Raw genomic sequence first — 56,029 nt, forward strand, 5'->3', positions numbered from 1 at the left:
GTTCAGGGGATTGGGGGGATGGCAAAGACATGGCTGGCATAAGCGGACAAGGCGCGGAAGGTGTTCCGCAAGCCGATGACTTTACTTGATTTTGCTGAGTTTTCGAGTTATTGATCGGCGCGGTGCCATAATCGACGCTGCAAATTAAAGCAAACGGATCAAAGTCTGGCGAATTATTCATAGCGCTTGTGGCTTTGGTCTTAAGTTTCGATGCAACGCCACAAGTGTTTGCAAAGAAGCACCCAAGGTTTTTCGTCAGAGAAATTCACAAAGGTTCATCATGGAAATATCAAAAGCCGAAACCACTTCGGTGTCAAACTCTTCAGCCGCAACCCCCAGCAAAGCTGCCCATGACTCGGGTGTGCAAGAGCTTCGTGGCGCAGAAATTCTGATCAAGGCCCTGCAGGCCGAAAACGTCAAGTACATCTGGGGTTACCCCGGCGGCGCGGTACTGCACATTTATGACGCGGTGTTCAAACAAGACACGGTCCAGCACATCCTGGTTCGCCACGAACAAGCTGCGGTGCATGCCGCCGATGGATATGCCCGTGCGACCGGTGATGTGGGTGTGGCGCTGGTGACATCCGGCCCGGGGGCCACCAACGCGGTTACCGGCATTGCCACTGCCTACATGGACAGCATCCCGATGGTGATCATCAGCGGCCAGGTGCCCACAGCGGCGATTGGCATGGACGCCTTCCAGGAGTGCGACACGGTGGGCATCACCCGCCCGGTGGTCAAACACAACTTCCTGGTGAAAGACGCCCGTGATCTGGCGATGACCCTGAAAAAGGCTTTCCACATTGCACGCAGCGGCCGTCCTGGCCCGGTAGTGGTCGACATCCCGAAGGATGTGTCTTTCAAAAAGGTGCCCTACCACGGTTATCCCGACAAGGTGGAAATGCGCTCCTACAACCCTGTGCGCAAAGGCCACGGCGGGCAGATTCGCAAAGCCTTGCAACTGTTGTTGACGGCCAAGCGGCCCTACATCTACACCGGTGGCGGTGTGTTGCTGAGCAACGCTTCCAATGAACTGCGCCAGTTGGTAGACATGCTGGGTTACCCGGTGACCCACACCTTGATGGGCTTGGGTGCTTACCCGGCGAGTGACCGCAAGTACCTGGGCATGCTGGGCATGCACGGCACGTTGGAAGCCAACAACGCCATGCAAAACTGTGACGTGTTGCTGGCAGTGGGTGCACGGTTCGATGACCGGGTGATTGGCAACCCCAAACATTTTGCGCAAAACGAGCGCAAGATCATCCACGTGGACATCGACCCGTCGAGCATCTCCAAACGGGTGCGTGTGGACATCCCGATTGTGGGCGATGTGAAAGAGGTGTTGACCGAGCTGATCGCTATGATCAAGGAAAGCACGCTCAAGCCTGACGCCCACGCCCTGGGCGCCTGGTGGGACACGATTGATGGCTGGCGCAAACGCGAATGCCTCAAGTACGATCGTGGCGCCAACGGTGTGATCAAGCCGCAGTATGTGGTGGAAACCTTGTGGAACATGACCAAGGATGCCGACACCTACATCACCTCGGATGTGGGTCAGCATCAGATGTGGGCCGCTCAGTATTACCGTTTTGACGAACCCCGGCGCTGGATCAATTCAGGTGGCCTGGGCACCATGGGTGTCGGTATTCCCTACGCCATGGGCATCAAACTGGCCAAGCCTGAGAGCGAGGTGTTCTGCATCACCGGTGAAGGTTCGGTGCAGATGTGTATCCAGGAGCTCTCCACCTGCCTGCAATACAACACACCGATCAAGATCTGCTCGTTGAACAACCGTTATCTGGGTATGGTGCGCCAGTGGCAGGAGATCGAATACTCTGGTCGCTACAGCCACAGCTACATGGACGCCTTGCCCAATTTTGTCAAGCTGGCGGAGGCCTATGGCCACGTTGGTATGCTGATTGAACGCGCCGAAGATGTGGAACCCGCTCTGCGCGAGGCCCGCAAGCTTAAGGATCGCACGGTGTTCATGGATTTCCGCACCGACCCGACCGAAAACGTGTTCCCGATGGTGCGCGCAGGCCACGGCATCACCGAGATGCTGATGGGCTCCGAAGATCTTTAATTTCAACCCAACCTGAACAAATCTATTGCTCGCCAGGTCCGCGCATTACCGTGTGTGGATGAGGGCGGCGACAGTGCAAGCTGTCGCGTTGGCGAAAAGAGGAGTCATTCACTATGAAACATATCATTGCAGTTTTGCTGGAAAACGAAGCCGGGGCCTTGTCCCGCGTGGTTGGGTTGTTTTCTGCCCGCGGCTATAACATCGAATCCCTCACGGTGGCGCCGACAGAAGACCCCAGCCTGTCGCGCATGACCATTCAGACGGCTGGCTCGGAAGAGGTGATTGAACAAATCACCAAACATCTGAACCGCTTGATTGAAGTGGTCAAGGTGGTTGACCTGACCGAGGGGGCTTACACAGAGCGCGAGTTGATGATGGTCAAGGTGCGCGCTGTGGGCAAGGAGCGTGAGGAGATGAAGCGTATGGCCGATATTTTCCGGGGCCGGATCATTGATGTGACCGAAAAAAGTTACACCATTGAACTGACGGGTGATCAGTCCAAAAACGATGCATTTCTGAGTGCCATTGAAAGTGGTGCAATTTTGGAGACCGTGCGCACCGGCGCGAGTGGCATTGGTCGCGGTGAGCGGATTTTGCGAGTTTGAATTTTTTACAACGGAGAGATAGATGAAAGTTTTTTACGACAAAGATTGTGATCTGAGCCTGATCAAGGGCAAAACCGTTGCCATCATTGGCTACGGCAGCCAAGGTCATGCCCACGCCCAGAATTTGAACGACAGCGGCGTGAAGGTCGTGGTTGGTCTGCGCAAAGGTGGTGCTTCTTGGGACAAGGTTGGCAAGGCTGGCCTGAACGTCATGGAAGTCAATGACGCGGTCAAGATTGCTGATGTGGTCATGATCCTGTTGCCTGATGAGCAAATCGCCGAGGTCTACACCAACAATGTGGCGCCCAACATCAAGACCGGTGCGTCGCTGGTATTTGCCCACGGTTTCAATGTCCACTATAACCAAGTTGTGCCCCGTGCAGACCTCGATGTCTGGATGGTGGCGCCCAAGGCGCCGGGCCACACTGTGCGCAACACCTACACCCAGGGCGGCGGCGTGCCCCACCTGATCGCTGTGCACCAGGACAAGTCTGGCAAGGCCCGTGACCTGGCCCTGAGCTATGCCATGGCCAATGGTGGTGGCAAGGCTGGCATCATCGAGACCAACTTCAAGGAAGAGACCGAAACCGATCTGTTCGGTGAACAGGCCGTGTTGTGCGGTGGCGCTGTGGAATTGATCAAGATGGGTTATGAGACCCTGGTTGAGGCCGGTTACGCCCCCGAAATGGCTTATTTCGAATGCTTGCACGAGCTGAAACTGATCGTTGATCTGATTTATGAAGGCGGCATTGCCAACATGAACTACTCGATCTCGAACAATGCCGAATACGGCGAGTACGTGACCGGTCCCGAAGTCATCAATGCCCAGAGCCGTGAAGCCATGCGCAACGCTTTGAAGCGCATCCAGAATGGTGACTACGCCAAGATGTTCATTCTGGAAGGCCGCACCGGCTATCCCAGCATGACCGCACGTCGCCGCAACACAGCCGATCACCAGATCGAAGTGGTGGGTGCACAATTGCGTGCCATGATGCCCTGGATTGCCAAAAACAAGCTGGTGGATCAGTCCCGCAACTAAGGCGTACGCCGACCTGTCAAAAGGCCACCTTGGTGGCCTTTTGTTATTATGGACGCCCTAAAAAGGCCGCTTGAATGGATGATGTGACTACCTCTGACTTTGCCGAACTCGACGTGCCGCCCAAAAAGCGTCGCAAGGGTATTTACGTTTTGCCCAATCTGTTCACGCTGGCCGCGCTGTTTGGTGGCTTCTATGCCATTGTGATGGCCATTAACGGGCGTTTTGATCTGGCTGCCATCGGTGTGTTTTGCGCCATGATTCTCGACAGCCTGGATGGTCGGGTGGCCCGCATGACCAATACCCAAAGTGCTTTTGGGGAGCAGATGGACTCCTTGTCAGACATGGTGTCTTTTGGTGCGGCTCCGGCGCTGATCAGCTATGTCTGGGCGCTCAAAGGGCTGGGCCGCTGGGGATGGCTGGCGGCCTTTGTGTATTGCGCCTGTGCTGCCTTGCGTCTGGCCCGTTTTAATGTCAATACCGCTGTTGTTGATAAGCGTTATTTTCAGGGCTTGCCGTCACCGGCCGCAGCTGCATTGGTGGCTGGCTTGATCTGGGTGGCGACCGATCTGGGGGTTGCTGGCAGCAGCCTAGCGTGGCCTATGTTCGCTGTATCACTGTATGCCGGTTTGACCATGGTGACCAACGTGCCGTTTTACAGTTTCAAGGATGTACGTGTGAAGCGCAGCGTGCCCTTTGTGGTGATTGTGCTGATTGCCATTGCGATTGCGCTGATCAATATCGACCCACCCACCGTGCTGTTCGGCATTTTTGTGGTTTACGGCTTGAGTGGTTATGTGATTTACTTTTGGCGCAAGACCAAGGGTATCCCTACCAGCGTCATCAGCACCTCAACCCAAGAACCTGAAGAGCGTGGTTTGCACCACTAGATTCTTTTGCGGAGACACTCTTTCTGCTGGATGGTCTGTTGGCCTGTGGTACATTGTTTCCATGCACAAGCTATCTCTGGCTCTACTACGGTCACCTGACGGGTGGAGTTGATAGCGCTTGATTGCATCAACCCTGAAAAGCCCGTATGCCATTCGCAACGGGCTTTTTTGTTGGCTTGAACACATTGAAGTTGCGAATTCATTGAGAACTTAGGAGTGACAACATGGCAGATAAGTTAGTGATTTTTGACACCACCTTGCGCGATGGTGAGCAGTCTCCAGGCGCTTCCATGACCCGTGACGAAAAACTGCGCATTGCACGTCAACTGGAACGCCTGAAAGTGGATGTGATCGAAGCTGGTTTTGCCGCCAGTTCCAATGGTGACTTTGAATGTATCAAGGCGATTGCCGAAGTCATCAAGGACTCCACCGTGTGCTCATTGGCACGCGCCAGTGACCGTGATATCGCACGGGCCGCAGAGGCGCTGAAACCTGCCAACTCCGGCCGACTGCATCTTTTCCTGGCCACCAGCCCGTTGCATATGGAAAAGAAGTTGCGCATGACGCCTGACCAGGTGTTTGAACAATCCAAACTGGCGGTTCGTTTTGCCCGCAACCTGATGGCAGACATTGAGTTCAGTGCAGAGGATGCGTACCGGTCAGACCCTGATTTTTTGTGTCGTGTTTTTGAGGCCGTGATCAACGAAGGTGCCACTACCATCAATGTGCCTGATACGGTGGGTTACGCCATACCGGAGCTGTATGGCAACTTCATCAAGGATTTGCGCGAACGCATTCCCAACAGCGACAAGGCGGTTTGGTCAGTGCATTGTCACAACGATCTTGGCATGGCGGTTGCCAACTCCCTGGCTGGGGTCAAGATCGGTGGCGCCCGCCAGGTCGAGTGCACTATCAACGGTTTGGGAGAACGTGCCGGCAACTGTTCATTCGAAGAGATCGTCATGGCGGTCAAAACCCGCAAGGACTACTTTGGTCTGGAGCTGGGTATTGATACCAAACACATCGTTGCGGCCAGCCGCCTGGTCAGCCAGACCACCGGTTTTGTGGTCCAACCCAACAAGGCTGTGGTGGGCGCCAATGCCTTTGCTCACGCATCCGGCATCCATCAGGATGGTGTTCTGAAAGCGCGTGATACCTATGAAATCATGCGCGCAGAAGACGTGGGCTGGAGCAACAACAAGATCGTCATGGGCAAGTTGAGTGGTCGCAATGCGTTCAAGTTGCGCCTGCAGGAGCTGGGTGTCACGATGGACAGTGAAGCGGAGATCAACAACGCGTTTATCAAGTTCAAGGATCTGGCCGATCGCAAGAGCGAGATTTTTGACGAAGACATCCTGGCCCTGGTCAGTGAGGAAAATGTGGCGCAAAGCCATGACCGATATGGCTTTGTGTCTCTGGTGCAGCACAGTGAAACTGGCGAGAGACCCCATGCCAAGGTGGTGATGACTGTGGATGGCAAAGAGGTGACAGGTGAATCTGACGGAAATGGTCCGGTGGATGCCTCACTCAAGGCCATTGAAACCCATGTCCAGAGTGGTGCTGACATGGTGCTGTATTCGGTCAATGCCATCAGTGGCTCCACGGAAAGTCAGGGTGAGGTCACGGTACGTTTGCAAAACAGCGGCCGGGTGGTCAATGGGGTGGGTGCGGATCCGGATATCGTGGTGGCATCGGCCAAAGCCTACCTAAGTGCCTTGAACAAATTGAGCAGTCAGGCCGAACGGGTCGCCGCGCAAGGTTAAACACCGCACAATGGTTTAAGAAAGTCTCGCAAGTACTTGTTACTGCGAGATTTTTCAGATTAAACTGCGGCCTTCGGTTTAGCGCGGTGAGGAGCCAAGGTCATGACAATTTATCAGCAGCGTTTATTGGGCAGAAAATCACGGAGCGTGGTCTGCCTGATCGGCCTTTTTGTTGCTTTTGCGTTGGCACCACTGTCAATGTCACACGCTGCAGGCAACAAGACCAACGTTGCCAAAGCACAGGTGACCAAGGCGAGTGCGGGTAAATCCAAAAAGGTCGTTGTGCAAAGTAAACGGCGTGTGGCTGTGGTTATCGCCAGGAAGCGGGCGTCAGCCAAGCCACTGGCGGTGGTTGACCGGGCCTCCTTCGGTCAGATCGCCGGTTTGCATTCTGCGTCAGATCAATTGAACCTGAAGTCCAGCGTGGCATTGGTGGTTGACCAGCAGACCAATGAGATTCTTTACAGCAAAAACGACAAGGCTGTTTTGCCGATTGCATCTTTGACCAAACTCATGACCGGCTTGCTGATCAGTGAGGCACATTTGCCGATGGACGAATCCATTGCCATTACCTCAGAAGATGTGGATACCGAAAAACACAGCAGCTCTCGCCTGCAAGTGGGCAGTGTCTTGACGCGAGGTGAGTTGTTGCACTTGGCTTTGATGTCCAGTGAAAACCGTGCTGCGCATGCCTTGGCAAGAACTTCACCAGGCGGCTTGGCCACGTTTGTGGCGCAAATGAATGCCAAGGCGCGGGCTTTGGGGATGACTGACACTGTTTACGTTGAACCCACCGGCCTGTCCAGCAGCAACCGATCCAGTGCCCACGATTTGGTCAAACTGGTAGACATGGCACACCAGCACCCCTTGCTTCGGGAGTTGACCACCTCACCCGGTTTTGAGGTGGATGTTGGTCGGCGCACTCTGCAGTACAACAACACCAACCGATTGGTGAAGAATCCCACTTGGGACATTGGGCTGCAAAAGACGGGTTATATCTCCGAGGCCGGTCGCTGTCTCGTGATGCAGGCCAGTGTGGCAGGGCGCAAACTCATCATGGTGTTTTTGGATTCAGCAGGCAAGCTCAGCCGTCTCGGTGATGCTGAACGTGTGCGGCATTGGCTTGAATCGGGTGAACGGCGGGTCTCCGCCAAAGCGGCTGTGCCCGTCGTCGGGGGCTAACTCAGATCGAGTGATAGCCCAGGTTTCTGGATATCTCTGCGGCGGTGGCCATCAGTTTGGGTAGCCACGCTTCGTCCATTCTCCCGGCAGGTGCCGAAATAGAAAGGCCAGCGAGCAATTTTCTCTGGTCATCGAAGATCCCGGCTGCCATACAGCGCACACCTAACTCAAGTTCTTCGTTGTCAGTTGCGTAGTTGTCGCGACGGACTTTGGCCAGCTCTTTTTCAAGTGCAGGCAGTTGGGTCAAGCTGTTTTTGGTGTGGCCACTTAAGCCTGTGCGGGTGGCATACGCCCGAATTCTCTGTGGCTCGTCCGACGCCAGAAAAAGCTTGCCCACCGAGGTCAGGTGCAAGGGCGCTCTGCCGCCAATGGCGCGGATCACCTGCATGCCTGAGCGTTCGCTGTAGGCCCGCTCAACATACACAATTTCATCGCCCTGACGCATGCTCAAATTGATCGTTTGCTGGGTGACGCGATGCAATTCCCGCATTGGCTCCAGGGCGGCATCACGAACATTGAGCCGATTTTTGACCAGGTTGCCGAGTTCCAGCAGACGCATGCCCAAGCGGTAATTGCCTGCTTGTGGCCGGTCTACAAAACGTCCGGTGGCCAGATCATTGAGGATGCGGTGCGCCGTTGAGGCGTGCAGACCAGCTTTTTCGCTGATTTCCTTGAGGGACATCGCGTCTTCCCGGGACGCCAGAATGTCAATCAATGTGAACATTCTCTCAATGACTTGCACGGTGGGTACAGAGGGTATCCCCGAGTCTGTTTTTTGCATGAGACTTCCTACAAATGAACAGAATATTTTATCCTATGAAATTTCAGGATGCGCTGGCAACCAGAGCCCGTTGTGCATCAGTTCATAGGGTTTGAAACAGGATTTGTAGTCCATTTTCTGGCAGCCTTCGATCCAGTAGCCCAGATAGAGGTAGTTCAAACCCAAAGACCTTGCCTGCTGAATCTGCCATAGCACATTAAACGTGCCATAGTTTTGCCCCGGCTCGGGCGCGTAAAAGGTGTAGACCGCCGACAGCCCATCTTTCAACTGGTCGATGATGGACACCATCTTGAGCTCTGTCGCAGACTGCCCTGGAACGGTTTCGCGGAACTCCACCATCCAGGACCGGACATTGGAGCGCACAAGAAAATCGGTGTATTGCGCTTCATCATCAATGTCCATGCCACCCCCGGGATGTCGGGATTTTTGGTAGCGCTTGTACAAGGCGTAATGGTCAGGCAAAAAAGTGGGTTTCATCACCGTGCACGTCAGTGCCTGGTGTTTCGCCCAGGCCCGTTTCTGGCTTCGGTTGGGCTTGAAATCCGCAACTGGCAAGCGGATGGACAAACAAGCCTTGCAGTTGTCACACTGTGGTCGGTACACAAAAGAGCCACTGCGCCGGAAACCAGCTTGTATCAACACATCGTATTTTGCAGCGTCGATGGCTTCACTGGGCGCGGCCACCTGGGATCTGGCCAGACGGCCTTCCATATAACTGCACGGGTAAACAGCAGTTGAGTAGTACTGAATGTCTGAGACAAATCGCTGGGAGTGGGTCACGTGTTGGCAGCCGCAGGGGTCAGAAGACAATTCCAGTATAGGGGCGAGAACCGCCAATCGGGCGCAGGTTGCTGCAAGGTCTCAGTGACAGCCTGCACAAAAGTCGCCCGAGGTGTTTCCGCCGCGCCGAAGGAGGCCAGGTGCTGCGTATTTTGTTGGCAATCTATCTGATGCACCCCGCCATGGCGACACAGCGCGACCAGCGCAGCCAGGGCAATTTTGGAGGCATCGGTGACCCGGTGAAACATGGACTCGCCAAACACGGCACGTCCGATCGCCACAAAGTACAAACCTCCAACCAGTTCGCCGTGTACCCAGGTTTCCACGCTGTGTGCCAGACCCGCCCGATGCAGTTCCACATAAGCTTGCACCATGGTTGGCACAATCCAGGTTCCAGATTGCCCACCACGCCCGCTGTCTGCACAAGCTTGGATGACGGTTTCAAAGGCGCAATCCACCCGGATCTCGCAATGGGGTGAATTGGCAAACTTTTTGAGCTGCTTTTTCAGAGATGTGTGTAGACGAAATGCGGCGGGCTTGAGCACCATTCTGGGGTCAGGGCTCCACCACAAAATGGGTTGCCCCGGGCTGAACCACGGAAAAATGCCATTCCGATAAGCACGCACCAAGCTGTCCACGGACAAGTCACCACCGGCACACAACAAGCCGGGAGCGTCCGAGTTATGCCCCCAGGCGTGGTGCACGGGAGGGAAAGCGTCACCCGGTTCCAGCCATGCCAAGCTCAGTGCGTTTTCACTCATGCGGTGTCGGATTGGGATGCCCTGGGTGTCAAACACATCAGTTCATCGACAAAAAAGTCTGGGTCAACGAGGTAACTGACCGGGTTTTGGGCAAAAAGCCGCTCTCGAGCCATTACAATGGCGAGGTCGGGGCGTAGCGCAGCCTGGTAGCGCATCTGGTTTGGGACCAGAGGGTCGAAGGTTCGAATCCTTTCGCCCCGACCATTCATCTCTCGTGATCTCTGCCCGTAGCTCAGTTGGATAGAGCAACAGCCTTCTAAGCTGTGGGTCGGGGGTTCGATCCCCTCCGGGCAGGCCATCAACGCAGTTGCCCCCAACATCCCACAGTATCAGCTAGCGGCTTTCAGGCCGTTTTTGAAGTGATCCAGCATACGCTGCTGGCTCAAAGCGGGATCACGCGCCAGCAAGGCGGCCATCAGGCCACGGTGCTCTTGCAAAGAGGCCTCCACCCGGCCGGACTTCAACAGGGAGTCGTGGCGGTGTAACTTCATGACCTTGCGCAAGTCGGACACCACCTGGTTGCGCCAGCGGTTGTTGGCAATCTCCAGCACCAGCATATGGAACTGTTCATTGATCACAAAGAACTGCTCGCGGTTGACGTGTTCAGGCTGAACCGATTGTTCCAGCGTTTCGTGAAGCGTCTGCAACCTTTGCATTTGTTCATCGCTGGCTTTGCTGGCCACGGCCGCTGCTGCGTCTGATTCCAGCAGGCCCAGCAAGTGGTAGACATCCTCCAGATCATTCTCTGAAACTTCGGTCACATAGGCGCCGCGGCGTACCTTCATAGTCACCAGACCTTCAGCAGCCAGCACCTTGAGTGCCTCTCGCAAAGGCGTGCGGCTGATGCCATAGGCCTCGGCGATCTTCAACTCGTCGATCCAGCTGCCAGGTTGGAGATCGTGTTCAAAAATACGCTGGCGCAGGAGTTCCGCTACCTCTTCGTAGAGCGCACGGGGGGCCAGAGCGTTTGCAGTCATGTGGAAATTGTAAGCTGGGTAGATTTTTTTGTATCAATAATTATAAATAACGTAAACTTAAGGGGCTTTTTAGCAAGCCTCGTCACTGTACGTTGGGCAGTGCAGGTGTACTGTTTGAATCGCCGACTGGAGCCATGACTCATGACACAAAAATACCCTGAATTTCAAGCCGCTGATATGCAGGCTTGGGCCAAAGCCGCCGCCAAGTCGGCTCCCAATGGTGATGTGGATGCCCTCAATTGGCTGACACCCGATGGCATCACGGTCAAGCCGCTGTACACCGCCGAAGACACACAAGCCCTGCCTTACACCAACACCCTGCCGGGTTTTGAGCCCTACCTGCGTGGTCCACAGGCCACCATGTACGCAGTGCGTCCCTGGACCATCCGCCAGTATGCTGGTTTCTCCACCGCTGAAGAGTCCAATGCGTTCTACCGCAAGGCGCTTGCCGCCGGTGGTCAGGGTGTCTCCGTGGCATTTGACCTGGCCACCCACCGCGGTTACGACTCGGACCACCCGCGCGTGACCGGCGACGTTGGCAAGGCTGGTGTGGCGATCGATTCGGTCGAGGACATGAAGATCCTGTTTGATCAGATTCCGCTGGACAAGATCAGTGTGTCCATGACCATGAATGGCGCCGTGTTGCCGGTGCTGGCTGGTTATGTGGTGGCCGCAGAAGAGCAGGGCGTGACTCAGGACAAACTGTCAGGGACGATTCAGAACGACATTCTGAAAGAGTTCATGGTGCGCAACACCTACATCTACCCGCCTGAGCCGTCGATGAAGATCATTGGCGACATCATCGAGTACACGGCCAAGAACATGCCCAAGTTCAACTCGATCTCGATCAGCGGTTACCACATGCAGGAAGCTGGTGCCAATCAGGCGCTGGAACTGGCCTTCACACTGGCGGACGGCAAGGAATACGTCAAAACCGCCATTGCCAAGGGCATGGATGTGGACGACTTTGCCGGGCGCCTGAGCTTCTTCTGGGCGGTGGGCATGAACTTCTACCTGGAAGTGGCCAAAATGCGCGCAGCACGCTTGTTGTGGTGCCGCATCATGAAAGGCTTCAACGCCAAGAAGCCCAAGTCGCTCATGCTGCGCACCCATAGCCAGACCAGCGGCTGGAGCCTGACCGAGCAGGACCCCTACAACAATGTGGTACGCACCACCATCGAGGCCATGGCCGCGGTGTTTGGGGGTACCCAGTCGCTGCACACCAATTCCTTTGACGAGGCGATTGCCTTGCCCACCGAGTTCAGCGCCCGCATTGCACGCAACACCCAACTGATCATCCAGGAAGAAACCCACATCACCAGCGTGATCGACCCCTGGGCTGGCAGCTACATGATGGAAAAGCTCACCCAGGACATGGCGGACGCCGCCTGGGCCATCATCGAGGAAGTCGAAGCCATGGGTGGCATGACCAAGGCCGTGGATTCCGGCTGGGCCAAGCTCAAGATCGAAGCCGCCGCAGCGCAAAAGCAGGCGTGTATCGACTCGGGCAAAGACGTGATCGTGGGGGTTAACAAGTACAAGCTCAAGACCGAAGACGCGATTGAAGCGCGCGACATCGATAACGTTGCTGTGCGTGACTCTCAGATCGCCCGCCTCAACGACATCAAGCAAAAACGCGATCCAGCCCTTGTACAGCAAGCGCTAGCTGCTCTCGAAAGTGCAGCGGCCAGCGGCAACGGCAACCTGCTCGACCTCACAATCCAGGCGATGCGGGCACGCGCCACCGTGGGTGAAGTCAGCGCCGCCATGGAAAAAACATTCGGCCGCCATCGCGCCGATACCCAAAAGGTGACCGGTGTGTACGCAGCCGCTTACGACAGTGCCGAAGGTTGGGACAAACTCAAGGGTGAAATCGCCGATTTCGCCACCGCCCAAGGCCGCCGCCCGCGCGTGATGATCGCCAAGCTGGGCCAGGATGGCCACGACCGCGGTGCCAAGGTGGTCTCGACCGCGTTTGCCGACCTTGGGTATGACGTGGACATCGGGCCGCTGTTCCAGACCCCCGAAGAGTGCGCGCGCCAGGCGATTGAAAACGACGTGCACGCCGTGGGTGTGTCGACCCTGGCCGCCGGGCACAAGACCCTGGTGCCGGCCATCATGGCCGAGTTGAAGAAGCAGGGCGGCGACGACATCGTGGTGTTTGTGGGTGGGGTGATTCCGCACCAGGACTACGACATGTTGTACGCAGCGGGTGTCAAGGGCATTTACGGCCCGGGTACACCCATCCCGGTGAGCGCCAAGGACGTGCTGGAGCAGATCAAGAAGTCCCTGCCAGCCTGAGTATTGCCGTGCTGTCGTTTGCTCCCGTTGTCTGGGGAGACTTCGAGGCCATGCTGGCGATTCGCGTGGAGGCATTGCGCGACAGCCTGGAGCGTCTCGGGCGCTTCGACCCGGCTCGGGCACGCGAACTACTAATGGCCGGGTTCAAACCCGAGTTCATGCGGCACATCGTGTGCGATGGTGAGCGTATCGGTTTTGTCACCTTGCGCCCGGACCCTGCCGCCGGGCCACCCGCCTTGCACCTGAACCATTTGTACCTTCGCCCCGCCTGGCAGGGGCAGGGTGTGGGTGCTTGGGTGATGGCCTGGGCCAAAGCCCAGGCTGTGGCGCAGGCTTGTGACATCCGCTTGTCGGCACTAAAACACAGTGATGCCAACCGTTTTTACCTGCGCCAAGGCTTCGTCCAGGTGGGGGAGTCAGACTTTGACCTGGATTACCGTTGGTCCCAGTCTAAGGGAGTGTCAGTTTGAGTATGTTTGAAGCGATTCTTCATGGTTCTGCCCCGGTTCAGCGCCGTGCCATGGCCAAGGCCATCACCCTGCTCGAATCCACCCGGGCCGACCATCGTCAGCAGGCCGATGAGCTGCTGACGGCGCTGCTGCCACACACCGGGCGGGCCTTTCGGCTCGGCATCAGCGGTGTGCCGGGTGTCGGCAAATCCACCTTCATCGAGGCGCTGGGCCTGTACCTGATTGGCCAGGGGCACCGGGTGGCGGTGCTGGCGGTGGACCCCAGCAGCAGTGTCTCGGGTGGCTCCATCCTGGGTGACAAGACGCGCATGGAACACCTGTCGGTCCATGAGCGCGCCTACATCCGCCCCAGCCCCAGCAGTGGCACGCTCGGTGGTGTGGCCGAGAAAACTCGCGAAGCCATGCTGGTGTGTGAGGCAGCGGGTTACGACGTTGTGATTGTGGAAACCGTGGGTGTGGGTCAGAGCGAGACCACGGTGGCCAACATGACCGACATGTTTGTGCTGATGCAGTTGCCCAATGCGGGCGATGATTTACAAGCGATCAAAAAAGGCGTGATGGAAATCGCCGACCTGGTGGTCATCAACAAGGCCGATCTGGACGCCATTGCCGCCACCCGGGCGCAGGCGCAGATCACCTCCAGCCTGCGTTTGCTGGGCCTGCATGGCAACCCGGACAACGCCCACCACAACGAATTGGTCTGGCACCCGCAGGTGATCCAGCTCAGCGCTCTGCAAGGTCTGGGTGTGGACGCGTTCTGGGCCAAGGTGCTGGAGTTCAAAAAATTGCAACTCAGCAGCGGCAAACAGGTCACCCGCCGCCAGAACCAGGCGCTGGCCTGGATGTGGGAACGTATCGATGCGGGGCTCAAGCAAGCTTTCCGACAGCATCCGGATGTACAAACTCTGTTGCCCAAGCTGACCCACGAGGTGCTAGAGGGCCGGATGGCTGCTTCGACTGCAGCGCGGAATATGCTTGCAGCCCAGACAAAATAAGGGCTGGTTGCTATCAAATTGTTTGCTTCCTGTCACTGTTACTGACCTCAGAGATACCACACCATGCACGACATCATTGAACTTCTCGACAAAAAGCGCGAACTGGCCCGCCTGGGAGGCGGCCAAAAACGCATCGACGCCCAGCATAAAAAAGGCAAACTCACCGCCCGTGAACGCATTGAAATGCTGCTGGACGAAGGCACGTTTGAAGAGTGGGACATGTTTGTCGAACACCGTTGCATCGACTTCGGCATGGAGAACAACAAGATCCCGGGTGACGGGGTGGTCACCGGCTACGGCATGATCAGCGGGCGCCTGGTGTTTGTGTTCAGCCAGGATTTCACCGTGTTTGGTGGCGCGCTGTCTGAAGCCCATGCCGAGAAGATCTGCAAGATCATGGACCAGGCCATGAAGGTCGGCGCGCCAGTGATTGGCCTGAACGACTCGGGCGGTGCGCGTATCCAGGAAGGTGTGGCTTCGCTGGGTGGTTATGCCGACGTGTTCCAGCGCAATGTGATGGCCAGCGGTGTGATTCCGCAGCTCAGCCTGATCATGGGCCCCTGCGCCGGTGGTGCGGTGTATTCACCGGCCATGACCGATTTCATCTTCATGGTCAAGGATTCAAGCTACATGTTTGTCACCGGCCCCGAAGTGGTCAAGACCGTCACGCATGAAGACGTCACCGCCGAGGAACTCGGTGGTGCCATCAGCCATTCCACCAAGAGTGGTGTGGCCGACATGGCGTTTGAGAACGATGTGGAGGCGCTGCTGCTGATGCGCCGCCTCTACAACTACCTGCCGCTCAACAACCGCGAAAAACCCCCGGTGCGCAAGAGTGGCGACCCGGCTGACCGCCAGGAGTTCAGCCTGGACACCTTGATCCCAGACAACCCCAACAAGGCCTACGACATGAAGGAGCTGATCACCAAAACGGTGGATGACGGCGACTTCTTCGAGTTACAACCCGAATACGCCAAAAACATGATCATCGGCTTTGGCCGGATGCAAGGCCAGACCGTCGGTTTTGTCGCCAACCAGCCGCTGGTGCTGGCGGGCTGCCTGGACATCAAGAGCTCGGTCAAGGCCGCGCGTTTTGTGCGCTTCTGTGATGCGTTCAACATCCCGGTGATCACCTTTGTTGACGTGCCTGGCTTCATGCCCGGTACCGCCCAGGAATACGGCGGCATCATCAAACACGGTGCCAAGCTGCTCTACGCTTATGCCGAATGCACCGTGCCCAAGATCACGCTGATCACCCGCAAGGCCTACGGTGGTGCCTACGACGTGATGAGCTCCAAACACCTGCGCGGTGACGTCAACTTTGCCTGGCCCAACGCCGAGATTGCGGTGATGGGGGCCAAGGGCGCGGTGGAGATCATCTTCCGCGAAGACAAGGGTGACCCGGAAAAAATCGCCGCCAAAGAAGCCGAATACAAAGCCCGTTTTGCCAACCCGTTTGTGGCCGGTGCACGTGGCTTCATCGACGATGTGATCCAGCCGCACGAAACCCGCAAACGCATCTGCCGCAGCCTGGTGATGTTGCGCGAGAAAAAGATCGAGAACCCGTGGCGCAAACACGGCAACATCCCCCTGTAAGGCCTGAGGAGCACAAGAACATGTTTACAAAAATCCTGATCGCCAACCGTGGCGAGATCGCTTGCCGCGTCATCCTCACTGCCCGCAAGATGGGCATTAAAACCGTGGCTGTGTTTTCTGAAGCCGACCGCGACGCCCGCCATGTGGCGCTGGCCGACGAGTCGGTGCTGATTGGCCCGGCGCCCAGCCGCGAAAGTTACCTGCTGGCCGACAAGATCATCGCGGCCTGCAAACAGACCGGCGCCCAGGCCATTCACCCGGGCTACGGTTTCCTGAGTGAAAACGCCGAATTTGCCAAACGGGTCGAAGAAGAAGGCCTCGTCTTCATCGGCCCCAAGCATTATTCGATTGCCGCCATGGGCGACAAGATCGAGTCCAAAAAACTCGCGGGTCTGGCCGGTGTCAACTGCATTCCGGGTGTCAATGACGCCATCGACACACCTGAGCAGGCGGTCGAGATCGCCAAGGGCATCGGTTACCCGGTGATGATCAAGGCCAGCGCCGGTGGTGGTGGCAAGGGCCTGCGTGTGGCCTTCAACGACAAGGAAGCGTTCGAAGGTTTCACCAGCTGCAAAAACGAAGCCCGCAACAGCTTTGGGGACGACCGCGTCTTCATCGAGAAGTTTGTTGAAGAGCCGCGCCACATCGAGATCCAGCTCATCGGCGACAGTCAGGGCAATGTGGTCTACCTCAATGAGCGTGAATGTTCGATCCAACGCCGCCACCAGAAAGTCATCGAAGAAGCGCCCAGCCCCTTCATCTCTGATGCCACCCGCCAAGCCATGGGAGAGCAGGCAGTGGCGCTGGCCAAGGCGGTCAAGTACCAGAGCGCTGGTACGGTCGAGTTTGTGGTCGGCAAGGACCAGAGCTTCTACTTCCTCGAGATGAACACACGCCTGCAGGTGGAGCACCCGGTCACCGAGTGCATCACCGGGTTGGACCTGGTCGAGCTGATGATCCGTGTCGCCGCCGGTGAGGCCTTGCCTCTGACCCAGGCCGAGGTCAAACGTGACGGCTGGGCCATGGAGTGCCGCATCAACGCCGAAGACCCGTTCCGCGGCTTCCTGCCCAGCACCGGTCGCCTGGTCAAGTTCCAGCCACCGCAGGAGAGCATGTTTGCCTCTGACGTGACGAAATGGCAGGGTGTGCGCGTCGACACCGGCGTGCAAGAAGGTGGCGAGATTCCGATGTATTACGACTCGATGATCGCCAAACTGATTGTGCACGGCAAGGACCGCCTGGAAGCCATTGCCAAGATGCGCGAGGCGCTCAACGGTTTTGTGATCCGCGGTGTCTCCAGCAACATCCCGTTCCAGGCCGCTTTGCTGGCGCATCCGAAGTTTGTCGCCGGTGACTTCAACACCGGGTTCATTGCCGAAAACTACGGCAAAGGCTTCCGCGCCGAAGATGTGCCACACAGCAACGTCGAGTTCCTGGTGGCGCTGGCGGTGTTTGTGAACCGCCGTTACCTCAACCGCGCGGCGTCGATCACCGGGCAGATGGAAGGCCACGAGTTGCGCACCGGCGCAGATTTTGTGGCGGTCACCTTGGGTGAAAACGGCAACGGCCAGTCCTACAAGGCGCACATTCCCGAGTTCAATGACCGCACCCGCACCGGAACCATCCAGGTGGGTGACAACAGTTACCGCATTCACAGCGAGACCAAGTTTGGCCATGTGCGCATGGTGGGCACCTGCAATGACAAGCCCTTTGTTGCCCAGGTTGAGCGCGGCACCGCCAAAAAGCCGCTGGCCATCCGGGTCATCCACAACGGCACCCAGGTCGACATGATGGTGTTGCTGCCGTATGCCGCCCAGTTGCACGCGCTGATGCCCTACAAGGCGCCGCCAGACATGAGCCGTTATGTGTTGTCGCCGATGCCTGGCCTGCTGGTGGATGTGGCGGTGCAGCCCGGCCAGAAGGTGGCGGCGGGTGAGCGCGTGGCGGTGATCGAGGCCATGAAGATGGAAAACGTCTTGTTTGCCACCGCCGACGGTGTGGTCGGCAAGGTGCTGGCTCTCAAAGGTGACAGCCTCGCGGTGGACCAGCCGATTGTGGAGTTTGCATAAGAAATAGGGCTCCGGCCCTTATATAAAAAGGGCGGGTAGCTCTGTTTTTGATAGTTTTTTTGAGAAGGTAATCACATGACTGAAGTCGTTCGTCCATTCAAGGTGCTGGGCATCCAGCAAATCGCCATTGGCGCCACAGACAAAACCCGCCTGCAAAAACTGTGGGTCGACATGTTGGGGCTGGAGTTGACCGGTACATTCAAGAGTGAGCGCGAAAACGTTGACGAAGACATCTGCGCCATGGGCAAAGGCCCGTTCAAGGTCGAGGTGGATCTGATGCAACCCGTCGACATTGAGAAAAAGCCCGCCGTACACGCCACACCGCTCAACCATGTCGGCATCTGGATCGACGATCTGCCCAAAGCCGTGGAATGGCTCACCGCCCAAGGTGTGCGTTTTGCGCCCGGTGGCATCCGCAAGGGTGCGGCCGGTTTTGACATCTGCTTCCTGCACCCCAAGGGCAACGACGAGTTCCCGATCTCGGGTGAAGGTGTGTTGATCGAGATGGTGCAAGCCCCAGCCGAAGTGATCGAGGCCTTCGCCAAGCTGGCGGCTTAAGCCGTAAGCCTCAAGGCGCCGGGCTGGCTTCGCGTTTGGCCCGGGCGCGGGCCAGCGCCGCTTCGATCACGGCGCGTTTTTTGTCGGGTACCACGGGTTCGCTGGCGGGTGCCGGATGCGTCCGGTTCTCTTGATCCGTGATTTCAAGCTCTTTCTCATTGAGGCCCTCGTCCTGCTTGAGCCTATAGCTATGAAAGGAGTAGCGTTCGCGGGCTTTGTCGGCGTCTGCCTGTGACCAGGCGGCCCAGCCGGTGGCCGTGCCGCTGGTGTTCTCGACCCGGATGCAGTCCACCGGGCATACCGGCAGGCACAACTCACACCCGGTGCAGTGGGCCTCGATCACCGTGTGCATCAGTTTGTTGGCGCCCACAATCGCGTCCACCGGGCAAGCCTTGATACACAGGGTGCAGCCAATACACCAGTCTTCGTCGATGAACACCGTGTTGCGCGGGCCTTCCACACCATGCACCGGGTTCAGTGGCTTGGCCGTCTGGCCAGTCAGGGCCGCCAGCCTGGCCACGCCCTCCTGGCCCCCTGGGGGGCACTGGTTGATGTCGGCCTCGCTGTTGGCCACCGCTTGCGCGTAGGCGGCGCAGTCCGGGTAGCCGCAGCGGGTGCATTGGGTTTGCGGCAGGGCCGCCAGAATGTCTTGTGCCAGAGGGGTCATGCGGTACGGGGTATTGCCCTTTTTCGGGCGGCGGGTTTGCTTGCCACTGGCGGCACGTCAGCAGCCAGTGTTTTGGCGACGGGTGCGACAGGTTGGGCTTTGACAGTTTTAGCCCTGGCCGCTGGTTTGGGGGCGGGTGTTGGTGTGACAGTTGTTGCTGCGTCTGCTTTTTGGGGCGCGGTGGCAGCCACAAGCACCGCCGTGTCCGATTGCAGCTCGGTCTGTGCCGCCACCGCAGGGCTGGCGCTCAGCGCGGGCACACTGCTCACCACCGGTGGCTGGTAACGCAGGATAAAGGCCTTGACCTTCGGGTAGACCATTTCGCGCCAGCGCCGCCCGGCAAAAATGCCGTAGTGGCCGGCACCTTCCACCTCATAGTGTTCCTGCATGCTTTTGGGCACACCGCTGCAGATGCCGTGCACCGCCTCGGTCTGGCCCGAGCCGGAAATATCGTCGAGTTCACCTTCCACACTGAGCAGCGCGGTCTTGGTGATGTCCTGCGGGCGCACATGTTCGATCTGGCCGTCCACACCGCGTACATGCCAGGTGCCGTTGACCAGCTTGAGGTCCTGAAACACGGTCTGGATGGTTTCCAGGTAGTAGTGCGCGTCCATATCGAGCACCGCGTTGTACTCGTCGTAGAACTTACGGTGGGTTTCGGCGCTGGAGCGGTCGCCTTTGATCAGATCCTGAAAATAGTCGTAATGGCTGCGGGCATGGTTGCTCGGGTTCATCGCGACAAAACCCGAATGCTGCAGAAAGCCCGGGTAAACCTTGCGCCCGGCGCCAGGAAAGCGGCTGGGCACGCGGTAGATCACATGGTTCTCGAACCAGCTCAGGTTCTTGTTCATCGCCAGATTGTTGACCTTGGTGGGTGATTTGCTGGCGTCAATCGGGCCACCCATCATGACCATGCTCAAGGGTGTCAACTCACCCCGGCTGGCCATCAGCGACACCGCTGCGAGCACCGGCACCGTGGGCTGGCAGACACTCATCACATGGCAGTTGCCGTAGCGGGCCTGCAGGTGGCGGATGAATTCCTGCACATAGTTGACGTAGTCGTCGAGGTGGAAGTCCCCCTCGGACAGCGGCACCAGGCGTGCGTTGGTCCAGTCAGTGATGTAGACCTTGTGGTCCTTGAGCATGGTTTTCACCGTGTCCCGCAGCAAGGTGGCGTAGTGTCCAGAGAGCGGCGCCACAATCAGCACCGCAGGCTGGTCCTTGAGTTTGGTCAGGGTGGCCTGGTCGTCGGTGAAGCGTTTGAATCGGCGCAGTTCACAAAACGGTTTCTTGAGCTCAACCCGCTCATGGATCGCCACGTCGACACCGTCCACATCGGCGGTGCGCAGACCAAACTCGGGCTTTTCATAGTCCTTTCCCAGGCGGTGCAAGAGGTCATAACCCGCAGAAATGCGTTGCGACATCGGGTGCATGCCCCAGATTGAGCGCGGGTTTGCGTACAGCTTGGCAGCTGACGCGGCCAGGTCGGTCAGTGGCTCCATCAGCGAGCGCTGGGTTTCATAAAGTTTGTAGAGCACGGCGTCACCTTTGGGTTAATTTATGTTGCAGTGCAATATAGCAGTCCTGGCCAAAAAGTACATCGGTTGAATCACCAAGCGGCCAAAGAAAGGCAGACCAGCGGGGCAGGGTGCGTTTGTCCAGATCTTTCAGGGGTTTGAACGCCGGGCCAGCCGGGTTGCCAGCTGGCTCAGGGCGGCATACGCCTCACCGACCTGCGGCTGCCAGTCCGCCAGTGCCTGCTGTTGCCGAGCCACCAGGGCCGTGTCACCACGGGCGGCTGGGCCGGTCAGGGCGGCCTGTGGGCCGAGCGCCACGATGTTGTTCACCGCGTTCTGCAGCAGGGTGCGGCGCATCTGCTGCGCCAGATCTTCGGGCATGCCGCTGTGCTGCCACAGCTGTTCGGCCAGATCCTGCAGCACCGGCAGGAAGTTGGTGGCCAACACCGCACCGGCGTGGTAGAGCAGTTTGTTCTGCGCAGACAGGGCAAAACAGCGCCCACCGATCCGGCTAAAGGCGTCCTCCAGCACGGCCAGTGCTGTCGCATCCCCCTCCAGCGCACAGGGTGTACCGGCAAATTGGGCCAGCGCCCGTTCGGGCTGGGCAAAACTCAGCAAGGGGTGGGCACTGGCCATCTGCCAGCCGAGTTGGCCCAGTGACGCCAGTTCGGATGAGCCCAATGCGCCGCTGCAATGGCACACCAGGGCAGGGGGCCTGTCCAGAGTTGCCAAAGCCTGGGCCACCGTGGTGATCTGGCTGTCGGGCACCGACAACATCCAGACGTCAGCGGCTGGCAAGGCCCTCAAATCGGTCACAGCGTTCCCTGCACCGATGAAGTCCCGCGCCTGTTGTGCGCTGGCCATCGAGCGTGCCAGCACACCCTGGATCTGGAACACACCAGAGCTCGCCCACAGCCGCCCCAGCGTCTGGCCCACACGGCCCGCGCCGATGATGTTGAGACTGGTCATGGCAGTTGTTGACTCATAAAAAAATAGCTGCCTGCCCTTAATGCATAAGGGCTAGGCAGCGATTTGTTACTTAAATGTGTGAATCAGACCACTTTGGCGATGCTGGCGCAGACGTAGTCGATGTTTTTGCTATTGAGCGCAGCCACACACATGCGACCGGTGTCGGTGCCATACACACCAAACTCGCTGCGCAGGCGCACCATCTGGTCCTTGCTCAGGCCAGAGTAGCTGAACATGCCAATCTGCTGCGTGATGAAGCTCATGTCCTGCTTGACACCGGCGGCTTTGAGGCCGTCGACGAGCTTCTGGCGCATGGCTTTGATGCGCACACGCATCTCGCCGAGTTCAGCTTCCCACAGGGCGCGCAACTCGGGGTTGCCCAACACACCGGCCACAATCGCGCCGCCATGGGTGGGCGGGTTGCTGTAGTTGGTGCGGATCACAATCTTGAGCTGGCTCAGCACGCGGCTGGCTTCTTCCTTGTTGGCGCACAGCACCGACAGGGCACCCACACGTTCGCCGTAAAGGCTGAAGCTCTTGCTGAAAGAAGTCGAGACAAAGAAGTCCAGGCCCGCGTCGACAAACTTGCCAATCACCGCGCCGTCTTCGGCAATGCCGTAACCAAAACCTTGGTAGGCCATGTCCAGGAAGGGGGTCAGGCCCTTGGCCTTGACCACCGCGATCACCTCGTCCCATTGGGCGGCGGTGATGTCGTAGCCAGTCGGGTTGTGGCAGCAGGCGTGCAAGACCACCACGGTGCCAGCGGCGGCAGCGTTCAGGTCGGCCAGCATGCCGGCAAAGTTCAGACCACGGGTGGTGGCGTCGTAGTAGCGGTAGCTTTCCACCGTGAAACCGGAGTTGGTGAACAGCGCGCGGTGGTTTTCCCAGCTCGGGTCAGAGATCAGCACCTTGGCGGTTGGGTTGAGTTTTTTCAGGAAGTCAGCGCCAATCTTCAGGCCACCGGTGCCGCCCAGGGCCTGGATGGTGGCCACACGGCCACTCTTGACGGGCTCGCTGTCGGTGCCAAACACCAGGCTTTTGACCGCTGCGTCGTAAGCTGCAATACCGTCGATGGGCAGGTAACCACGCGCGGTGGGTTTGTCCATCATGGTTTTCTCAAAGGCTTGCACACATTGCAGCAGCGGCAGCTTGCCGTTGTCATCGAAGTAAACACCCACACCCAGGTTGACCTTGGCGGGGTTGGTATCGGCGTTGAATTGCTCGTTGAGACCCAGAATCGGGTCGCGGGGGGCCATTTCGACAGCGGAAAAGAGTGACATGGAAAAGTCCTGTGGAGTGGGGTGGGGTGACGCGGTCAGCCAGTGACCGGCCAGCCAAGCATTTTACTGACAAGGTGAGGCGCTCAAATCCGCTTTTTGCGCACCCAGTCTCGATCAATTGACCCAACTGCCCAGTGGCCCCCCTGAGAACCCCAAAATGTCGCGCGGGCCGCTGCCGCGCTACCAACTGCCGTGCAGCGGCTCAGGACCCGGAGTTGCTGCTCGGTGTGCTGGTGTTTTGCAGGGCCGAGTACTGGTTGTCCACGCGATTTTCGTCGTAGGCGGTGACCACAAAGGCCACAAAACCCACCAGCATCACCGCGGCCCCCACGATGGCCATATATTTGGTCAGAAACTCGTTCAGATCAGAGCGCATAGTCACCTCACAAAAAAGGTTGGAAAACTCGTGAACGCAACAGTCACCTGTCAGACCGAACAGTACGCCCAATGAACCCAACAGCCTGTGCTGGCCTCACCAAATACCTGCTGTGATCAGGGTTATGGGGCGCCACACGTTGTGGTTCAGCAGAGCTTCACCCGGGTCTGAGCTCAGGATTGGATAACATGGCCGCCTGTTATTGACCGAGTGAAAACCCCAAGATGTCCGCACCGAGCCCGCTGAACCTGGTTTCCCCTGACGATGCCGAGCCCGCGCGCAGCGGCCAGTTCGTCAGCTTTCCTGGATCACCGTTTGAGTTGTACCAGCCGTACCCGCCTGCTGGCGACCAGCCCGAAGCCATCAATCAGCTGGTCGAGGGTGTAGAAGACGGTGAGGTGTTTCAGACCCTGCTGGGTGTGACCGGCTCGGGCAAAACCTTCACCATGGCCAATGTGATCGCCCGGCTGGGGCGCCCGGCGATTGTGTTTGCACCGAACAAAACCTTGGCGGCGCAGCTGTACAGCGAGTTTCGCGAGTTTTTCCCGAAAAATGCGGTGGAGTATTTCGTTAGTTATTACGACTACTACCAGCCCGAGGCCTATGTGCCGCAGCGGGATTTGTTCATTGAAAAAGACTCGGCCATCAACGAACACATCGAGCAGATGCGTCTGAGCTGTACCAAGAGTGTGCTGGAGCGGCGTGATGTGGTGATTGTGGCCACCGTCTCGGCGATCTACGGTATTGGCCAGCCCGAGGCGTACCACAAGATGGTGATGACGCTGCGCGCAGGCGACAAAATGGGCCAGCGCGACATGATTGCGCAGCTGGTGCGTATGCAGTACCAGCGCAACGACATGGACTTCAGCCGTGGTGCCTTTCGGGTGCGTGGTGACACCATCGACATTTTTCCGGCTGAACACTCCGAGATGGCGATCCGCGTCGAGCTGTTTGACGACGAGATTGAGTCCTTACAACTGTTTGACCCGCTTACTGGACGCATCCGGCAAAAAATTCCGCGCTTCACGGTTTACCCCAGCAGCCACTACGTCACACCCAGAGAGCAGGTGTTGTCGGCGGTGGAGGCTATCAAAATTGAGCTGGCCGACCGCATCAAGGAGTTTGTGGGCCAAGGCAAGCTGGTGGAAGCCCAGCGTCTGGAGCAACGCACCCGGTTCGATTTGGAAATGCTGTCCGAGGTCGGCCACTGCAAAGGCATCGAGAACTACTCTCGGCATTTGAGTGGCGCCGCACCCGGTGAACCACCCGCCACACTGACCGATTACCTGCCCAAAGACGCGGTGATGTTTCTGGATGAGTCGCACGTGTTGATTGGCCAGTTTGGCGGCATGTTCAATGGCGACCGCTCGCGCAAAACCACGCTGGTGGAGTACGGTTTTCGCCTGCCCAGTGCGCTGGACAACCGGCCGCTCAAGTTTGAAGAGTTTGAGACACGTATGCGCCAGGCGATTTTTGTCTCGGCCACACCCGCGCAGTGGGAAAAGGACCATGCCGGTCAGGTGGTGGAGCAGCTGGTGCGCCCGACCGGTCTGGTCGACCCCGAGGTCGAAGTGCGTCCGGCCAGCAGCCAGGTCGACGACGTGTTGCAAGAGATCCGCATCCGTGTCGAGAAAAACGAGCGGGTGCTGATCACCACGCTGACCAAACGCATGGCCGAGCAGCTCACCGATTACCTGAGCGACAACGGTGTCAAGGTGCGTTATTTACACAGCGACATCGACACCGTGGAGCGGGTCGAAATTCTGCGTGACCTGCGCCTCGGCGCGTTTGACGTGCTGGTGGGTATCAACCTGCTGCGCGAAGGCCTGGACATTCCCGAGGTCTCGCTGGTGGCGATTCTGGATGCAGACAAGGAAGGTTTTTTGCGCTCCGAACGTTCGCTGATCCAGACCATTGGCCGCGCCGCACGTAACCTGGAGGGCAGGGCGATCCTCTACGCTGACAAGATCACTGACTCGATGGAACGCGCTATGGGTGAGACCCAGCGTCGCCGTGCCAAACAGGTGGCGCACAACCTCAAGAACGGCATCACACCACGCTCGATCGTCAAACAGATCCGCGACCTGATCGACGGCGTCTACAGCGAAAAGGCGGGCAAAGAGGCCGAGAAGCTGGAACGCGATGCGATGCAGCGTGCGCAGGTCGAAGAGATGAGCGAAAAAGACATCTCACGCGAGATCAAACGCCTGGAAAAACTCATGATGGAGCACGCCCGCAATCTTGAGTTCGAGAAGGCGGCGCGGGTGCGCGACCAGCTGGCGATTCTGAAAGAACAGGCTTTCGGTGCGCCAGGCAGCGACAACATCGCACTGCTGGTGCCTGCTGGCAAATAAGTGCCAAATTGGCCTCTAGCCCTTTGATCACAAGGGCTGAGTGCTATTGAATTTGTGCCTGTCTGCGGAATAACCTTATTAAATTACCATTCAGTCTATTTATCCGACTGCGGCGCTGGGTTTTTGCTATACTTGACTCCGTTAGTCGACAACCCAGTCGGCTGGTTTTTAACCGATTGTCAGGAGTTTGCCATGCGTCTCACCACCAAAGGCCGTTTTGCGGTTACCGCGATGATCGATCTGGGCCTGCGTCAGGCCAACGGACCGGTCACCCTGGCGGCCATCAGCCAGCGCCAACAAATTTCCCTGTCGTATCTGGAGCAGCTGTTTGGCAAACTGCGCCGCCATGCCCTGGTGGAGTCCACCCGCGGCCCTGGCGGTGGTTACACCCTGGCCAAACCCGCCAACAACATCACCGTGGCCGAGATCATCAGCTCGGTCGATGAGCCCATGGATGCCACCCAGTGCGGCGGCAAAAGCAACTGCCTGGGTGAAGGCCACCGTTGTATGACCCATGATCTGTGGGACTCGCTCAACGTCAAGATGGTTGAGTTTCTGGACTCGGTCAGTCTGCAAAAACTGGTTGACGACCAGTTGGCCAAGGGTTTCCAGATGGAAGAAAAACCTTCGCTCAAACGCGCCATCTCCAGCCTGCCGGTGATCAAGCCGATGCGTGTCAACGCGCCCAATTCGGTGTTTGCCCTGGGCAACGCCTTCTCAAAAATGTAAGTTGTCTCTTCAACCTGAAAGAGAGTCACCCATGGACAGCACCCCACATTTCCCGATTTATATGGACTACAGCGCCACCAACCCCTGCGACCAGCGGGTGGTGGACGCGATGATCCCCTGGCTGCGTGAGCATTTTGGCAACCCGGCCTCGCGTAGCCACGCCTGGGGCTGGGAGGCCGAGGCCGCCGTTGAACAAGCCCGTGGCCATGTGGCCGCACTGATTGGCGCCGACCCGCGCGAAATTGTCTGGACCTCGGGCGCCACCGAGTCCAATAACCTGGCCCTCAAAGGTGCCGCGCACTTCTACCAGACCAAGGGCAAACACATCATCACGGTGAAAACCGAGCACAAGGCGGTGCTCGACACCTGTCGTGAGCTGGAGCGCCAGGGTTTTGAGGTGACTTACCTCGATGTTCAGTCCGATGGTCTGGTCAATCTGGATGCCTTCACCGCAGCCATTCGCCCCGACACCATCCTGGCCAGTGTGATGTTTGTCAACAACGAGATTGGTGTGATCCAGGACATCGCCGCCATCGGCGCGATTTGCCGCAGCAAGGGTGTGGTGTTCCATGTGGACGCGGCCCAGGCCACCGGCCGTGTGGCCTTTGACATCAGCCAGATGCCGGTCGACTTGATGAGCCTGACCTCGCACAAAACCTATGGCCCCAAAGGCATTGGTGCCCTGTTTGTGCGCCGTAAACCACGCATCCGCATCGAAGCGCAGATGCATGGTGGTGGCCATGAACGCGGCATGCGCAGCGGCACCTTACCAACCCACCAGATCGTGGGCATGGGCGAGGCTTACCGCATTGCCAAGGAAGAAATGGCCGAGGAAAACAAGCGCATTCAGGCCTTGCATGACCGCATGCTGGCGGGCCTGCAAGGCATTGAACAGGTGTTCATCAACGGCCACCTGACCCAGCGTGTGCCGCACAACCTCAACATGAGCTTCAACTACGTCGAAGGCGAGTCGCTGATCATGGGCATCAAGGGCTTGGCCGTGTCAAGCGGTTCAGCCTGTACCTCGGCCAGCCTGGAACCCAGTTATGTGCTGCGCGCCCTGGGCCGCAGTGACGAGCTGGCCCACAGCAGCCTGCGCATGACGATTGGCCGCTGGACCACCGAGGCTGACATCGACTTTGCGGTGGAAACCATCAAGGTCAACGTGGTCAAGCTGCGCGAACTCAGCCCCTTGTGGGACATGTACAAAGAAGGCATCGATATTTCCACGATTCAGTGGGCAGCTCACTAAAAAAGAGCACCCCTGTGTCGGCTGGCGCCGACTCCCCATCAAGGGGGCGATGCCAGCGGCCCGGCGAAGCCGGTTCCACGGCATCTCTGGTTTAGGCCGCGTTTTTTGAGACAGATTTGAAGGAGAACAACCATGGCATATTCTGAAAAAGTAGTCGACCACTACGAAAACCCCCGCAACGTTGGCTCGTTTGACAAGGGTGACGACTCGGTGGGCACCGGCATGGTCGGTGCGCCGGCTTGTGGTGATGTGATGAAGTTGCAGATCAAGGTCAATGCCGAAACCGGTGTGATCGAAGATGCCCGTTTCAAGACCTACGGCTGTGGTTCGGCCATCGCGTCAAGCTCTTTGGTCACCGAATGGGTCAAGGGCAAAACGCTCGACCAGGCCGCTGCGCTGAAAAATAGCGAGATCGCCGAAGAATTGGCCCTGCCACCTGTCAAAATCCACTGTTCGATTCTGGCGGAAGACGCCATCAAGGCGGCCGTCAATGACTACCGCCAAAAACACACAGAAACACAAGCGGCTTAAATCTTCCTGGCGACACCCGGCCTGACCCGGCAGCGGTGTCAGCCTGAACAGACCTCTTAAGACATCATGGCAATTACGCTCACTGACAAGGCGCTCGCGCAGCTTGCCCGCTACCTGACCAAGCGTGGCCAGGGCGTGGGTGTGCGCCTGGGTGTCAAAACCACCGGCTGCTCAGGCATGGCCTACACGCTGGAATATGTGGACTCCGTGGGGGAGGACGACATGGTGCTCGACGCACCCGGCGTCAAGATCATGATCGACCCCAAGAGTTATGTGTACCTCGATGGCACCGAACTCGACTTTGCGCGTGAAGGCTTGAACGAAGGTTTCAAGTTCAACAACCCGAATGAACGAGACCGTTGCGGATGCGGCGAGTCTTTTCGTGTGTAAAGCTACTGCGCAGTTGCCATGCGTCGTTGCGCGGTGCTCGAAATCCTCACGTACCGAGAGTACGTTTCGGTTCCTGCGCTCCGTGCGCCTAGCCTGACATCTGCTCGCTACGCTTTCCATCACGAAAAGGGCTGTTTCAATTGAAATCTCTCCAATCCAACGACTTTGAGCTGTTTGGCCTGGCGCAGACGTATGCCCAGGACAGAACGCAGATTGATGCGCGCTGGAAAGACCTGCAGCGCCAGGCCCATCCCGACAAATTTGCCGACCAGGGCGCTGCCGCCCAGCGCATCGCCATGCAGTGGTCGGTGCGCATCAATGAGGCGTATCAACGCCTCAAAGACCCGCTCAAACGCGCGGCCTATCTGTGTGAATTGCACGGTGCACCGGTCAATGCCGAAAACAACACCGCCATGCCACCTGCTTTCCTGATGCAGCAAATGGCCTGGCGCGAAGCGTTGGACGAGGCCGAAGGTGCCGATGACCTTGAGCAAATCAGCCAGCAGGTCCAGCAAGCCAGCCGTGAGGTGCTGCAAAAAATAGAGCAGCTGATCGACCAGCAGCAGGCTTACACCGAGGCCGTGGGCCAGGTCCGTGCGCTGATGTTTGTTGAGCGTTTTGCGGCCGATGTGGACAAGCGGCTTGACCAACTTGAACTTTAAGTTTCCCCAGGCCGTCACGCGGCCTGTCACCCTCTAGACACCATGGCGTTACTCCAAATCTCCGAACCAGGCCAGACGCCTGACCCGCACCAACGCCGTATTGCCGTGGGCATTGACCTGGGCACCACCCATTCGCTGGTGGCCTCGGTGCGCCACGGTGTGGCCGAATGCCTGCCCGACGACCAGGGTAGGGTGATCTTGCCCTCTGTGGTGCGTTACCTGGCGGGTGGTGGCCGTCAGATTGGCTGGGACGCGCTGCAGGCGGGGGTGGATGACCCGGTCAACACCATCAGCTCGGTCAAACGTTTCATGGGTCGTGGCCTCAAGGACGTGGCGCTGGCCGACAAACTGCCGTACCAGTTTGTCGACCACCCCGGCATGCTGGGCTTGATGACGGCCCACGGCGAGAAGTCGCCGGTCGAACTCAGTGGCGAGATTCTGGCCACCCTGCGTTACCGCGCCGAAGACACTTTCAATACCGACCTGTTTGGTGCGGTGATCACCGTGCCCGCGTACTTTGATGACGCCCAGCGCCAGGCCACCAAAGATGCCGCACAACTGGCCGGCATCAACGTGCTGCGCCTGATCAACGAACCCACTGCTGCGGCCATTGCCTACGGGCTGGACAACGCCAGCGAAGGTGTCTACGCGATTTACGACCTGGGTGGTGGCACCTTTGACATCTCAATCCTGCGCCTGACACAAGGTGTGTTTGAGGTGGTGGCCACCGGCGGCGACTCGGCCCTGGGTGGTGACGATTACGACCACGCCCTGGCCGACTGGGTGCTGGCCCAGCTGGCGGCGCAATCGGGCAGTGTGGCCAATGTGTGCAGCAACCTGGGTGCCGAGCCCCAATGCGCCAGCACGTGTGCCAACTTCGGCAGCACCAACAGCCGCAGTCCGGCCGACAAAGCCGCCCTCAAGGCCGCCGCCCGCGCCTGCAAAGAAGCCCTTACCGCTACAGATTCCGTAACATTCAGCGCCGTATTGACGGGGGCTCAGGTCACTTTTGACGTGAAACGCTCGGACTTTGATGCCGCCACCAGCGCACTCACCGCACGTACCCTGAGTGCGGTGCGCAAGGTGCTGCGTGACGCGAAACTCACGGTTGACGAGGTCAAAGGTGTGGTCATGGTCGGCGGCTCCACCCGCATGCCGCAGATCCAGCAAGCCGTGGGCAACTTCTTTGGCCAGCCGCCGCTCAACAACCTGAACCCTGATGAAGTGGTGGCGCTCGGCGCCGCCATCCAGGCCAACCAGCTCGCTGGAAACAACCCCGGTGGCGACCTTCTGCTGCTGGACGTGATCCCGCTGAGCCTGGGGGTCGAAACCATGGGTGGCCTGGTCGAGCGCATTGTGCTGCGCAACGAAACCATTCCCACCGCCAAGGCGCAAGACTTCACCACCTATGTCGACGGCCAAACCGCGCTGGCCTTGCACGTGGTGCAGGGTGAGCGCGACCTGGTGTCTGACTGCCGCAGCCTGGCACGTTTCACCCTGCGTGGCATCCCGCCGATGACCGCCGGTGCGGCGCGTATCCGTGTCACCTTCACTGTGGATGCAGATGGCCTGCTCAGTGTGTCCGCGCTGGAGCAGACCAGCGGTGTCGAAGCCCACATCACCGTCAAGCCGTCTTACGGCCTGGGTGACGAGTTGATCACTCACATGTTGCAAGACAGTTTTGCCTCGGCCGAGCGCGACATGTATGTGCGTGCGATTGTCGAGGCTCGCGTCGATGCCGACCGCATGATCCTGGCCGCCCAAAGTGCCCTGGCTGCCGATGGCGACCTGCTGGACGACGCCCAGCGCGCCGAGATCGAACAGCTGATGCGCCAGGTGCGTGCCGCCTGCGACCTGGACGACGCGCCCGCCATCGAGGCCATCACCGCGATGCTGGCCAAGGGCACCGAAGCTTTTGCCGCCCTGCGCATGAACCGGGGCATCCAGAACGCGCTCTCTGGCAAAAACATCGCCACCGTCTGAGCCGAATCTCCCTTTTTGAACTGCCGCCACCATGCCCATCATCAAGATCCTGCCCCACGCCGAATACTGCCCCGAGGGCGCCGAGGTGGTTGCCCCGGCTGGCACCTCGATCTGCGAGGCGCTGCTGGAAAACCACATCAACATCGAGCATGCCTGCGAGATGAGTTGTGCCTGCACCACCTGCCATGTGGTGGTGCGCGAGGGTTTTGAGTCACTGGCGCCGTCCGAAGAAGAAGAGGACGACCTGCTGGACCGCGCCTGGGGCCTGCAACCGCAGTCGCGCCTGAGCTGCCAGGCGATCCTGGCGCAAAAAGACCTGGTGATTGAGATACCCAAGTACTCGATCAACCACGCCAAGGAAAACCACTGAGGTTTGGCGGGGCCTTGATTAGCATCTTGGTTTAACCCGCAGCGCACGCTGGGTATCCGACTCCGCGACTGTCCCCCGGCTTGCGGCTGCGCCTTCAGCCTCCTCCTTTATGTCGCTTCGTCAGACACCCAACGCGCGTTGCTAGTCGCCGTCTGGTTAGACTCCTTTTTTTGATCCGAACCTATGCGCCAAATCTTCCTTGACACCGAAACCACTGGCCTGTCTGCCGACAACGGCGACCGCATCATCGAAATCGGCTGTGTGGAGATGGTCAACCGCAAACTCACCGGCAACAACCGCCACATCTATGTGAACCCGGGGCGTGACAGCCACGAAGAAGCGCTCAAGGTGCACGGCATCACCACCGAGTTCCTCAAAGACAAACCCAAGTTCGAGCAGATTGCCGACGACCTGCTGGCTTACCTAACTGGTGCCGAGGTGATCATCCACAACGCGCCGTTTGACCTGGGTTTTCTGGACATGGAGTTTGGCAAGCTCGGCCACCCCAAGGTGCGCGAGATTGTCGCCAGCGTGACCGACACCCTGGTCATGGCCAAGGAGCTGTACCCGGGCAAACGCAACTCACTCGACGCCCTGTGTGACCGGTTGGAGGTCGACAACTCGGGCCGCACCTTGCACGGCGCGCTGCTGGACGCTGAACTGCTGGCCGACGTGTTCATCAACCTGACCCGCGGTCAGGACGTGCTGCTGATGGACGACAGCTCGGCCAACGAGGCGTCCGGCAACGGCGCGCCTCTGATGGACCTGCGGGTGTTTAACCTGCCGGTGCTGAGCGCCAACGAACAGGAACTGGCCGCCCACGAAACCGTGCTGAAACAGATCGACAAGGACAGCAAGGGGAAAACGGTTTGGCGGGTGTTGGAGCCGGTGGCAGCAGAGTGATGCAGCGGCCCGTGGCTGCGTGTTTGTGCCGAGTAAGCGCTTAGCCAGCCACACCCGAGACCAGCGGAAACGCAGCCGGATTCCGTATCGACTGCACCGACAAATCAATGTCTAAACCTGGCCAATAAAGATGATCTGGACTCGGCCACTGAACGTTTGATATTTGCGCAACCGTGCCTTGTCGAAACCAGGGAAACTGGTCAAACGGCACAAGCAACTCTTCGTCCGCCAGCAGCAGCCAAAACCCATGTTTCGAGATGTGGGTGACTTCAGCCGCCAAAGTGGTGGTTCCAGGCATCTTGAATCTCCTTGAAGTGCGCCGTCACAACGGCTTGCGCTTGGCGAATTTGCATAGCGGAAAGGCCCGTATGGTTGGCCAAAACCACCTCCGGTGTCAGCCAGAACTTGGCCTCACCGTCAGCGTGTGCAACATGGACATGGATACGCGTCTCCTCACGAGAAAAGAAGAAGAGGCGAAACTGACCGTCGCGAACAATGGTGGGTGCCATGCAGGTACTTTAACCAACTTTCACGCCAGCAAGCCCATGACCAACACTCTGGTCATGGTCACGGCACTGGACCCCGGCAGGCGCCACTCACTCGCAGCCCTGTGCGCCAGATGCCATTTTGATTGTCAAATTTTGTGCGTAAACACAAAAAACAGCTGCAGCTAAGCCATCAGTTACTCCGCCTTGCTAGCAGCAGGTAATCGCACATTTACGACTTTGATGAGTAACCCTTTTTTACGTCGGGATGAGTGTTAATGTAGGCATTGAGGCCATCACCCGAGTCAGCCAAACGTTTCATCGTGGACAGATGGGCTGAACCAATAGTCGCAGATCGATACTCGTAGGTGCCTCCATACTTGAACTGAACACGAATCCAGTCGTCACCGTATTCGTAAGCAGAAACTCCTGAGTCACCGTTGATGTCTTTGTAAGCCTTCATGATTCCCTTCCTCTAGGTTAAGTAGTGATGCGGTTGAGACCCTTGCGCTCGTTGTAAACAACGCTAAATTACGAAGCACGGTGGACACTAACTTCCAGAACTTACTGATGTCTGCTTGACTAGGCGCTATTGCGTGAAATCGAAAACCACGCATCCACCTCCAGATGCCGCAATGCTTTTCAGATCTAACGCAGATTTTCCTTGCAAATTTTTTAAAAATATTTGTGCTTTTTGACCAGATGCGGAGGCGGCGATGCTCTTTAGGTCCAATGTCGAGAATGACCTAGCGTCCAAGATCATTCCACCGCCGGAAGTGGCGATGCTCTTGAGATCCAAAACAGAAAATTGCATTTATATTCCTTCAATGATTGCGACGATTGATAATTCGTTCCCAATTGAGATCAAGAGCTCAATTTAAGTTTTTCTTGCTATTTATTTCACGGGAAATTTGTGTATGGTTTCTTGATTTCATTTGAAAAATTTTCTGTGTTAAAAAAAGAAAATATTCAGAATATTGAGGATTGGTTGGAATAACCATATCGCGTATTTTCAGTTGCTTCACTCCGTTTGGCTATCCCCCAAATGGGGGATCTCGCTTAATGGTTGCAACTGTGCCAATGAAGCCGGTCATCTGTCGAATGGTTCCACGCATCCGTCATAATCTCCCCCGCTAGAGGTGCCGCCCGGTTGGGGTGGCTGAGAAATACTCTTAGAACCTGATCTGGGTCGTGCCAGCGTAGGAAAGCGTCAAAAACTTGCTTAGCGTCGTGCGACTTCGGGTCTTTAACCTGTAACGGCCATGACGACTTCTTCCAACGCTTTAACACCTTCTGACATCTGGGCTGACGTGCTCGCGGTGCGCACACAGCGCCCGCTGGTGCACGCCATCACCAACTTGGTGGTGATGAACTACAACGCCAACTTCCTTCTGGCCATGGGCGCCTCACCGGTGATGGCGCACGCGCACGAAGAAGTGCGTGACATGGCGGCCATCGCGCAGGCGCTGGTGCTCAACATCGGCACCTTGGAGCCCTATTGGATCGAGAGCATGCGCCAGGCGCTGGCCATTGCCGCCCAACGTGGCATCAAAACTGTGCTGGACCCAGTGGGTGCGGGGGCTACCAGCTATCGTAACCAGAGCATTGCAGCCCTGCTGGCCCAGGCCAGCCCGTCGGTGATTCGTGGCAATGCGTCCGAGATCATGAGTGTGGCGGGTGTGGCGGTGCAGACGCGTGGGGTGGACAGCGGCGCTGCCGTCAGCGACGCGCTGCAAGCCGCACGTGACTTGGCTGCTAGCACCGGCGGTGTGGTGTGTGTCAGTGGTGAGGTGGATTATGTGCTGGACGCCAGCGGCCGCCACATCAGCCTGTCCAACGGCCATGAGTGGATGACGCGTATCACTGGCGTGGGTTGTTCGGCCACCGCTTTGGTGGGGGCGTTTTGTGCGGTGCAGCCCGATGCCTGGCGCGCCACGGTCTCGGCCATGGCGTATCTGGGTGTGGTGGGGCAGGTGGCTACACAGCAAGTGCAGGCCCAAGGTTTGGGTGTGGGCAGCTTGCAAATTGCTTTGCTGGACCAGTTGCAGCTGCTGGACCGGGTGACCTTTGAGTCTGTGCTCAAAATGGCCTCTGGCCCAATCACTGCCTGAGCCATGCACTCCGATTTTGTGAGTGATATGGCGCGCCCAAACCGGGCAGCGGTGGCCGATCTGGTGCGGTTGTATCTGGTGACCGACCAGCAGGCGCTGCGGGGTCGAAGCCTGACGGACGTGGTGATGGCGGCGGTGCAGGGCGGTGCCACTTGTGTGCAGCTGCGTGAAAAAACCAGCAACACGCGCGACTTTGTGGCGCTGGCCTGTGCGCTCAACGATTTGTTGACGCCGCTGGGTGTACCGCTGGTGATCAATGACCGCATCGACGTGGCGCTGGCCTGTGGTGCGCAGGGTGTGCACCTGGGCCAGTCGGACATGCCGGTGGGGTTGGCGCGCCAGCTGCTGCCAACGCAGGTGTTCATTGGCCTGTCGGTCGAAACGCTGGACGATGTGCATCGCGCGGCCAGTTGGCCGGTGGACTATTTGGGTGTCAGCCCGGTGTTCCCCACCCCCACCAAAACAGACACCGCGTCGCCTTGGGGGCTGGCTGGTTTGTCTGCCGTGCGGGCTGTGACCGATCTGCCGCTGGTGGCCATTGGTGGCATCCATCTGAGCAATGCGGCTGAGGTGCTGGAAGCTGGGGCAAACGGTCTGGCGGTGGTCAGTGCCTTGTGTTCGGCGGACGACCCGGCAGCGGCGGCGCGGGCTTTTCGGGCGCTGTTTTGAAGGCATTTGTCAGCGCCCGGTTTTCCCAACTTTTTTCAAGCCTTTTTGGCCTCTAGCCCTGATGGCATAAGGACAGTTTGTTATGACTTTTGAACTCAATCAGCGTTACCCCCATGTCTTGTCGATTGCCGGATCGGACAGCGGCGGCGGCGCGGGCATCCAGGCGGATTTGAAGACCTTTGCCGCCTTGGGTTGTTTTGGCATGACGGCGATCACTGCACTCACCGCACAAAACACCTGTGGGGTGCGCAGCATCCACGGTGTGCCGCCCGAGATACTGCGCGACCAGATCGACGCGGTGATCGAAGACATTGGCGTGGACGCGGTCAAGATCGGCATGTTGCACGCGCCCGACATTGTGCGCACCGTGGCCCAGGCGTTGGACAAGCACCAACCGCCGCATGTGGTGTTTGACCCGGTGATGGTGGCCACCAGTGGCGCGGTGCTGATCGACGCGGAGGCCATCCATGTGCTGGTGGCCGAGCTGTTTGCCCGGGTGGCGCTGATCACTCCCAACCTGGACGAGGCCGGTTTGCTGGTGGGCAAACCGCTCAGCAGCGTGCAAGACATGTTGCCCGCTGCCCAGCTGCTGCTGGGCCAGGGCGCGCGGGCGGTGTTGCTCAAGGGCGGGCATTTGCCCGGGGAAGAGGTGGTGGACCTGCTGCTGGTATCCGGTACCGAGCCGATTTGGATGCACGGCCCACGCATCCACAGCCCCAACACCCACGGCACCGGCTGCACCTTGTCGAGCGCCGTGGCCGCCCATCTGGCCCTGGGCCACACCCTGCCAGACGCGGTGCAACAGGCCAGAGAATTTGTGCGCCAAGCCATGGCAGCCGGGGCCACCGTCAAAACCGGCCAGGGCAGCGGCCCGCTGAACCACGGCTTTGCGCCGGTGGTGATGCGGGTCAATCCGTGCTCAGAGAGTTCGCCTGCACCACACGCAAAGATTGCCGATTTGCTGGTGATGCCAGACACGGAAGGTCTTGCTTGTGAGACTCCGCGCTTACGCGACCTTGCGCGGCCCAACGAGCACTAACAAGGCGGCCATTGGCGATTGCGCCATCCTGCGGCTGTTGTCAGTGCCGTTCAGGCTCAGGGCGAATGGTTCTGACTTGATGAGGCCAGATCAATAGGCTGGCGGACCGACTTGTTCCATCCGCGCCAGCAATGCATTTGCCGCCGCCTCTGGCTGGTCTGCCGCCACCAACGCTCGCACCACGCCCACAGACCCGACCCCACACGCCAGCACGGAGCCCAGGCGCTCCAGGTCGATGCCGCCAATGGCCACGGTGGGGTAGTGGCGCAGCAGGCGGCTGTAGACCTGCAAACGCGCCAGACCTTGCGGTGGGGTGGCCATGCGTTTGAGGGTGGTGGCAAACACCGCGCCCATCGCGATGTAGCTGGGGCCACAGTGGGCAGCGCGCAGCATCTCGGCATAACCGTGGCTGCTGATGCCCAGGCGCAACCCGGCGCGGCGGATGGCGCCCAGGTCGGCCTCGCTCAGGCTGTCCAGGTCTTCCTGCCCCAGGTGAACGCCATACGCCCCGGCCTCGATGGCGGCTTGCCAATGGTCGTTGATGAACAGCAGCGCATTGGTGCCGCGCACCGCCTCAACCGCCGCTTGCACCTCCTGGCGGATGGCCTGCGCGTCGTCGGATTTAAAACGCAGCTGCACCGTGGGCACGCCGGCGCGTGCCAAACGCCCGACCCAGGCCGCATCAGGCAACACCGCGTACAGGCCCAGCTGCTGGGGGCAGGGGGCAAATGCCTCGGTGTCCGTCCGGTGGCGCAGGCCAAAGTCCTCGGGCTCGGTGGGCCACTGGGTGGCGTCAAACTGGCCGGTGCGTTGGGTTTGGGCTTGCCAGGCGCTGGCAATCACATCGGCGTCGGCCTCGTCAAAGTCCAGCGCTAGGCAGGCTTGGTGGGCGGCCTGATAGACCTCAGCATCTGCCTCATTTTTGATAGCTGTTGGCCCTTGATGAATAAGGGCTGGAGGCTCAAAAGACTTGGAAGTTTTGAGGGCGCCAAGTGCCAGCGCGGCATGGGCGCTGAGAATGGCTTGCGCCAGGTGGCTCGTGGTGGTGTTCATGGAGGGGATGGGTTGGGCGGTGTGTATTCCGTTTCCAAATCACTCGTGTCTAGGCGCGAAGCCGTAGGCAGTGCTGACGCACGACAAGGCGGAGCAACAACGACACGGGTGAGTTAGAAATGGCATCAGGCCTGGTGCCAGAACGGTATGCCTAGCACCGGTGTGCTGGGCTCGGCGGACGCTTTCTCGGCCATGGTGCCCGCCAGAAAAGCATCACGCCCGGCCTGGGTGGCGGCGGCAAAGGCCGCGGCCATACGCACCGGGTCGTTGGCCAGCGCCACGGCGGTGTTGAGCAAGACGCCGTCAAAGCCCCATTCCATCACCTGCGCCGCGTGGGATGGTCGACCCAGGCCCGCGTCCACAATCATTGGCACCTGCAGGCGTGCGCGCAGGGTCTGCAAGGCGTATGGGTTGATCGGGCCTTTGCCGGTGCCAATCGGCGCGGCCCAGGGCATCAGCGCCTGGCAACCCACGTCCACCAGCCGCTGGCACAACACCAGGTCGTCGGTGCAGTAGGGCAGCACCTTGAAGCCGTCGTTGATCAGCTGGCGGGCGGCGTCCACCATGTTCAGGGTGTCGGGCTGCAGCGTGTAGTCGTCACCAATGAGTTCAAGCTTGAGCCAGGGCGTGTTAAACACCTCACGCGCCATCTGCGCGGTGGTGATCAGCTCGGCCACCGTGTGGCAACCGGCGGTGTTGGGCAACACCGGCACACCGAGCTCGGCCAGCAGTTGCCAGAAGCGGTTGGGGCTTTGGCTGCTGTCCAGGTTTTGCCGACGCAGTGAGGCGGTCAACATCGCGGGTTGGGCGCGTTGCACCGCCGCCTGCAGGATGCCGGGAGAGGGGTAACGCGCGGTGCCCAGCATCAGGCGGCTGGTGAAGGACTCGCCGTACAAAACCAGCGGGTCGCTCGGTGGAGTGTCAGGGGAGATGTGATCTGTGTTCATGGGTTTAACTGTGTGGGTTTAGCCGCCCACCACCGGGGCGATCAATTCGATCTGGTCACCCTCTTGCAGCGGGGTCTGTGCATACTGGGTGTTGGGCACAAACTGCCGGTTCAGCGCGGCCGCAAAAGGCGGTGTCAGCTGGCTGTTTGCTACCGCCTGGGCCAGCGTGGCACCGGCGGGTAATTCACACGCTTGTTGGTTGAGGAACACCTTCATGGCGCGGCCTCCAGGCAGGCCGAGAGCATCGCGCCGCGACTGTTATCACCCTCTCCCGCCTCGGGAGAGGGCAGGGGTGAGGGTGTACTGGTTTGGATCAAACCGGTTAGACCCAGGCCTTGTGCCAAGGGCGAGCTGCCGCTGGCCATCAGCTCCAGCACCACGTCGTGCATTGCGGGTGCGATCAAATAACCGTGGCGGTACAAACCGTTGACCTGCAAACAACGTCCGCCAAGCCAGCGCACGGTGGGCAGGTTGTTCGGCAGGGCGGGGCGGCACTGCGCTACCAGCTCGATGATGCGGGCCTCGCCGAAACCGCTGTCCACGGTGTAGGCGGCGCTGAGCAGCTCGAGTGCTGATCGCAGACTCATCGGTGAGGTATCGTCCGACTCGATCTCGGTGGCGCCCACCAGAAAGTAGCCCTCTTGTTTAGGGGCGATGTAGATTGGGTAACGCGGGTGGATCAGCCGGGTCGGGCGCGACAGGCGTACCTGGGGCGCGTGCAAAGTGACGATTTCGCCACGCACACCGCGTAACTCAGGCCACTGCGGCTGCGCCCCCAGGCCACGGCAATCGAGCAACCAGTCGGGCTGATCAACCTGGCCTGGTTCAAAGTCCAGCGGGCTACGCGGGCTGGCCCAGTGCAAGTCCACCCCCAGGCGCAGCATCTGAAATAGCAGCGCGTCCATCAGCTGGTGGTTGTCGAGCTGGCCTTCACCGGGCAGGTACAGGCCGTGGGCAAAACGGGCGCCCATGCCGGGCTCCAGCGACTCTAGCGCAGCTGAGTCCAGCGTTTGTGGCTGCGGCAGCTCGGGCAGGCGTGCGCCGGTGGCGGCCAGCAGCCGGCCAAAACGTTGGGCATCGGGTGCGTCCTGCCGGTGCCAGACCACCAGTGTGCCTTCGCGTTGGAAAAACACCGGGGTGTCGAGGGCGGCGATCAGCTCGGGCCAGCGTCTCAAGCTGTGTTGGCCCAGGCGCACCACCTCGTCCTCGGCTACCGCCGACTCGGCCAGTGGCGCCAGCATGGCGGCAGCGGCAAAGGCTGCCGCACCGCGCGAATCGGCCGCCCGTTCTTCAAACACCGTCAGTGTGTGGCCTGCGCGTGCCAGGGAACACGCCAGCAGCCGACCCATCAGGCCGGCACCTAAAATCGTGATGTTCATGCGTGCACCTCACGCAAGGCAGCGGTCGTGGGGCGTGTCAGCCAGGCCAGTGTGAAGGTCAGGGCCAGCGTGGGCAGGGCAGAACCCCACTGCGGCGCGTAGTTGGCCAACAGGTGATAACAAGTGATGCCCAGCAGCCATAGGCCTGCGGCCATCCAGTCCACGGCTTTGTTGGAGACGGCCAGGCTGGGTGAACTCAGCGCTAGCCGCCCCAGAATCACCCCATACAGCGGCACAAACACCGAGCTGAGCAACAGCAAAAACGGCTCCAGACTGTGCATCGGCAACACCAGCGCCAGTGCGGTACACAGCACCGCCAGCACCAGGCCCCATTGGCGGATGCTCCAGCTGCCGCGCAGGCTCTGGCCCGATACCGAAGCGGAATACACGTCGCCATACGCGTTGTCGATTTCGTCCACCAGAATCAGGCTCAAGGCCAACAAACCACCTTGTGCCAGCAGCAGCGCGGTGACCAGGTCGGTGCCCGGCTGCGCCACACTCACCACCATCACCCCCAGGGCGTAACACCAGATATTGGCCAGCGCGTAACCGAGCCAGGTGCCACTCATCGCACTGCGGCCGTTTTTGCCGTGGCGCGCGTAGTCGGCCACCAGCGGCAACCAGGACACCGGCATCGCAATCACCAGGTCCATCGCGGAGAGCAGGCCCATGCTGCCATCCCCTTGGCGTGCCCAAAACGCTGCCAAGCCTTGTGCTTGTAATTGGCTGCCAAATTGCCAGGTCAGCCACAGCAGCGAGGCAATCACCAGCGGCAGGGCGATGCGGCTGATGAGTTGGCGCACCAGACGGGTCATGGAACCCGCCAGCAGCGCTACCAGCACGCCGCCCCAGAGCAGGGTGCTGACAAGCAGGCCTGAGGTGTCACCCAGGTCCAGCCCAAAAGACTGCAGGCTGATCGCGCGGGTACCGTCGCGCATGATCACCAGCTCAAACGTGGTCCAGCCGATCAGTTGCACCATGTTCAAGAGCACCGGCAGGCGTGCAAAGTGGCTGCCAAAGCTGGCGTGCATCAGGCCCGCACTCGACAGGCCGGTGGTGCAGCCCAGCCGTGCGGTCCAGGCCAGCAGGCCGGCACCGACCAGCGAGCCCAACACAATGGCCACCGCTGCGTCGCGGCTGCCCACGGCAGGCACCAGGTAGGCGCCGATCTGCATCACCAGCAGGCCCACACCCAGGCTGAACCACAGGGCGGTGTGGTCGCGCCAGCTGAAAACCCGCTCGCTGGCGGCGATGGGTGAGAGCGCCGAATTCGACGCCGGGTTGGGTGAAATAGGTTTGTTTGCCATCCGTTTGCTCCATGCAAAAAGTTGGCAGGTCAGCGTCGATCGTGACGGGTAGACGTTGTCTGAGAAGGCGGCAACCCCCGTGCTTGGACCAGCTTCCCTGCGCGAGGATTACCTCAATCAGGTTCAAAGGGACTCTCTCAGTCGGCCCACAGCGTGTACTGCGGGCCAACACCCCTAGCGTGTGCACCAGGTGACTGGCGCGTGGCGGATTCTAGCCTGCGTGACCCTGCACCAGGCTGACATCACATGTTGGATGCCAAATTGGCCTCTGGACCTTATGGTATGTGGGTAGATAGCTATCAAAAGTGATAAATCTGGCCAACCACCGCTGCGTTGGCTCCAGGGTGTTAGGCATCCAGCTGGGTGAGGCCCGAACCGTTTTCAGGGTCTTGGCAAAACCCCAAGCCGCTGCTGCAACAGCGCGCTGCTGGTGGTGTACTGCAGTACTGTCGAGGCCTCCGGGTGGACCAGCGCGGCCGCTCCAAACGCGGCCAAGGTGGCCTCATGGAAACCGCAGACGATCAGCTTCTTTTTGCCGGGGTAGGTGATCACATCTCCTACCGCAAAAATCCCCGGTGCGCTGGTGGCAAAGGTGGCGGTGTCCACTGTGAGCTGTTTGCGTTCCATGGCCAGACCCCACTGCGCCACCGGGCCCAGCTTGGGGCTGATGCCCTGGAACACCAGCAACAGGTCCAGCGGCAGGTTCAGGGTTTGGTCTTGTGGGGTGCTGACCGTCACACCGGTGAGTCGCTGGTCGTTCGTCTGGATACCGGTGATTTGCCCGGCTTGAAAGTGGATGCGACCGGCATCGCGTAATGCGGCAAATTCAGCCAGGGCGGCTTCGCTGGCCTGCAAGACCTCACGCCGGTAGACCAGGGTGATGCTGCGGACCTGGCCAGCTTGGGCCAGACGGACAGCCTGGGCCACGGCCTCGTCTTCACCACCCACTATCACGATGTCTTTGCCGCTGACCAGCTCGGGCGGCGGTGATTTGTAGAACAACTGCTGGCCCAGAAACGCGCCCAGGCCATCGAGCTTGAGTTCTTTGGGCACAAACGCACCCACACCGGCTGCCACCACCACGGTGCGCGCCAGGAACTGCTGGCAAGGTTGATGGTTGCGTTCGGTGCTCACCAGCCAGCGGCCATCGGCCTGTGGCGTCAGCGAGCTGACCAGCTGGTCCCAGTGATAACCGGGTGAAAAAGGTGCGATTTGCCGCAGCAGATTCTGCGTCAGCTCACGCCCGCTGCACACCGGCACGCCGGGGATGTCGTAAATGGGTTTGTCCGGGTACAGCGCGGCGCATTGGCCACCCGGCGCGTCGAGCACGTCCACCACCTGGGCCTGGATGCCTTGCAGCCCCAGTTGAAACACCGTGAACAAACCGACTGGCCCAGCCCCGATGACCAGTGCGTCGGTTTGGATCACGGTGTGGTGTCAGACGTGAAGAATCAGCGTTGCAGCTCGGAGAGCTTGCCGGTTTTGTTTTTCCAATCGTCAGCGTCAGGCAGCGGTGCCTTGCGCTTGGTGATGGTTTTCCAGCTGGGCAATTGCGCCAGCTCAGCGTTGAGCTGGGTCATGTGGCGCTGGTCTTTGGGCACATCTTCTTCGGCGTAGATGGCGTTGGCTGGGCATTCCGGGATACAGACAGCACAGTCGATGCACTCGTCCGGGTCGATCGTCAAAAAGTTCGGGCCTTCGCGGAAACAGTCCACGGGGCACACGTCGACGCAATCGGTGTATTTGCACTTGATACAGGCTTCGGTGACGACATGGGTCATGTTGAGTGGTCTACGGTTGTATTAAAAGGACGGGATTTTAAATGCTTGCGCAAGGCCTGCCGCAAGCATAGAAGTTATGCCGCCAAGACACATTGAGATGTATCAAGTCAACGTGCGGCCCCGTTGGTGTTGCTGGCGAACACCTGGCCCAGCGTGCGCATCTGCTGACCCATGTCCTTGCCCACCAGGTCCTGGATGCTTTGTTCGTCGCTCTGGCTGGCCACACCGGCGGCCGTCAGGCGGGCGCGCAGCTCGGTCACAGGGATGCCCGCCACGTCGGCCACGGTGCTCAAGGAGCTTCTGGCCAGGGCCTGCACCGGCGCCACAAAGGGCGGTTTGCCACCGGTTGCGCCACCTAGCGGCACAAAACTCAGGGCCAGTAGCAGGGCACTGGCGCCCAGCACCCAGCGGCCAGTGGTGTTGGCCAGGTGCCGCTTGAAGGCATTGATGTTCAGCGCCACGTGCAACAGCACACCCACCACCATGGCCCAACCCAGCCATTCGTGCGCGGTTTTGTTGAGGCCGCTGTCGGCGTGGAAAAACATCAGGCTGCCCGTGACAGCCATGAGCAGAAAAATGCCGGTCACCAGCGGGGTGATCCAGGGGCGTTGTGCGTTCAGAGTCATGATGTTTCCTTGTGTGTAGATGGGGTCAAGAGGGCTTGGGAAGGATTGTCCAAGCCGGGTTTGAAGTTGCATCAAGTGCGTGTGAACCTGCGGTAAAGCCGCTCAAAACAGGGCCATCTGTCAGCAGGTGATGGGCAGAATGCGGCTTTTATGCCGCTGTGGAGGTTTGCCCATGTCTTGCTGCCCGCCCAAGCTGTCGCCGCTCAAGCGGATGTTCTGGTTGCTGTGTACCAGTGTGTTGTTGTCCTCATCCGCCGTGGCACAGGACGGCCCGCTACGCCAGCGCCTCAAAGAGCGGCTGCAGCAACGCCAGGCCGAGCGTGCCCCCGCGCAGCCCAGCCCGACCACCATCACCCAGCCGGGTGACTACCGCCTGAGCCTGGTGCATCACGGCCTGTCGCGCAGTTACCTGGTGCATGTGCCCCAACGTGGCCTGGTTGGCCAACCAGTGCCGCTGCTGGTGGCGATGCATGGTGGTGGTGGCAACATGGACTTCCAGGCGGACGACAGCCGTTACGGGCTGATCAGTGCGTCTGAACGTGAAGGTTTTGTGGTGGCGTTCCCCAACGGCTACAGCCGGTTTGCGGGGGGCAAACTGGCGACCTGGAACGCTGGCAACTGCTGCGGTGCGGCCCGTGACGGGCAGGTGGACGATGTCGGTTTCATCCGCCAGATGGTCAGCCAGATCAGCGCCCAGCTGCCGATCAATCCACGCCGGGTGTACGCCACCGGCATGTCCAACGGTGCCATGATGGCCTACCGCCTGGCCTGTGAGGCGTCCGATGTGTTCAGCGCGATTGCCGCTGTGGCGGGCACCGACAACACCCGTGTGTGCCAGCCGGGCAAGCCGGTGTCGGTGTTGCACATCCATGCCCGAGACGATGGCCATGTGTTGTTCCATGGCGGTGCCGGGCCGGCTGCAGTCAACAAGTCAGCCGAAGCCGACTACAGCTCGGTGCCCAACACGGTGGCCAAGTGGACCGAGCTCAATGGCTGCAGCCTGCCACCCAAGCGGATGCTGGAGCAGGCCGGTGCCCTGTGTGAGTCTTATGCACCGTGCCAGGGTGGCGCACAGGTGCAGCTGTGTGTGACCAACACCGGTGGGCATTCCTGGCCTGGAGGTCACAAGCCACGTGGTACAGAGCCACCGTCGCAAGCCTTGTCTGCCAATGATGTGATGTGGGACTTTTTCAACCGACAACCCCTTTGAGTCAAGGGTTTCTGCCCCAGGCTGGTGCACAATTTGTGCGATTCGGACCCTGTTGTCCAGCGCCTTTTTGTCACTCTCTGAACCTGAAGGACCCGTCATGAGCAAGCAGACCAAGTTTCTCCTCAACGAAGACCAGATGCCCAAGGCCTGGTACAACCTGCAGGCGGATCTGCCCAAGCCGCTGCCTGTGGTGCTGCACCCCGGCACGATGCAGCCGGTGGGTCCGGACGACTTGGCGCCGCTGTTTCCGATGTCGCTGATCTTGCAAGAGGTCAGCACCGAGCGAGAGGTCGAGATCCCCGAACCGGTGCGTGATGTGTACCGCCTGTGGCGCCCGGCGCCGCTGTACCGCGCCCATGGGCTCGAAAAAGCCCTGGGCACCTGCGCCAAAATTTATTACAAGTACGAAGGTGTGAGCCCGGCGGGCAGCCACAAACCCAACACCGCCGTGCCTCAGGCCTTCTTCAACAAGGAGGCCGGGGTCAAACGTCTGGTGACCGAAACCGGCGCCGGGCAGTGGGGCACCTCGCTGGCGTTTGCGGGTGGGCACTATGGGCTGCAGGTCGAGGTGTTCCAGGTGCGCGTGTCGTATGACCAAAAACCCTATCGCCGCGCCATGATGGAAACCTATGGCGCGCGCTGCGTGGCCTCACCGTCGATTGAGACCGAATACGGCCGCTCGGTGTTGGCCAAACACCCCGACCACCGTGGCAGCCTGGGTATTGCGATCTCGGAGGCGGTGGAACTGGCGGTGCAGCGTGACGACACCAAATACGCGCTCGGTTCGGTGCTCAACCATGTGTTGTTGCACCAGACCGTCATTGGTCTGGAAGCCATGCAGCAGATGGAGATGGCCGACACCTGGCCCGATGTGGTGGTGGGCTGCACCGGCGGCGGCTCCAACTTTGCCGGTATGGTTTTTCCGTTCATTGGCCATGGCCTGCGCGGTGGCCCCAAACCCCGCATCGTGGCGGTGGAGCCGGCCGCTTGCCCGTCGCTCACACGTGGTAAATACGCCTATGACTTTGGCGACACCGCCGGTATGACACCGCTGACCAAGATGCACACCCTGGGCAGCCAGTTCACCCCGCCGGGTTTCCACGCGGGTGGTCTGCGTTACCACGGCATGGCACCGATGGTGTCGCACGCCAAGGAGCTGGGTCTGCTTGAAGCGGTGGCCTACAAACAGGTGGAGTGTTTTGAGGCCGGGGTGTTGTTTGCCCGCACCGAAGGCATTGTGCCGGCGCCCGAGGCCAACCACGCGGTGCGCGGCGCCATTGTGGAGGCCCTGCGCTGCAAGCGCGAAGGCAAGGCCGAGACGATTTTGTTTTGCCTCTCGGGCCATGGCCACTTTGACATGGCGTCCTACCAGAAGTATTTTGCCGGGCAACTCAGCGACGAGAGTTACGACGAGGCCGAGCTGGCGATGGCGCTGGCCGGTTTGCCCAGCGTGCCCGAACCCGCTTAAGCCTGCATCAGCTCCAGCAGCCTATCCAACCCGCCGGATTCGATCGAGACCTTGGCCTGCTCCCGCACGGCGGGTTTGGCGTGGTAAGCCACCGACAGGCCGGCCACACCCATCATCGGCAGGTCGTTGGCACCGTCGCCCATGGCAATCGCCTGACTCGGGTCGATCCCGAGCTGGGCGCAGGTGTGCAACAGCATGGTGCGTTTTTCGGCGCCGTCGCAGATGTCGCCCCAGGCCTGGTCCACCATGCGACCGGTGAGGGCACCATCGGCCACCTCCAACTGGTTGGCACGTGTGAAGTCGATGCCCAGGCGGTCACGGATGCGGTCGGTGAAATGGGTGAAGCCGCCTGAGACCAGCAGCACCTTGAGCCCGGCGGCCTTGCAGGCGGCCACCAGCTCGGCCGCGCCGGGGTTCAGGCGAAGACGCTCCTGGTAAATCTGGTCCATCTGCGCCAGCGTCACCCCCTTGAGCAGGGCCACACGCTGGCGCAGGCTTTCCTTGTAGTCGCTGATGTGGCCTTGCATCGCGGCCTCGGTGATGGCCGCCACCTCAGCCTTGCGGCCCACTGCGTCGGCGATTTCGTCCACACACTCGATGTTGATCAGGGTCGAGTCCATGTCAAAAGCAATGAGCTTGTAGTCAGACAGGCGCAGCGGCGGTGTGATACCTGCGATGCGCAGGCCGGGAGCAAATTCGGTGGAGGTCATGGAATGGAAAATACTATGAATAAAGTAGCTAACAGCGCCGTGTATCAAAGGGCTAGGTACCGATTTTCCTTGAAAAACCGCAGCGTCGTGTGTGTCACGGCTTTTTCAGGTAGAGCCGGTCCGACCAGGTGGCCAGCCAATCGGGTTTGTAAGCGACCAGGATCGCGGTGACCAGGCCGGTCAAAAACGCGTCACCCCAGGCAATGAGCCAATGCGCCACCAGGCTCAGGTCGTTGTCCACACCCGGCAGGATGTGCCCCGCCCACTGGCCCAGCACACCTGCGATAAACACACACACCACCGTGCCCAGAAACGCGCGGCCCAGAATGTAGACAAACAGGTGATGCCCGATCCAGCGGCGCACGGCCAAGCCCAGACCCAAGGCCAGCGTGGCAGGCACCAGGCCCAGCCAGACGGTCAGGTCCAGCGCGGTGTCCCCGCCCATCGGTGAGATCAGCGCGGCCAGCACACCCACAGCACACAAGACCGGCACCGCCAACGGCCAACCGAGCATCAGCACCAGCAGGCAGGCGCCCGAGCCCTGCAACTGCAGCGGCATCTGGTGCAGGCTGGGTAATGCCCACAACCAGGGCAGCAAGGTGAGTGCCGCGAGCATTGGTGTCAAGCGGGTGGCGCCTTTGAGCAGCTGCCATGGGCGCAGCAGCAGCGCAGCGCTCAGGCACAGCAGCAACAGGACAAGGTTGATGGATATGGCCGACATACTACAGACGTTGTAGCGACTTGGGCTTATTGAATAAGGGCTGGAGCCACATTTGTTATCAGACTCTGGGTGCGAGTTTCGCTCGCAGGTGTCGTGCCTGCAGTGGCCCCTTGGCGTCAAAACCTTGCTCGATGAAGTCGACGTGGTCAACGCCCAGACGCACCACACTGCAAGCGCGCGTGCCGTAGTCGGGCAGGGCCACAAAAACGGCGGACAGGGCGCGCTCCAGCGGCAGTGGCACACCGGTGGTGGGCAAATCGGCGTCGTCGGCGGTGCGCCGGTCTTGCAGAAGTGCCAGCAATGCGGCGTCGTTGGTCTGGCCTTGTGTGAGTTGTTGTTGCAGGCCCTTGGTCAAACCGTGCAGCTTGGGCCAGGGTGTCTGAAAATCGGCGTTGGACACCGCGCCCATACCTGTCAGCAGGGCCAGCACCCGGGCGTGGCGGCTCTCCAGCCCCATCAAATGGCTGCCGTCGTAGACCAGCAGGTTGAACGGGTTGTAGTTGTTGGCGTGTGAACGCAGTTCGTTCAGATAAGCCTCGGCGCTGAGATCACTGCGCAAAAAAGCGCTGACGAGTCCTCCACGTGAGGGGGCGTCAGCGCGTTGTTGGGTCGGGTCGCGGTGGTTGGTCAGCGCGGCCAGTCGGCCAGAGCGGCTGACCCCGAGCCAGGTGCCACCGGCTTGTAGATCGCGCCCGGCCAGGATGTCCGCGTCTTCCCACCAGCGCATCGCGGCAGTGGGGCGGGCGTAAAACTCGTCACGGTTGGCTACCAGCAGCAGCTTGTTGGGGCTGTCAGGCTGCCAGTGCCAGGCGATCAGGCACATTTTTGCCTACAAGAACCGGTCCAGGATCTTGCGGCTGTCGCGGCCCAGGTCGCTGGCATCACGGATCAGGAACTGGATGCCGTGTGAATCCGTCACCAGCAACATGCTGGTGCCGACACGGCGGATGTCTTCGTCCCCGCGCAGCACAAAACTGGTGTTGCCACGGTCGGTTTTGACGCGCCAGGTGCAGGGGGTGGAAAAACTCGTGACGCTTTCGATGCTCAGGATGGTGGGCATGAACTCGCGGAGTTGCAGCTCTTCTCGGATCAGGCTTTGTGCGGGCTCCGGTACATCGGCCAGTTGCTCAATCCAGGCCACTTCGTGGCCATCGGTGTGCACCAGCGAAATACCGACCTCGGGCGACTGGATCGGAAACGCACGCACAGGCACCACAGCTTCGACGACCTCACCAACAGAGGTCGTCAGAGTCAGCCGCCCAAAAGGGTTGCGGACCAGGGTAAAAGGGTGGCTGGTGGTCATTTGTCGTTCTTCCTGTCGTTCAAGCGGACTTGCGAGCGGTCATCCATGTCGACATCCATGTTGCGCGCCTGGGCTTCGTAGAGGTTGAAGTAGGCACCTTGGGCGGCCATCAGGCCGTCGTGGGTGCCGACCTCGACCACCTGGCCACGGTCCAGCACCACCAGACGGTCCGCGCGGTGCAGGGTCGAGAGCCGGTGCGCAATCGCGATGGTGGTGCGGCCCTTGACCAGGTTTTCCAGCGCGTTCTGGATCTCCTTCTCGGTCTCAGAGTCGACCGAGGAGGTGGCTTCGTCCAGGATCAGGATGCGTGGGTCGATCAGCAGCGCCCGAGCAATCGAGATGCGCTGGCGTTCACCGCCCGACAAACCTTGGCCGCGTTCACCAACCATCGAGTCGTAGCCTTGTGCCAGGCGCAGGATGAACTCATGCGCATGCGCGGCGCGTGCGGCAGCAATGATCTCGGCTCGGGTGGCATGGGGTTTGCCGTAGGCGATGTTCTCGGCAATCGTGCCAAAAAACAGGAACGGCTCCTGTAACACCAGCCCGATGTGGCGCCGGTAGTCGGCCACCGACAAAGCGCGCACATCGACACCGTCAACCTTGATCGAACCTTCGGACACGTCATAGAAGCGGCAGATCAAGTTGACCAAAGTGCTTTTGCCCGAGCCGCTGTGGCCGACCAGGCCAATCATTTCACCGGGGTTGATCGTCAGGTTGATGCCTTTGTTGACCTCGCGGTTGCCGTAGCGGAAGCTCACGTCGGTGATGTCGATGCGGCCTTGCACATGCGTCAGTTTCACCGGCTGAGTCGGTTCCGGCACGCTGGAGACGTGGTCCAGGATGTCAAAAATGCGTTTGGCAGCTGATGCCGATTTTTCGGTCACCGAGACAATGCGGCTCATCGAGTCCAGCCGGCCATAAAAGCGGCTGATGTAGGAGATGAAGGCCATCAACACCCCCACGGTGATCTCGGACTTGGACACCAGCCAGATGCCAAACCCCCAGACCACCAGCAGGCCCAATTCGGTCATCAGCGAGATGCTGGGTGCAAACACCGACCAGATCTTGTTGATGCGGTCGTTCACCGCCAGGTTTTGTTTGTTGGCCTCGCGAAAACGGGCCGATTCGCGGTCTTCCTGGGCAAAGGCCTTGACCACCCGCACACCCGGAATGGTGTCGGCCAGCACACTGGTCACCGCCGACCAGACCCGGTCGATCTTCTCAAAGCCGGTTTGCAAGCGGAAGCGCACCGAGCGGATCATCCACACAATAAAAGGCAGCGGCACCAGGGTGACCAGAGCCAGCCAGGGGTTGATCGAGATCAGGATCACTGCCGTCATGACCAGCATCAGCACATCCGAGGCAAAGTCCAGCAGGTGTAATGACAAGAATACACAGATGCGGTCACTCTCGCTGCCAATACGTGACATCAGGTCACCGGTGCGTTTGCCACCAAAGTACTCGAGCGACATGCGCAGCAGGTGGTCATAGGTGGTGGTGCGCAAATCCGCACCAATCCGCTCGGACACCAGCGCCAGGATGTAGGTCTTGGCCCAGGACAGGCCCCAGGCCAGCAAGGCGGCACCAAACAACCCGGCCAGATAACCCGCAACCACCATGGGTTCGATGTGTTGGCCATTCTGAAACGGGATCAGCACCTCGTCCATCAGCGGCATGGCCAGGTAAGGCGGCACCAGGCTGGCGGCGGTGCCCAGCAGGGTCAGCACCAGACCCGCGAACAACTGCCCCCGGTAGGGCTTGGCAAAACGCCACAACCTGAACAGGGTCCAGGTCGAAGGTGGGGTGTGGATCACCTTGGTGCAAATCGGGCATTCGTCCTGGTCGGGCGCCAGCGGCGCCTTGCAGCTTGGGCAGACATGGCCTTCGGGCAGCACCGGTGGTTCACCGCTGACACAACTGGTCTGGTGAATCTGGAACTGGTCAACAACGCGGATCGCATGCAGGTTACACGCCAGGGTAAAACACCAATGGGCCAGGCGGCCCTGGCTGTCGAGTAACTCCAGATGACCCACACCGGCGTGGTCGTACAGGTGCATGGCCAGGCCAGGCTGGTAGGCCCAGGCAGACCAGCTGGCATCAGGCGCGCGGCTCAGCACCCGGCGGTTGGTCACCAGCACCAGGCCTTGGACAAAATGCAGTTGGTGGTCCAGGTCAAACACCAGTTCGGCCAGAATGGCCTCACCATTTTGAAGTTGCGCCGACACATCGGCCCGCCAATCCGCCGGTATGTTTTGTGCAGAAAGATCAGAAAAAGAGGGGTCGTGGGTCATGGGGAACAGAGGTTAGCGGTGTGGCAGCCCAAGGCCGGATCGGGTCGGTTTGGGGCCTATGAATGGCCTGAGGATAGTCCGGGCAGGCTGGTTTGTTACAAATATTTGTAACTTTTGTACCTTGCGGATGATGGCAGGGGACCAAATGAACTGAAAATTCGGGGCTGTTGCTTAAATGAACACCTTTAAAAATTCATGACGACGAAGACCATGCAATTGCTTCGGGTAACCCACCTGAGGGGCCCCAACATCTGGACCTACCGTCCCGTCATCGAAGCCTGGATTGATCTTGGCGATCTGGAAGACTACCCCTCCAACACCTTACCCGGATTTTATGAGCGTTTGACGGCTTGGCTGCCCGGTCTGATCGTGCACCGCTGCGGCATTGGTGAGCCCGGCGGTTTCCTGCAGCGGCTGCGCGAGGGCACCTGGGCTGGACATATCCTGGAACATGTGGTTCTGGAGTTGCAAAACCTGGCTGGCATGCGCACCGGTTTTGGCAAAACCCGGCAAACCTCGCAGCGTGGCATCTACAAGATGGCGTTTCGCACCCGGCAGGAGCTGGTGGGACGCGCGGCGCTGGCCAGTGGGCTGGAGCTGGTCCATGCCGCCATCCACGACACCCCGTTTGACCTGCCTGCGGTGTTGACCCAGCTGCGTGAACTGGTGGACAGGCATTGCCTGGGGCCCAGCACATCACACATTGTTGAGGCAGCCACCGACCGGGGGATTCCGCACCTGCGGCTCAACGAGGGCAATCTGGTGCAGCTCGGTTTTGGGGCTGCGCAACGGCGCATCTGGACCGCAGAGACCGATCAGACCTCAGCCATCGCTGAAGAAATTGCGAGTGACAAAGACCTGACCAAGGCCTTGCTGCAGTGCAGTGGTGTGCCGGTGCCCGAAGGCCGGGTGGTCACTACCGTGCAAGAAGCCTGGGAGGCCGCCCAGGATGTGGGTTTGCCGGTGGCGGTGAAGCCTTACAACGGCAACCACGGTCGTGGGGTCTCGCTGGACCTGAGCACACAAGCAGATGTTGAAACCGCTTTTGTGCTGGCGCTGCAACGGGGCGAAAGCAAAGTGATTGTGGAGCAGTTCATTCCTGGCAATGAACACCGTTTGCTGGTTGTGGGGCGGCGTGTGGTGGCCGTCGCCCGTGGTGAAACCGCCTGGGTCACCGGTGACGGCGTCTCCAACATCCTGACCCTGGTGAACCAGCAGCTCAACACCGACCCACGGCGTGGTGAAACAGAGGACTTTCCGCTCGGTGTGGTCAAGCCGCATGAGTCTGGTGAGATCATTCTGGAGCTCGAACGCCAGGGTTTTACAGCCTATTCGGTGCCTGCTGCAAGCGTCAAGGTGCTGATTCAACGCAATGGCAATGTGGCTTTTGATGTGACGGATGACGTTCATCCCAGCGTCGCCGCTGTGGCGGCCTTGGCCGCGCGCGTGGTCGGGCTCGACATTGCGGGTGTGGACATGGTGCTAGAGGACGCCTCACGACCCCTGTCTGAGCAACGTGGTGCGGTGATCGAGGTCAATGCGAGCCCGGGGTTGCTGGCGCATTTGAAACCGGCCAGTGGCGAGCCCCGCCCGATTGGGGCCGCCATCATGGACCATTTGTTTGGTGTGGCACACAACACCGATAAGCTGGGTCGCATCTCGGTGGTCGGTGTCACTGGCCGCAGCCATGCCACCCCCGTGGCGCGTTTGATTGCCTGGCTGCTGCACAACAAGGGTCACAAGGTTGGCTTGGCCTGCCGTGACGGTTTTTACCTGGGTGCACGCCGTGTGCATGCCTGTGACAGCACGAGCTGGGACGCTGGCCAGAACCTGTTGATCAACCGTTCTCTGGACACAGCCGTCTTTGAACACAACAGCCACCGCATCCTCAGCGAAGGCCTGGCCTATGACCGATGTGATGTGGGTGTGGTGACCGACATCGGTGACTTGGCTGCACTGGCTGAGTTCTACATCGATGACCAGGACAAACTGTTTAACGTCGTACGCACCCAGGTCGATGTGATCCTGTCACACGGCACGGCCGTGCTCAACGCCGATGATGCCCAGGTGGTGGATCTGGCTGCTTTGTGCGACGGCAAAGTCATTTTTTATGCCCTCAACCCAGCGTCAGAGGTCCTCGCTGCGCACCGCGGCAGAGGTGAGGCGGTGGTGTTTATTGAGGGGGGGCAGCTGGTGCTGGCCAAAGGACAGAGCACCGTGGCGCGTATCGCATTGAATGCATTGGGTGCCGATATCCAGGCTTTGCCCGGCGCGGTGCTGGCCGCCGCCGCCGCTGCCTGGGCGCTGGGCATCACCGCAGAATTGATTGGTGCCGGTTTGCGCACCTTCGGGTTGACACCCACCAAAAAACACATTGAGCCATGAAGTTATCCCGTATTCGAGCCCTTCGCGGCCCCAACCTTTGGACGCACCGCACCGCCATTGAGGTGGTAGCCAGCTGCACGCCTGCTGAGTGCACGGTGACCGCAGACCCCGGGTTTGATGCCCGACTTCATGCCTGTTTTCCTGCCATTGGTGTGGTGCATACGGGCGGACAGGACAGTCCACTGAGTCTGGCCCATGTGCTGGGGGTGGCTGCACTTGGTTTGCAGGCCCAGGCTGGTTGCCCGGTGACCTACCGGCGCACCACACAGACGCTGGAGACCGGTGTGTTCCAGGTCATCGTGGAGTACACCCAGGAAGAGGTGGGGCGACTGGCACTGGAGCTGGCGCAGGAGCTGTGTCTGGCGGTGCTGGAGGGGCGGTCTTTTGATTTGCAACAGGCCTTGGCGCAGCTGCGTGATCTCGACGAAGACGTGCGCCTGGGCCCCAGCACCGGCACCATTGTGGATGCGGCGGTGGCCAGACAGATCCCGTTTCGGCGCATGACCGAGGGCAGCATGATCATGTTTGGCTGGGGCAGTCGGCAGCGCCGCATTCAGGCCGCCGAGGTGGACCGCACCAGTGCCATTGCCGAGGCGATTGCGCAGGATAAACAGCTCACCAAGAAGCTCTTACATGCGGCAGGTGTGCCGGTGCCGCAGGGGCGTGAGGTCAGCAACACCGATGATGCCTGGACCGCCGCGCTGGAGATTGGCCTGCCGGTGGTGGTCAAGCCCAAAGATGGCAACCAGGGCAAAGGTGTCACTGTCAACATCGCCTCCAAAGAGCAGTTGCTGGCCGCCTACCAGACGGCCGCCGAGTTCAGCCGCAAAATTTTGGTGGAAAAGTTTTTGCCGGGCCACGACTTTCGCCTGCTGGTGGTGGGTGACAAGCTGGTGGCCGCAGCCCGACGCGAAGCCCCCCATGTGGTGGGTGACGGCATCCACAGCGTGCGGGCGTTGGTGGACGAGGTCAACAAGGACCCGCGCCGTGGTTCAGGCCACGCCACCTCGCTGACCAAAATCCGTTTTGACGACATCGCCCTGGCTTGCCTGGCCGGGCAGGGCCTGCAGGCGGACTCGGTGCCGACCAACGGGCAACGTGTTGTGTTGCGGCGCAATGCCAACCTGTCCACCGGTGGCTCCGCGACCGATGTCACCGACGATGTCCATCCGGAAGTCGCTGCACGCGCTGTGGCAGCCGCCCAGATGGTCGGTCTGGACATCTGTGGTGTGGACATGATGACCGAGAGCATCCACCACAGCCTGGAGGAAAAAGGCGGTGGTGTGGTGGAGGTCAATGCCGCACCCGGTCTCCGTATGCATGTGTCGCCCTCGTTTGGCAAAGGCCGCCCGGTTGGCGAGGCGGTCATCAACCACATGTTTGGTCCCCATGACAATGGTCGGATCCCGCTGGTGGCGGTGACCGGCACCAATGGCAAAACCACCACCGTGCGCCTGATCTCGCATCTGCTGGCCCAAAGTGGCCTGCGTGTGGGCATGACCAATACCGATGGTGTGTTTGTGGCTGGTCAGCGTATCGACACCGGTGATTGCAGCGGCCCCAAGAGCGCCCGCAATGTTCTGGCTCACCCCGATGTGGATGCTGCCGTGCTGGAGACAGCGCGGGGTGGCATGCTGCGTGAAGGTCTGGCTTTTGACCGCTGCGATGTGGCGGTGGTGACCAATGTGGGCAGTGGCGACCACCTGGGCCTGAA

55 protein-coding genes, 2 tRNA genes and 2 riboswitches (1 of these 59 cut by a window edge) are annotated in these 56,029 nt (G+C 59.7%); of the genes, 30 read left to right on the plus strand and 27 right to left on the minus strand.

The genetic code is table 11. The annotated features are described in order from the left end of the window. On the minus strand, window positions 1-181 hold a 181-nt coding region (locus KKO72_RS15475; protein WP_214940472.1), incomplete at its 3' end, for a hypothetical protein. A gap of 99 nt (window positions 182-280) precedes the next feature. Here KKO72_RS15475 and KKO72_RS15480 point away from each other — a divergent pair. The 6 genes from KKO72_RS15480 (at window position 281) to pbpG (ending at window position 7,559) form a co-directional block, all read left to right on the plus strand. Further along, complete coding sequence (locus KKO72_RS15480; RefSeq protein ID WP_214940475.1) at window positions 281-2,083, plus strand: acetolactate synthase 3 catalytic subunit; 1,803 nt, start codon at window positions 281-283, stop codon at window positions 2,081-2,083. Window positions 2,084-2,196: 113 nt separating this feature from the next. Then, window positions 2,197-2,688 (plus strand): acetolactate synthase small subunit, encoded by a 492-nt coding sequence (ilvN, locus tag KKO72_RS15485; protein ID WP_078365766.1) that lies wholly within the window; start codon window positions 2,197-2,199, stop codon window positions 2,686-2,688. Between the two features lie 22 nt (window positions 2,689-2,710). Next, window positions 2,711-3,727, plus strand: coding sequence for a ketol-acid reductoisomerase (ilvC, locus tag KKO72_RS15490; protein ID WP_214940478.1), 1,017 nt, complete (start codon window positions 2,711-2,713; stop codon window positions 3,725-3,727). A gap of 74 nt (window positions 3,728-3,801) precedes the next feature. Next, entirely contained in the window at window positions 3,802-4,614 is an 813-nt protein-coding gene (gene pssA / locus KKO72_RS15495; RefSeq protein WP_214940481.1) for a CDP-diacylglycerol--serine O-phosphatidyltransferase, read from the plus strand. 224 nt (window positions 4,615-4,838) lie between these two features. After that, the gene (locus KKO72_RS15500; protein WP_214940508.1) at window positions 4,839-6,377 is read left to right on the plus strand and encodes a 2-isopropylmalate synthase; all 1,539 of its coding nucleotides are present in this window, start codon (window positions 4,839-4,841) and stop codon (window positions 6,375-6,377) included. Between the two features lie 102 nt (window positions 6,378-6,479). Then, window positions 6,480-7,559, plus strand: a complete 1,080-nt coding sequence (gene pbpG / locus KKO72_RS15505; protein ID WP_214940510.1) for a D-alanyl-D-alanine endopeptidase — start codon at window positions 6,480-6,482, stop codon at window positions 7,557-7,559. A gap of 1 nt (window position 7,560) precedes the next feature. Here pbpG and KKO72_RS15510 read toward each other — a convergent pair whose 3' ends face one another. The 3 genes from KKO72_RS15510 to aat are packed head-to-tail and all read right to left on the minus strand — an operon-like array spanning window position 7,561 to window position 9,881. After that, window positions 7,561-8,340 (minus strand): IclR family transcriptional regulator, encoded by a 780-nt coding sequence (locus KKO72_RS15510; RefSeq protein ID WP_214940523.1) that lies wholly within the window; start codon window positions 8,338-8,340, stop codon window positions 7,561-7,563. A 33-nt stretch (window positions 8,341-8,373) separates the two neighbouring features. After that, window positions 8,374-9,120, minus strand: coding sequence for an arginyltransferase (locus tag KKO72_RS15515; RefSeq protein WP_214940527.1), 747 nt, complete (start codon window positions 9,118-9,120; stop codon window positions 8,374-8,376). Beyond that, the gene (gene aat, locus KKO72_RS15520) at window positions 9,117-9,881 is read right to left on the minus strand and encodes a leucyl/phenylalanyl-tRNA--protein transferase (RefSeq protein ID WP_214940555.1); all 765 of its coding nucleotides are present in this window, start codon (window positions 9,879-9,881) and stop codon (window positions 9,117-9,119) included. The genes KKO72_RS15515 and aat overlap by 4 nt, the downstream gene beginning before the upstream one ends. Window positions 9,882-10,008: 127 nt before the next feature. Here aat and KKO72_RS15525 point away from each other — a divergent pair. Beyond that, window positions 10,009-10,085 (plus strand) — tRNA-Pro (locus tag KKO72_RS15525). Window positions 10,086-10,102: 17 nt separating this feature from the next. After that, window positions 10,103-10,179: transfer RNA gene (locus tag KKO72_RS15530), tRNA-Arg, on the plus strand. A gap of 31 nt (window positions 10,180-10,210) precedes the next feature. Here KKO72_RS15530 and KKO72_RS15535 read toward each other — a convergent pair. Next, window positions 10,211-10,858, minus strand: coding sequence for a GntR family transcriptional regulator (locus KKO72_RS15535; protein ID WP_214940566.1), 648 nt, complete (start codon window positions 10,856-10,858; stop codon window positions 10,211-10,213). A 141-nt stretch (window positions 10,859-10,999) separates the two neighbouring features. On the opposite strand from KKO72_RS15535, the gene scpA reads away from it, so the two are divergent. From scpA to KKO72_RS15565, 6 genes are all read left to right on the plus strand, one after another. Beyond that, window positions 11,000-13,159: a methylmalonyl-CoA mutase gene (gene scpA, locus KKO72_RS15540; protein WP_214940583.1), complete on the plus strand. Its 2,160-nt coding sequence runs from the start codon at window positions 11,000-11,002 to the stop codon at window positions 13,157-13,159. 50 nt (window positions 13,160-13,209) lie between these two features. Further along, a complete protein-coding gene (locus KKO72_RS15545; RefSeq protein ID WP_214940792.1) occupies window positions 13,210-13,629 on the plus strand; it encodes a GNAT family N-acetyltransferase in 420 nt (139 codons plus the stop codon). A 2-nt stretch (window positions 13,630-13,631) separates the two neighbouring features. Next, the gene (meaB, locus tag KKO72_RS15550) at window positions 13,632-14,624 is read left to right on the plus strand and encodes a methylmalonyl Co-A mutase-associated GTPase MeaB (RefSeq protein ID WP_214940795.1); all 993 of its coding nucleotides are present in this window, start codon (window positions 13,632-13,634) and stop codon (window positions 14,622-14,624) included. 63 nt (window positions 14,625-14,687) lie between these two features. Continuing rightward, a complete protein-coding gene (locus KKO72_RS15555; RefSeq protein ID WP_078365755.1) occupies window positions 14,688-16,220 on the plus strand; it encodes an acyl-CoA carboxylase subunit beta in 1,533 nt (510 codons plus the stop codon). Window positions 16,221-16,240: 20 nt separating this feature from the next. After that, window positions 16,241-18,289 (plus strand): acetyl/propionyl/methylcrotonyl-CoA carboxylase subunit alpha, encoded by a 2,049-nt coding sequence (locus KKO72_RS15560; RefSeq protein WP_214940586.1) that lies wholly within the window; start codon window positions 16,241-16,243, stop codon window positions 18,287-18,289. A 75-nt stretch (window positions 18,290-18,364) separates the two neighbouring features. Further along, window positions 18,365-18,847 carry a VOC family protein gene (locus KKO72_RS15565; protein ID WP_214940589.1) on the plus strand — a complete coding sequence of 161 codons (483 nt, stop codon included), beginning with the start codon at window positions 18,365-18,367 and terminating at the stop codon, window positions 18,845-18,847. Window positions 18,848-18,857: 10 nt separating this feature from the next. Here KKO72_RS15565 and rsxB read toward each other — a convergent pair whose 3' ends face one another. The 5 genes from rsxB to KKO72_RS15590 all read right to left on the minus strand — a co-directional run bounded on the left by rsxB (window position 18,858) and on the right by KKO72_RS15590 (window position 23,656). Continuing rightward, a complete protein-coding gene (gene rsxB / locus KKO72_RS15570) occupies window positions 18,858-19,514 on the minus strand; it encodes an electron transport complex subunit RsxB (protein ID WP_214940591.1) in 657 nt (218 codons plus the stop codon). Continuing rightward, window positions 19,511-21,052, minus strand: a complete 1,542-nt coding sequence (gene phaZ, locus KKO72_RS15575; protein WP_214940594.1) for a polyhydroxyalkanoate depolymerase — start codon at window positions 21,050-21,052, stop codon at window positions 19,511-19,513. Before phaZ ends, rsxB begins: the two co-directional genes overlap by 4 nt. A gap of 129 nt (window positions 21,053-21,181) precedes the next feature. Further along, window positions 21,182-22,000 carry a Rossmann-like and DUF2520 domain-containing protein gene (locus KKO72_RS15580; RefSeq protein WP_214940597.1) on the minus strand — a complete coding sequence of 273 codons (819 nt, stop codon included), beginning with the start codon at window positions 21,998-22,000 and terminating at the stop codon, window positions 21,182-21,184. Window positions 22,001-22,083: 83 nt separating this feature from the next. After that, window positions 22,084-23,280: an amino acid aminotransferase gene (locus tag KKO72_RS15585; protein ID WP_214940601.1), complete on the minus strand. Its 1,197-nt coding sequence runs from the start codon at window positions 23,278-23,280 to the stop codon at window positions 22,084-22,086. A gap of 202 nt (window positions 23,281-23,482) precedes the next feature. Then, the gene (locus KKO72_RS15590; RefSeq protein WP_214940614.1) at window positions 23,483-23,656 is read right to left on the minus strand and encodes a hypothetical protein; all 174 of its coding nucleotides are present in this window, start codon (window positions 23,654-23,656) and stop codon (window positions 23,483-23,485) included. Between the two features lie 224 nt (window positions 23,657-23,880). On the opposite strand from KKO72_RS15590, the gene uvrB reads away from it, so the two are divergent. The 9 genes from uvrB to dnaQ all read left to right on the plus strand — a co-directional run bounded on the left by uvrB (window position 23,881) and on the right by dnaQ (window position 32,830). Beyond that, window positions 23,881-26,010 (plus strand): excinuclease ABC subunit UvrB, encoded by a 2,130-nt coding sequence (gene uvrB, locus KKO72_RS15595; RefSeq protein WP_251140703.1) that lies wholly within the window; start codon window positions 23,881-23,883, stop codon window positions 26,008-26,010. Between the two features lie 192 nt (window positions 26,011-26,202). After that, window positions 26,203-26,739, plus strand: a complete 537-nt coding sequence (locus KKO72_RS15600) for a Fe-S cluster assembly transcription factor (protein ID WP_078365747.1) — start codon at window positions 26,203-26,205, stop codon at window positions 26,737-26,739. A 31-nt stretch (window positions 26,740-26,770) separates the two neighbouring features. Continuing rightward, on the plus strand, window positions 26,771-27,991 hold the full coding sequence (locus tag KKO72_RS15605) for an IscS subfamily cysteine desulfurase (RefSeq protein WP_214940616.1): 1,221 nt from the start codon (window positions 26,771-26,773) through the stop codon (window positions 27,989-27,991). 132 nt (window positions 27,992-28,123) lie between these two features. Continuing rightward, window positions 28,124-28,522: a Fe-S cluster assembly scaffold IscU gene (gene iscU, locus KKO72_RS15610; RefSeq protein WP_078365745.1), complete on the plus strand. Its 399-nt coding sequence runs from the start codon at window positions 28,124-28,126 to the stop codon at window positions 28,520-28,522. Window positions 28,523-28,588: 66 nt separating this feature from the next. Next, a complete protein-coding gene (iscA, locus tag KKO72_RS15615) occupies window positions 28,589-28,912 on the plus strand; it encodes an iron-sulfur cluster assembly protein IscA (protein ID WP_078365744.1) in 324 nt (107 codons plus the stop codon). A gap of 140 nt (window positions 28,913-29,052) precedes the next feature. Continuing rightward, the gene (gene hscB, locus KKO72_RS15620; RefSeq protein WP_214940619.1) at window positions 29,053-29,574 is read left to right on the plus strand and encodes a Fe-S protein assembly co-chaperone HscB; all 522 of its coding nucleotides are present in this window, start codon (window positions 29,053-29,055) and stop codon (window positions 29,572-29,574) included. Between the two features lie 42 nt (window positions 29,575-29,616). After that, window positions 29,617-31,557 (plus strand): Fe-S protein assembly chaperone HscA, encoded by a 1,941-nt coding sequence (gene hscA / locus KKO72_RS15625; RefSeq protein ID WP_214940622.1) that lies wholly within the window; start codon window positions 29,617-29,619, stop codon window positions 31,555-31,557. A gap of 31 nt (window positions 31,558-31,588) precedes the next feature. Further along, entirely contained in the window at window positions 31,589-31,927 is a 339-nt protein-coding gene (fdx, locus tag KKO72_RS15630) for an ISC system 2Fe-2S type ferredoxin (RefSeq protein WP_214940625.1), read from the plus strand. A gap of 183 nt (window positions 31,928-32,110) precedes the next feature. Then, window positions 32,111-32,830 (plus strand): DNA polymerase III subunit epsilon, encoded by a 720-nt coding sequence (gene dnaQ, locus KKO72_RS15635; RefSeq protein ID WP_214940628.1) that lies wholly within the window; start codon window positions 32,111-32,113, stop codon window positions 32,828-32,830. A gap of 40 nt (window positions 32,831-32,870) precedes the next feature. Here the strand turns inward: dnaQ and KKO72_RS15640 are convergent, their stop codons facing one another. From KKO72_RS15640 to KKO72_RS15655, 4 genes are all read right to left on the minus strand, one after another. Then, complete coding sequence (locus tag KKO72_RS15640; protein ID WP_214940631.1) at window positions 32,871-33,128, minus strand: DUF2442 domain-containing protein; 258 nt, start codon at window positions 33,126-33,128, stop codon at window positions 32,871-32,873. Further along, window positions 33,100-33,339, minus strand: a complete 240-nt coding sequence (locus KKO72_RS15645; protein ID WP_214940648.1) for a DUF4160 domain-containing protein — start codon at window positions 33,337-33,339, stop codon at window positions 33,100-33,102. The genes KKO72_RS15640 and KKO72_RS15645 overlap by 29 nt, the downstream gene beginning before the upstream one ends. A 208-nt stretch (window positions 33,340-33,547) precedes the next feature. Further along, window positions 33,548-33,778, minus strand: coding sequence for a hypothetical protein (locus tag KKO72_RS15650; RefSeq protein ID WP_214940651.1), 231 nt, complete (start codon window positions 33,776-33,778; stop codon window positions 33,548-33,550). Between the two features lie 126 nt (window positions 33,779-33,904). Beyond that, entirely contained in the window at window positions 33,905-34,129 is a 225-nt protein-coding gene (locus KKO72_RS15655; RefSeq protein WP_214940654.1) for a hypothetical protein, read from the minus strand. Window positions 34,130-34,440: 311 nt separating this feature from the next. Next, a riboswitch (TPP riboswitch) is annotated at window positions 34,441-34,538 on the plus strand. Window positions 34,539-34,577: 39 nt separating this feature from the next. Here KKO72_RS15655 and thiM point away from each other — a divergent pair. The 3 genes from thiM (at window position 34,578) to thiD (ending at window position 37,134) form a co-directional block, all read left to right on the plus strand. Next, on the plus strand, window positions 34,578-35,426 hold the full coding sequence (gene thiM, locus KKO72_RS15660) for a hydroxyethylthiazole kinase (protein ID WP_214940657.1): 849 nt from the start codon (window positions 34,578-34,580) through the stop codon (window positions 35,424-35,426). 3 nt (window positions 35,427-35,429) lie between these two features. Next, entirely contained in the window at window positions 35,430-36,095 is a 666-nt protein-coding gene (thiE, locus tag KKO72_RS15665) for a thiamine phosphate synthase (protein WP_251140704.1), read from the plus strand. 82 nt (window positions 36,096-36,177) lie between these two features. Next, window positions 36,178-37,134, plus strand: a complete 957-nt coding sequence (thiD, locus tag KKO72_RS15670) for a bifunctional hydroxymethylpyrimidine kinase/phosphomethylpyrimidine kinase (RefSeq protein WP_214940659.1) — start codon at window positions 36,178-36,180, stop codon at window positions 37,132-37,134. A gap of 90 nt (window positions 37,135-37,224) precedes the next feature. Here the strand turns inward: thiD and KKO72_RS15675 are convergent, their stop codons facing one another. The 8 genes from KKO72_RS15675 to KKO72_RS15710 all read right to left on the minus strand — a co-directional run bounded on the left by KKO72_RS15675 (window position 37,225) and on the right by KKO72_RS15710 (window position 44,227). Further along, window positions 37,225-38,187, minus strand: coding sequence for a thiamine phosphate synthase (locus KKO72_RS15675; protein WP_214940675.1), 963 nt, complete (start codon window positions 38,185-38,187; stop codon window positions 37,225-37,227). 125 nt (window positions 38,188-38,312) lie between these two features. Continuing rightward, on the minus strand, window positions 38,313-39,134 hold the full coding sequence (locus KKO72_RS15680; RefSeq protein ID WP_214940677.1) for a thiazole synthase: 822 nt from the start codon (window positions 39,132-39,134) through the stop codon (window positions 38,313-38,315). 18 nt (window positions 39,135-39,152) lie between these two features. Next, on the minus strand, window positions 39,153-39,350 hold the full coding sequence (gene thiS, locus KKO72_RS15685; RefSeq protein WP_214940680.1) for a sulfur carrier protein ThiS: 198 nt from the start codon (window positions 39,348-39,350) through the stop codon (window positions 39,153-39,155). After that, on the minus strand, window positions 39,347-40,513 hold the full coding sequence (locus tag KKO72_RS15690; protein WP_214940683.1) for an FAD-dependent oxidoreductase: 1,167 nt from the start codon (window positions 40,511-40,513) through the stop codon (window positions 39,347-39,349). Before KKO72_RS15690 ends, thiS begins: the two co-directional genes overlap by 4 nt. Beyond that, window positions 40,510-41,820, minus strand: a complete 1,311-nt coding sequence (locus tag KKO72_RS15695) for a cytosine permease (protein WP_214940703.1) — start codon at window positions 41,818-41,820, stop codon at window positions 40,510-40,512. The genes KKO72_RS15690 and KKO72_RS15695 overlap by 4 nt, the downstream gene beginning before the upstream one ends. Window positions 41,821-41,897: 77 nt before the next feature. After that, window positions 41,898-42,006, minus strand: a riboswitch (TPP riboswitch). 195 nt (window positions 42,007-42,201) lie between these two features. Beyond that, on the minus strand, window positions 42,202-43,248 hold the full coding sequence (locus KKO72_RS15700) for an NAD(P)/FAD-dependent oxidoreductase (protein ID WP_214940711.1): 1,047 nt from the start codon (window positions 43,246-43,248) through the stop codon (window positions 42,202-42,204). A gap of 23 nt (window positions 43,249-43,271) precedes the next feature. Beyond that, window positions 43,272-43,601: a ferredoxin FdxA gene (fdxA, locus tag KKO72_RS15705; RefSeq protein ID WP_078365727.1), complete on the minus strand. Its 330-nt coding sequence runs from the start codon at window positions 43,599-43,601 to the stop codon at window positions 43,272-43,274. Between the two features lie 107 nt (window positions 43,602-43,708). After that, on the minus strand, window positions 43,709-44,227 hold the full coding sequence (locus tag KKO72_RS15710; RefSeq protein ID WP_214940713.1) for a DUF4405 domain-containing protein: 519 nt from the start codon (window positions 44,225-44,227) through the stop codon (window positions 43,709-43,711). A 172-nt stretch (window positions 44,228-44,399) separates the two neighbouring features. Here KKO72_RS15710 and KKO72_RS15715 point away from each other — a divergent pair, with 172 nt between their 5' ends. Both KKO72_RS15715 and KKO72_RS15720 read left to right on the plus strand, forming a co-directional pair. After that, complete coding sequence (locus tag KKO72_RS15715) at window positions 44,400-45,437, plus strand: PHB depolymerase family esterase (RefSeq protein ID WP_214940717.1); 1,038 nt, start codon at window positions 44,400-44,402, stop codon at window positions 45,435-45,437. 97 nt (window positions 45,438-45,534) lie between these two features. After that, a complete protein-coding gene (locus KKO72_RS15720) occupies window positions 45,535-46,905 on the plus strand; it encodes a TrpB-like pyridoxal phosphate-dependent enzyme (protein ID WP_214940720.1) in 1,371 nt (456 codons plus the stop codon). Here the strand turns inward: KKO72_RS15720 and serB are convergent. The 5 genes from serB to KKO72_RS15745 form a co-directional block, all read right to left on the minus strand. Continuing rightward, window positions 46,902-47,615, minus strand: a complete 714-nt coding sequence (gene serB, locus KKO72_RS15725) for a phosphoserine phosphatase SerB (RefSeq protein ID WP_214940723.1) — start codon at window positions 47,613-47,615, stop codon at window positions 46,902-46,904. The two genes, KKO72_RS15720 and serB, sit on opposite strands and share 4 nt — an antisense overlap. A gap of 94 nt (window positions 47,616-47,709) precedes the next feature. Further along, window positions 47,710-48,327, minus strand: a complete 618-nt coding sequence (locus KKO72_RS15730) for an energy-coupling factor ABC transporter permease (protein WP_371736892.1) — start codon at window positions 48,325-48,327, stop codon at window positions 47,710-47,712. A gap of 67 nt (window positions 48,328-48,394) precedes the next feature. Further along, complete coding sequence (locus KKO72_RS15735) at window positions 48,395-49,159, minus strand: NRDE family protein (RefSeq protein WP_214940727.1); 765 nt, start codon at window positions 49,157-49,159, stop codon at window positions 48,395-48,397. Between the two features lie 6 nt (window positions 49,160-49,165). Further along, entirely contained in the window at window positions 49,166-49,639 is a 474-nt protein-coding gene (locus tag KKO72_RS15740) for a DUF1854 domain-containing protein (RefSeq protein ID WP_214940729.1), read from the minus strand. Further along, a complete protein-coding gene (locus KKO72_RS15745) occupies window positions 49,636-51,930 on the minus strand; it encodes an ABC transporter ATP-binding protein (RefSeq protein WP_214940731.1) in 2,295 nt (764 codons plus the stop codon). Before KKO72_RS15745 ends, KKO72_RS15740 begins: the two co-directional genes overlap by 4 nt. A 195-nt stretch (window positions 51,931-52,125) precedes the next feature. Here KKO72_RS15745 and cphA (KKO72_RS15750) point away from each other — a divergent pair, with 195 nt between their 5' ends. Both cphA (KKO72_RS15750) and cphA (KKO72_RS15755) read left to right on the plus strand, forming a co-directional pair. Further along, window positions 52,126-54,315, plus strand: a complete 2,190-nt coding sequence (cphA, locus tag KKO72_RS15750; protein ID WP_214940753.1) for a cyanophycin synthetase — start codon at window positions 52,126-52,128, stop codon at window positions 54,313-54,315. Then, window positions 54,312-56,029, plus strand: partial view of a cyanophycin synthetase gene (cphA, locus tag KKO72_RS15755; protein WP_214940757.1) — the 5' portion only. The gene runs 853 nt beyond the window's last position; only the first 1,718 of its 2,571 coding nucleotides appear in the window; its start codon is at window positions 54,312-54,314; the stop codon falls past the right edge of the window. The genes cphA (KKO72_RS15750) and cphA (KKO72_RS15755) overlap by 4 nt, the downstream gene beginning before the upstream one ends.

It is taken from the genome of Rhodoferax sp. U11-2br, from assembly GCF_018619435.1.
Lineage (GTDB): Bacteria > Pseudomonadota > Gammaproteobacteria > Burkholderiales > Burkholderiaceae_C > Rhodoferax.

What these genes read in the sequence shown, in the direction of transcription:
- KKO72_RS15715 (WP_214940717.1), top strand. Translation starts at nt 44,400, where the DNA reads ATGTCTTGCTGCCCGCCCAAGCTGTCGCCGCTCAAGCGGATGTTCTGG.
- KKO72_RS15655 (WP_214940654.1), bottom strand. Translation starts at nt 34,129, where the DNA reads ATGCAATTTTCTGTTTTGGATCTCAAGAGCATCGCCACTTCCGGCGGT.
- meaB (WP_214940795.1), top strand. Translation starts at nt 13,632, where the DNA reads ATGTTTGAAGCGATTCTTCATGGTTCTGCCCCGGTTCAGCGCCGTGCC.
- KKO72_RS15555 (WP_078365755.1), top strand. Translation starts at nt 14,688, where the DNA reads ATGCACGACATCATTGAACTTCTCGACAAAAAGCGCGAACTGGCCCGC.
- KKO72_RS15565 (WP_214940589.1), top strand. Translation starts at nt 18,365, where the DNA reads ATGACTGAAGTCGTTCGTCCATTCAAGGTGCTGGGCATCCAGCAAATC.
- KKO72_RS15545 (WP_214940792.1), top strand. Translation starts at nt 13,210, where the DNA reads ATGCTGGCGATTCGCGTGGAGGCATTGCGCGACAGCCTGGAGCGTCTC.
- pbpG (WP_214940510.1), top strand. Translation starts at nt 6,480, where the DNA reads ATGACAATTTATCAGCAGCGTTTATTGGGCAGAAAATCACGGAGCGTG.
- ilvC (WP_214940478.1), top strand. Translation starts at nt 2,711, where the DNA reads ATGAAAGTTTTTTACGACAAAGATTGTGATCTGAGCCTGATCAAGGGC.
- KKO72_RS15600 (WP_078365747.1), top strand. Translation starts at nt 26,203, where the DNA reads ATGCGTCTCACCACCAAAGGCCGTTTTGCGGTTACCGCGATGATCGAT.
- KKO72_RS15510 (WP_214940523.1), bottom strand. Translation starts at nt 8,340, where the DNA reads ATGCAAAAAACAGACTCGGGGATACCCTCTGTACCCACCGTGCAAGTC.
- pssA (WP_214940481.1), top strand. Translation starts at nt 3,802, where the DNA reads ATGGATGATGTGACTACCTCTGACTTTGCCGAACTCGACGTGCCGCCC.
- cphA (WP_214940753.1), top strand. Translation starts at nt 52,126, where the DNA reads ATGACGACGAAGACCATGCAATTGCTTCGGGTAACCCACCTGAGGGGC.
- KKO72_RS15480 (WP_214940475.1), top strand. Translation starts at nt 281, where the DNA reads ATGGAAATATCAAAAGCCGAAACCACTTCGGTGTCAAACTCTTCAGCC.
- serB (WP_214940723.1), bottom strand. Translation starts at nt 47,615, where the DNA reads ATGACCTCCACCGAATTTGCTCCCGGCCTGCGCATCGCAGGTATCACA.
- KKO72_RS15745 (WP_214940731.1), bottom strand. Translation starts at nt 51,930, where the DNA reads ATGACCCACGACCCCTCTTTTTCTGATCTTTCTGCACAAAACATACCG.
- hscA (WP_214940622.1), top strand. Translation starts at nt 29,617, where the DNA reads ATGGCGTTACTCCAAATCTCCGAACCAGGCCAGACGCCTGACCCGCAC.
- KKO72_RS15580 (WP_214940597.1), bottom strand. Translation starts at nt 22,000, where the DNA reads ATGACCAGTCTCAACATCATCGGCGCGGGCCGTGTGGGCCAGACGCTG.
- KKO72_RS15675 (WP_214940675.1), bottom strand. Translation starts at nt 38,187, where the DNA reads ATGAACACCACCACGAGCCACCTGGCGCAAGCCATTCTCAGCGCCCAT.
- uvrB (WP_251140703.1), top strand. Translation starts at nt 23,881, where the DNA reads ATGTCCGCACCGAGCCCGCTGAACCTGGTTTCCCCTGACGATGCCGAG.
- KKO72_RS15560 (WP_214940586.1), top strand. Translation starts at nt 16,241, where the DNA reads ATGTTTACAAAAATCCTGATCGCCAACCGTGGCGAGATCGCTTGCCGC.
- aat (WP_214940555.1), bottom strand. Translation starts at nt 9,881, where the DNA reads ATGAGTGAAAACGCACTGAGCTTGGCATGGCTGGAACCGGGTGACGCT.
- iscU (WP_078365745.1), top strand. Translation starts at nt 28,124, where the DNA reads ATGGCATATTCTGAAAAAGTAGTCGACCACTACGAAAACCCCCGCAAC.
- KKO72_RS15720 (WP_214940720.1), top strand. Translation starts at nt 45,535, where the DNA reads ATGAGCAAGCAGACCAAGTTTCTCCTCAACGAAGACCAGATGCCCAAG.
- thiD (WP_214940659.1), top strand. Translation starts at nt 36,178, where the DNA reads ATGACTTTTGAACTCAATCAGCGTTACCCCCATGTCTTGTCGATTGCC.
- KKO72_RS15710 (WP_214940713.1), bottom strand. Translation starts at nt 44,227, where the DNA reads ATGACTCTGAACGCACAACGCCCCTGGATCACCCCGCTGGTGACCGGC.
- dnaQ (WP_214940628.1), top strand. Translation starts at nt 32,111, where the DNA reads ATGCGCCAAATCTTCCTTGACACCGAAACCACTGGCCTGTCTGCCGAC.
- KKO72_RS15680 (WP_214940677.1), bottom strand. Translation starts at nt 39,134, where the DNA reads ATGAACACAGATCACATCTCCCCTGACACTCCACCGAGCGACCCGCTG.
- fdxA (WP_078365727.1), bottom strand. Translation starts at nt 43,601, where the DNA reads ATGACCCATGTCGTCACCGAAGCCTGTATCAAGTGCAAATACACCGAT.
- thiS (WP_214940680.1), bottom strand. Translation starts at nt 39,350, where the DNA reads ATGAAGGTGTTCCTCAACCAACAAGCGTGTGAATTACCCGCCGGTGCC.
- KKO72_RS15690 (WP_214940683.1), bottom strand. Translation starts at nt 40,513, where the DNA reads ATGAACATCACGATTTTAGGTGCCGGCCTGATGGGTCGGCTGCTGGCG.
- KKO72_RS15500 (WP_214940508.1), top strand. Translation starts at nt 4,839, where the DNA reads ATGGCAGATAAGTTAGTGATTTTTGACACCACCTTGCGCGATGGTGAG.
- thiE (WP_251140704.1), top strand. Translation starts at nt 35,430, where the DNA reads ATGCACTCCGATTTTGTGAGTGATATGGCGCGCCCAAACCGGGCAGCG.
- KKO72_RS15640 (WP_214940631.1), bottom strand. Translation starts at nt 33,128, where the DNA reads ATGCCTGGAACCACCACTTTGGCGGCTGAAGTCACCCACATCTCGAAA.
- ilvN (WP_078365766.1), top strand. Translation starts at nt 2,197, where the DNA reads ATGAAACATATCATTGCAGTTTTGCTGGAAAACGAAGCCGGGGCCTTG.
- KKO72_RS15695 (WP_214940703.1), bottom strand. Translation starts at nt 41,820, where the DNA reads ATGGCAAACAAACCTATTTCACCCAACCCGGCGTCGAATTCGGCGCTC.
- KKO72_RS15590 (WP_214940614.1), bottom strand. Translation starts at nt 23,656, where the DNA reads ATGCGCTCTGATCTGAACGAGTTTCTGACCAAATATATGGCCATCGTG.
- thiM (WP_214940657.1), top strand. Translation starts at nt 34,578, where the DNA reads ATGACGACTTCTTCCAACGCTTTAACACCTTCTGACATCTGGGCTGAC.
- iscA (WP_078365744.1), top strand. Translation starts at nt 28,589, where the DNA reads ATGGCAATTACGCTCACTGACAAGGCGCTCGCGCAGCTTGCCCGCTAC.
- fdx (WP_214940625.1), top strand. Translation starts at nt 31,589, where the DNA reads ATGCCCATCATCAAGATCCTGCCCCACGCCGAATACTGCCCCGAGGGC.
- KKO72_RS15735 (WP_214940727.1), bottom strand. Translation starts at nt 49,159, where the DNA reads ATGTGCCTGATCGCCTGGCACTGGCAGCCTGACAGCCCCAACAAGCTG.
- KKO72_RS15645 (WP_214940648.1), bottom strand. Translation starts at nt 33,339, where the DNA reads ATGGCACCCACCATTGTTCGCGACGGTCAGTTTCGCCTCTTCTTCTTT.
- KKO72_RS15740 (WP_214940729.1), bottom strand. Translation starts at nt 49,639, where the DNA reads ATGACCACCAGCCACCCTTTTACCCTGGTCCGCAACCCTTTTGGGCGG.
- KKO72_RS15535 (WP_214940566.1), bottom strand. Translation starts at nt 10,858, where the DNA reads ATGACTGCAAACGCTCTGGCCCCCCGTGCGCTCTACGAAGAGGTAGCG.
- KKO72_RS15585 (WP_214940601.1), bottom strand. Translation starts at nt 23,280, where the DNA reads ATGTCACTCTTTTCCGCTGTCGAAATGGCCCCCCGCGACCCGATTCTG.
- KKO72_RS15605 (WP_214940616.1), top strand. Translation starts at nt 26,771, where the DNA reads ATGGACAGCACCCCACATTTCCCGATTTATATGGACTACAGCGCCACC.
- scpA (WP_214940583.1), top strand. Translation starts at nt 11,000, where the DNA reads ATGACACAAAAATACCCTGAATTTCAAGCCGCTGATATGCAGGCTTGG.
- rsxB (WP_214940591.1), bottom strand. Translation starts at nt 19,514, where the DNA reads ATGACCCCTCTGGCACAAGACATTCTGGCGGCCCTGCCGCAAACCCAA.
- KKO72_RS15650 (WP_214940651.1), bottom strand. Translation starts at nt 33,778, where the DNA reads ATGAAGGCTTACAAAGACATCAACGGTGACTCAGGAGTTTCTGCTTAC.